This is a genomic window from Ensifer sp. M14, from assembly GCF_003355565.1.
In the GTDB taxonomy this organism is placed as follows: Bacteria; Pseudomonadota; Alphaproteobacteria; order Rhizobiales; family Rhizobiaceae; genus Ensifer.
In genome coordinates this window covers 845,463-903,133 of record NZ_QJNR01000004.1, presented here as the reverse complement: position 1 = coordinate 903,133, position 57,671 = coordinate 845,463, and the positions used below count along the sequence as shown (strand labels likewise).

Sequence of the window (57,671 nt, the reverse complement as noted above, 5' to 3'; positions counted from 1 at the left end):
TCAGCGGCCGGCTCGACGCCTTCGAATGGAAGGCGCCGTCGCTGCAGCTTGCCGCACAGGTCGAGGATGGCCATCTGAGCGCCGATCAAGCGATCCGCAGCCTGCCGCCAGTGCTCGCCGAGCACCATCCAGTGACCCATGCCACGGCTCCAGCGAAACAGGTTGTCGATACGCCCGTGATCATCGAAGCGGTATCCGAACCTCCGCGGGAGCGCCCGGAGCCGATCACAGTAGCGGAAGCCAGAAAACCAGCCTCGGTCGTCGAAAAGCCGCGCGAAAAGGATGCCGCCTCCAATGGCGAGCCGGTTGCCGACCCGTTCTTCGGCCGTCCCCCCGATGATCCCGGCGTACGGGAACCGGCCGCCGGCGAGAAAGTACCGGAAAAGACCAATTTCCGATTGTTCTGAGTTTTGTAAGGGGCTGTGGGCGAAACCATGTTTGAACGCTTCAGGACATTTCTCGAGGGCCTGACCGGCCCGACGACGCGGATCGAGAGGGGTGATCCGCGCGTGGCGGTCATCGCGCTCTGCATTCAGGTGATGGAGGCCGACGGCAAGGTTCTCGCCTCCGAGCAACGCACGATGCGCACCATCATCAAACAGCATTACGAACTCGACGATGCAGCACTCGACGCTTTGGTCGAGGCCGGCCAATCGGCCGAAAGCGAGGCCATCGATTTCTATCAGTTCACCGCCGAGGTGAAGCGGAACCTCTCGGAAGAGCAGCGTATCGAACTGATCGGCATGCTCTGGGAGGTCGTCTATGCCGATGGTGAGCGCAGCGAGATGGAAGACCACGTGATCTGGCGGATTGCCGATCTTCTCGGCGTCTCCGGACGCGACCGGGTCTTGAAACGACGGGAGGTTGCGGCAAGGATCGATGCGGCAGGAGAAGGCGAGCCGCGACAGGAAAGCTGACATGCCGATAGCCGCCGAGACCGACAGGAAACCCATCCTCATCGTCCTGCACCAGGAGCGATCGAGCGCCGGCCGTGTCGGCCAGATCCTCCTTCATAAGGGGTTCCCCCTCGACATTCGCCGCCCGGCGCTTGGCGACGAGCTGCCGCCGACGCTAGAGCATCACAGCGGCACGATCATCTTCGGCGGCCCGATGAGCGCCAATGACGAGGAGGACTTCGTCCGCCGCGAGATCGACTGGCTGTCGGTGCCGCTCCGCGAAAACAAGCCCTATCTCGGCATCTGCCTCGGCGCGCAGATGCTGGCGCGCAATCTCGGCGGCAAGGTCGCGCCGCATCACGAAGGCATGACGGAGATCGGCTGGTATCCGCTGGTCGCCACCGATGCCGGCCGGGCGCTGATGGACTGGCCTGACATGGTCTATCACTTCCACCGCGAAGGCTTCGATCTGCCTGCCGGCGCCGAGCTTCTCGCAACCGGCGACACCTACCCGAACCAGGCCTTCCGCTACGGCGAAAACGCCTGGGGCATCCAGTTTCACGGCGAACTGACGCGCGCCATGATGCATCGCTGGGTGGTGCATGGCGCCCATCGCTTCGAAATGCCGGGCGCTCAGATCGGCAAGGCGCATCTCGACGGCCGCATGCAGCACGATGGGCCGTTGCGCACCTGGATGGAGAATTTCCTCGACCTCATCTTCCTGCAGGCGGGCGTCAGAAAGGCCGCATAGCGGCAAACCCCAACGCTAGCGACGATGCTCCGGCACGTCGAGCGTGTCGATCTTGCGCAGCTGCGGGAAGCCGAGCGCCCAGAGCACCGACACCAGCAACGTACCAGCACCGCCGAACGCAACGGCAAAGACCGCACCGAAGCCGGAGGCCATCATGCCGGCCCGGAATTCGCCGAGCTCGTTGGAGGCACCGACGAACACCATGTTGACGGCGTTGACGCGGCCACGCAGCTCGTCCGGCGTCCACAGCGTGATCAGGATTTCGCGCACATAAACCGAGATCATGTCGGCAGCACCCATAACCACGAGGGCCGCGATCGATACCCAAGGCGTTGCCGACAGGCCGAAGACGACGGTGCCGAGGCCGAAGAGCGCCACACCGGTGAACATCAGCATGCCGGCACGGTGACGAATGGGATGGGCGGCCAGCCAGATGGCCATGCCGACGGCGCCGACGCCGGGGGCGGCGCGCAGCAGCCCCAGGCCCCATGGGCCGAGATCGAGGATGTCGCGAGCGAACACCGGCATCAGCGCGACGGCGCCACCGAGCAGCACCGCGAAGAGATCGAGCGAGATCGCACCCAGCACCACCTTCTCCGCCTTGATATAGCGAAAGCCTGCGGTGATCGTCTCCCAGCTCTGCACCGGCGCCTTGGAGCGCGCCGCCGGTTTCGGGATGGCAAACACCATCAGTGCCGCCGCGGCAAAGAAACACACGCCGACAGCGTAGGGCGCAACCGAGCCGAAGCCGTAGATCAGACCGCCGGCAACCGGACCGACGATCATCGCCGTCTGCCAGGATGTCGAGTTCCAGGCGATCGCATTGGGCAAGTCTTCCGGCGGCACCAGATTGGGCGCCAGAGATTGCGAGGCTGGCGCCAGAAAGGCCCGCTCGATACCGAAGACGACCAGGATCGCATAGACGGGCCAGGGCGAGAAAAGCCCGGTGACCGTCAGCATTAGCAACGCCACGGCGCACAGCGTGCTGACGACCATGCAGACACCCATGATCATGCGACGGTTGTAGCGGTCGGCAACCGAGCCGGTGACGAGAATCAGCACCAGAGACGGCAGGAACTGGAAAAGACCGATCAGACCGAGATCGAACGGATCGCGCGTCAGATCGTAGATCTGCCAGCCGACCGCAACCGAAATGATCTGGATGGCGAAGTAGGCAAGGAAGCGCGAGAAGAAGTATCTGCGATAACCGACATGCCGGAAGGCCGCGAAGCGGTGGGTGGTATGAACGGCAGACATGGGGGAAGCGCTCCTCGATGGTACCGATCTTTGTCCGATCCGCATTAAACATGATCGCGCACGGCAAATCGGCGTACTTGCTCGTTTAGGTCTCAATGTCTACATGTCTGTCAATAACGATTTGGAGACCGGCATGATTGCTGTCATCGGCACCTTGAACTTTATTATCAACATCGCGTGGTTTCTGATCATCGCGTCCGCCATCTTTTCCTGGCTCTACGCGTTCAACGTCATCAACGTGAACAACCAGGCGATCAACATGATCGGCCGCTCGCTCTACCAGCTGACCGAGCCGCTCTATCGCCCAATCCGCCGGGTGCTGCCCAATATGGGCGGCGTCGATCTTTCGCCGCTGGTGGTGCTGGTGATCCTCTATTTCATCCAGCTGTTCCTGAACACGACGATCGCACCGGCGCTGCTGCGCTGATAAATTGACGACCCAAGCGTTTACCGCCCACGACGATCACGTGCGCGTCACCGTCCGGCTGACACCGAACGGCGGACGCGACGGGATCGATGGGGTGGAGAGTGGCGCCGACGGGCAGGACCATCTCAAGGTCCGCGTGCGCGCCATTCCGGAAAAGGGCAAGGCCAACCAGGCCCTGATCGCCGTTCTCGCCAAGGAGATCGGCATTGCCAAGAACCGCATTTCCTTCCTTTCAGGCGAAACGCAGCGCAAAAAAATCCTCCGGATCGATGCCGACCCGGAGGATGTTTTGAAGCGACTTGCCGAGCTGGTCGGCAAATGAGCTGAAAATTACTTCTTTTCGTTCGCGGCGCGCTCGACAGCTTCCTTGATCAGCTGCTTGGCAACGGCGGCATCCTTCCAGCCAAAAATCTTGACCCACTTGCCGGGCTCCAGATCCTTGTAGTGCTCGAAGAAATGCTCGATCTGCTTGAGCGTGATTTCCGGCAGGTCGGTGTATTCATGCACCTTGTCGTAGCGCTGCGTCAGGTGGCCCGACGGAACCGCGATGATCTTTTCGTCCTTGCCGGAGTTGTCTTCCATCATCATCACGCCGATCGGGCGCACGTTGATGACGCAGCCCGGAACGAGCGGACGGGTGTTGCAGATCAGGACGTCGATCGGATCGCCATCGTCGGAAAGCGTGTGCGGCACGAAGCCGTAGTTCCCCGGATAGTGCATCGGCGTGTAGAGGAAACGGTCGACGACGAGCGTGCCAGCTTCCTTGTCCATCTCATACTTGATGGGATGGCCGCCAACGGGAACCTCAACGATCACGTTGACATCTTCTGGTGGATTCTTTCCGATGGAAATCGCGTCAATGCGCATGGACTACTCCAGGGTCAGTTGGGACGTTTGCCCGTCGGATAAAGGGAAACATGCCGCGATGCAATATAACTTTCGTCCGCAACGCAGATTCAACCGGTCGTTTTGTCGTGGTCGAATGGCCGGGACAGACCGCAAAATCCTGTCGAAGGGAGGTCATGATGAACGGAAAGGTTGCATGCCTGTCGCTTGTCCTGGTGTTCGCCGGACCGGCCATTGCCAATGACAGCGTCTATGTCGACGTCAGCCGCGACAGGTGCAAGACGATTGCCGAGGAGCCGGGCATGTACGCCCTGATGACCTGCCCGGGTTACGGCGACTATCCTGTCCACTTCAAGGAGATTGATGTTCGTCAGAGCTTCTCCTTCGGCCATATCGGCAAGGAATACCTCGACGGGGCATTCGAGAGCTTCATCCCCTTCAACCACGCTGGCACCATGGTGGAATGGCGCGTCGCCAAGGGCGGCACCGCGGTTGCGACAATTCTGCGCTGGATCATCGAAAACCCCGATCCGAAGACCGGTGAATCGGTGCCGGGACTCGAAGGGCAGGTTCTGGTCGTCTCCAAGGTGGCCGAGAAGGGCGACGGCAAGGGCTGCGTCGCCGGTTATGTCGATGCGCTTGCCAACCCGGACCCCAATACGATCGCCCGCAAGGTCGCCGACGAGGTGGCACCGAGATTTCGCTGCGGCGTCGACCAGGCGACATTCCACGGCACGCGCGGTGACAAGGCCGCCGAACCCAACAACGAACTGCCGGAGTGATTCTTGAAAGAGTGGCTGCCGCTACCGCGAAAGCCGGAGAAACCTTGCACGGCGGGCGTCAGTTCCAGGCGAAGCCGACCTTCTTGAGGTGCTTGTCGCCGAAATCTTCCATGCCCTCGGCAATATCGCTGCCGCCGGCGCCCTGGAAGAACTGATAGGCGTGATCGCTGTCTTCGAGGCACCAGACGACCAGCCCCTGGCAGCCGAGCGAGCGCAGCAGGCTCTTGGCTTCGCCGAACAGAACCCGTCCCAGGCCGATACCCTGGTATTCCGGACGCAGGTAGATCTCGTAGATTTCGCCTTCCTGCGGCAGCGCCTTGGCGCGGCTGAGGCCGAGGGTGGCATATCCGGCAATCGTTCCCGCCACGTCGACGACCAGCAGGGTCGCCGGACCCCGCGTCGCCTTACGCCACCAGACCTCGTCTCGACGATTGACCATCTGGACCAGCGGGCGGTGCGGAATGATGCCGCCATAGGTCTGCAGCCATGAAACGCGATGCACGTCGGCAATTGCCGCCGCCTCTTGCGGTTCCCCAGGCCTGACCTCGATCGAAACAGTCTTCATGACTCACGACTCTAAACACACACAGGGCGAACAGGAATCCCGCCCGGGAGCCGCGTCGCGTTAACCCACAGGCAACTTTAACGGCATCCTGTGGAAGGTTAACGCCTTTTTAACTTTATCCGCAAGCCGCCCCCCGCTGGCACACACAGCAAAAAACCCCGGATCGCTCCGGGGTTTTGAAAATTGCTCGTTTTTGTCGGAAGGGCTTAAGCCGCGCCGGCCGTGCGCGACTTCTCGAAGCGCTTACGGTCGTTCGAGTCGAGGTACATCTTGCGCAGACGGATCGACTTCGGCGTCACTTCGACCAGCTCGTCGTCCTGGATCCAGGACAGCGCCCGCTCGAGCGTCATGCGGATCGGCGGCGTCAGCTTGACGGCTTCGTCCTTGCCCGATGCGCGCATGTTGGTGAGCTTCTTGCCCTTCAACACGTTGACTTCGAGGTCGTTGTCGCGCGTGTGGATGCCGATGATCATGCCGGCATAGACCTTTTCGCCGGCTTCGATGATCATCGGGCCGCGGTCTTCCAGGTTGAACATGGCATAGGCGACCGATTCACCGGCATCGTTGGAGAGCAGCACGCCGTTGACGCGGCCACCGATCTCGCCCTTGTACGGCTGGTAGGCGTGGAACAGACGGTTCATGACCGCCGTGCCGCGCGTATCCGTCAGCAGTTCCGACTGGTAGCCGATCAGGCCGCGGGTCGGAGCGAAGAACACCAGACGAACGCGATTGCCGCCGGACGGACGAAGCTCGACCATCTCGGCCTTGCGTTCGGACATCTTCTGAACGACGACGCCGGAATGCTCCTCGTCAACGTCGATGACCACTTCTTCGATCGGCTCGAGCAGCTGACCGTTGTCATCCTTGTGCATGACGACGCGCGGACGCGAAACGGCGAGTTCGAAGCCTTCGCGGCGCATGGTTTCGATCAGAACCGCGAGCTGCAATTCGCCGCGACCGGAGACGAAGAACGAATCCTTCTCGGAGGATTCCTCGATCTTCAGCGCAACGTTGCCTTCGGCTTCCTTGAACAGACGGTCGCGGATGACGCGGCTCGTGACCTTGTCGCCTTCGGTGCCGGCAAGCGGGCTGTCGTTGACGATGAAGGACATGGTGACGGTCGGCGGGTCGATCGGCTGTGCGGTCAGCGCTTCGGTGACCGACGGGTCACAGAAGGTGTCGGCGACGGTGCCCTTGGTCAGGCCGGCGATCGCGACGATGTCGCCTGCATGCGCTTCTTCAATCGGCTGACGCTCGATGCCGCGGAAGGCGAGGATCTTCGAGATACGACCGGTTTCGAGCAGCTTGCCGTCCTGGCCGAGCACCTTGACCGGCTGGTTCGGCTTCAGCGAACCCGAATGGATGCGGCCGGTGATGATGCGGCCGAGGAAGGGGTTTGCTTCGAGAATGGTGCCGATCATGCGGAACGGACCTTCGGCAACCGTCGGCTCGGGAACGTGCTTCAACACGAGGTCGAGAAGCGGCGCCATGCCCTGGTCCTTCGGACCTTCAGGTGCGACGTTCATCCAGCCATCGCGGCCCGAACCGTAAAGGATCGGGAAGTCGAGCTGCTCGTCGGTGGCGTCGAGGTTTGCAAAGAGGTCGAAGACTTCGTTGATAACTTCTTCGTGGCGTCCATCCGGGCGGTCGATCTTGTTGATCGCGACGATCGGCTTCAGGCCGACCTTCAGCGCCTTTCCGACGACAAACTTCGTCTGCGGCATCGGGCCTTCAGAGGCGTCGACGAGGACGATGGCGCCGTCCACCATCGACAGGATGCGCTCGACTTCGCCGCCGAAGTCGGCGTGGCCGGGGGTATCAACGATGTTGATGCGCACGCCCTTCCACTCGACCGACGTTGCCTTGGCGAGAATGGTGATGCCGCGCTCTTTTTCGATGTCGTTGGAGTCCATGACGCGTTCGGCAACGCGCTGGTTTTCGCGGAACGAGCCCGACTGCTTCAGAAGCTCGTCGACAAGGGTCGTTTTCCCATGGTCGACGTGCGCGATAATCGCGATGTTACGAATGCTCATTTTTCGTCTCGGAAGGTTTAGGGCACGCCCCAATGGGCCACGCCGCTTTTTCAATGGTCGGGCTCATACAGGTTTTTTTGCGATTGCGAAAGGGGGGCGCGCAAGAGAGACCGGCTCCGAAGTCCCGACGGGCCATGGGTTTGCAACCGGAAAGGGTCGCGCCAGCCGGGTTTGGAAAGGTATCAGCGAAAGCCAAAACGCTCATGCGACCGCGGCCGGATCGAGCGTCACGCGCCACAGTTCCTGGTCTTGGCGATCCATCAGGCGCACGGTCATCTGCCTGGTCTGGCCGTTGATATCGACGATCCCGAAGAACTGCAGCCCGGCGGATGGCGGCAGGTTGCTGTCGACGCCTCCGCCGGATGCCTTGATGAAGCGCACGTCCGGGCCGAACGTCATGTCCAGCTCCTTCGGACCATAGGTGCCGGAATGCAAAGGGCCGGAGACGAACTCCCAGAACGGCAGGAAATCCTTGAAGGCTGCGCGCGACGGGTCGTAGTGATGCGCAGCGGTGTAATGCACGTCCGCCGTCAGCCAGACGAGGTTGTCGATGGCATTGTCCCTGATGAAACGCAGCAGGTCTGCGAATTCGGTTTCGCGTCCGGTCGGCGGACCATTATCGCCGTTGGCGATGGCGTCGGAACCGCGCCTGTTGGCGTAGTCGTCCCAGACGACGAGGCCGATCGGCATGTCGCAGGCAATCACCTTCCAGACGGCCCGCGAGGCGGCCAGCTCCCGCTTCAGCCAGTCCGCCTGCCGCCAGCCGAAGAGGCCCTCATCGCCCTCCCCCTGATTGGGGCCGCGATAGGACCGGAGATCGACGAAGAAGACATCGAGCAGCGGCCCATAGGCGATCTTGCGGAAGATGCGGCCGGGCTGCGTCGGGACGTTGCGGATCGGTGTCATCTCGTGAAACGCCCGCGCGGCGCGGGCGGCATAGACCGAAACGTCCTTTTCCGGATAGCGCGGATCGTCGCGAAGATCCGTCGAGGCCGACCAGTTGTTCAGAACCTCATGATCGTCCCATTGATAGAAAGTCGGGCAGACGGCGTTGAGGTCGCGGACATGCTCATCGAGCAAATTGTACTTCCATTGGCCGCGATACTCCTCGAGCGTGCGCGCCACGTCGCGCTTCTCATGCGTCACCACCCGGTTCTTCCAGACGCCGCCGTCTCGCAGTGAGATTTCGTCGGGAATGGGGTTGTCGGCGTAGATCGTGTCGCCGGAATGGATGAAGAAGTCCGGCTCGTGCAGGCGCATGGTCGAATAGGTCTTCATGCCGACATCGTCGATGCCCCAGCCCTGGCCGGCGGTATCGCCGGACCAGACGAAGCGGATCGAGCGCTTGCGCAACGGCGCGGTGCGAAACCGGCCGATGACCGGCTCCGACACCCGGTTGACGTCATAAAGATCGGTCGCGGTGAAGCGATAGAAGATGTCCTGGTCGGGCAGGAGATTGTCGAGTGCGCATTTCACCGCGCAATCCGTCTGTGGTGTCGCCGTGAGGTCCGCGAGGCGAACCGGATCGGAAAAGCTCTCGGTCGTCGAATATTCAAGCGTCACCCGCGACGGCCTGTCGACCCGCGTCCACACCATGCCGGAGCGTGTGTCGACATCCCCCGACTGCACACCATGGATGAATTCCGGCCGGCCATAGCCACGGGCATAAAACGGCGTTGCAAGACCGGAGGACGCCACGAGGCCGGCGGCACCGGCAGACAGAAGGAATGAGCGGCGGGTGAGCGTGGTGAGGATTTCGGCCAAACAAGCCTCCGGTTCGAGCCTCGCGAACGCTGTGTTTCGCGTGCCGGACCTTTGGCCAGACTGATGTCAGCGGCTTAACAGCGGCATGAAACTATTTGAACGGTTTCGCGACATTTCGGTGAACACGGCACCGTGCCACGCTTTACGGTAACCCGCCCCGACACGAGCGTAGCCGTGCCTTTTCCGTCGCCTGTCGGGTTGACGCAACGCCGACCGGGCCACTAAGGGTAGCGTCGACGGTTCCCCGAAGGATGACTCCGACGGGGATTAATAGGGAACACGGTGAGGACGACCCAAAAGGGACCGAGACCGTGGCTGCCCCCGCAACTGTAAGCGGAATGCCGGACACCCCAGTGGCGCGACAGCGCGCCATGCCACTGCGATCGCGTCACACGCGTTGCGGGAAGGCAGGTGGAAAGCGCTCCATCCGCGAGCCAGGAGACCTGCCGTCAAGCAGAAGATCCAACGTCACGGGCGGGGTTGCCCGGAACAGGAGTTGTCCATGATCCGCATATCCGGCGGCTTTGCGCGCCCTATCCCCGTCCTTCTCGACGTTCGCGATCGATTGTCTCCCGAAAATCGCCCGGCCGACTGTCGCCGCTTCGGCTGACCCTTTGCAGCTCACGAGAAGAGAGAATTCCCTTGAAAGCCATTTTGAATGCCGTCGGGCGCCATTGCCCATCCCTAGCCGTTTCCGTGGCCCTGCTTCTGACCGTCGCTCCCTCGACCGCTCTTTCGGCCGCGACGAGCTACCCCCTGACCTTAAAGAATTGCGGCCAGGAGGTTACCTTTAAGGCGGCGCCGACGCGCACCGCCTCGATCGGTCAGAGCACCACGGAAATTCTTTATCTTCTTGGCCTGGCAGACAAGGTCGTCGGCACCGCCGTGTGGATCGGCCCTGTTATCGACGGCTACGAGGACGTCAACAGCAAGGTGCCGCGGCTTGCCGACAACGACCCGAGTTTCGAAAGCGTCGTCGCCACCAAGCCGGATCTGGTGACCGCACAGTTCCAGTGGCATGTCGGGCCGGAAGGCATCGTCGCCACGCCGAAGCAGTTCGCCGAACTGTCGATCCCCGTCTATGTCTCTCCTGCCGATTGCGCCGCCAAGGACAATTCGGCCGGCGGCGACGGCGTGCGCCACAATGCCTTTTCGATGGACCTGATCTACCAGGAGATCGCTGAGCTCGCCGAGATCTTCGACGTGCAGGATCGAGGCGAAGCGCTGATCGCCAAGCTGAAGGCGCGCGAGGACGCCGCCCGCGGCAAGATCGCCAGTGCCGACGGCAAGCTGTCGGCGATCTTCTGGTTCTCCAGCGCCGAGATGGACATCGACCCCTATGTCGCCGGCACCAATGGCGCGCCCGGCTACATCCTGTCGGCGCTCGGCATCAAGAATGTCGTCTCGACCGAAGAGGAATGGCCGACCATCGGCTGGGAGACCATCGCCAAGGCCGACCCGAAGATCGTGGTCATCGGCAAGATGGATCGACGCCGCTTCCCGGCCGACGATTGGGAGCTGAAGATGAAGTTCCTGAAGTCCGACCCGGTCACCAGCCTGATGCCGGCGGTCAAGGCCGACCATATCGTCGTCATGGACGCACAGGCGATGAACCCGACGATCCGCACGATCGAGGGCATCGAGGTGCTTGCCGACGCGGTCGAAAAAGCCGGCCTGGCGAAGTGAGGTTTAGGCCTCTTTCGATCAATCGAACGGGCGCCGTCCTGACGGCGCTCGCAATGCTTTTCCTGGCGCTGGCGCTCGGAGCCGCCATCGGCGAAACCGCCATTCCGCTCGACGTCGTCGGCAAGACCGTCGCCAACCGTTTGTGGGGTGCCGGTTACCCGCTCGATGCGATCGACGAGGGCATCATCTGGAACTACCGCCTCAGCCGCGCGGTGGTGGCCGCCTGCTGCGGGGCGGCACTTTCGCTCTGCGGCGTGGTGCTGCAGGCATTGCTCCGCAATTCCCTGGCCGACCCCTATATCCTCGGCATTTCCGCCGGCGCATCGACCGGTGCCGTCGCCGTCGCCATTCTCGGCATCGGCGCGGGCATGCTGACGCTGTCGCTCGGCGCCTTCTTCGGCGCGGTCTTCGCCTTCGCGCTGGTCTCGCTGCTGGCGCTCCGAGCCGGTCGCGGCACCGGCGCCATCATTCTCGCAGGCGTCGCCGGCTCGCAGCTCTTCAACGCGCTCACCTCCTTCATCGTCACCAAATCGGCCAATGCCGAGCAGGCCCGCGGCATCATGTTCTGGCTGCTCGGCAATCTCTCGGGCGTGCGCTGGCCGGATGTGGCGCTGGCGCTGCCGGTGGCGCTCGGCGGCCTTCTCGTCTGCCTCTGGCACGCCCGCGCGCTCGACGCCTTCACCTTCGGTGCGGAATCGGCGGCCTCGCTCGGCATCCCGGTGAAGCGCATCTATGTCACCCTGATTTCGGCAACCGCGCTGATGACGGCGGTGATGGTCAGCATCGTCGGCTCCATCGGCTTCGTCGGCCTGGTCATCCCGCACGCGGCGCGCTTCCTGGTCGGCGTGCGCCACGGCCTTCTACTGCCGGCAGCCGCGCTTACCGGGGCGATCTTCATGATCGCGGCCGATATATTGTCGCGGGTCATCATTCCCGGTCAGGTGCTGCCGATCGGCGTGATCACCGCCCTCGTCGGCGCCCCGGCCTTCGCCCTCATCCTCAGCCGCGGGAGGGCCGCGTCATGACACTCAAGGCCGAAACTGTCTCCTGGTCGGCTGGCGGCCGGCTGATCGTCGATGCCGTCGATCTTGAGGTCATGCCGGGTGAATTCCTCGGGATCATCGGTCCGAACGGATCCGGCAAGACCAGCCTGATCTCGCTGCTCGCCGGCATTCACCCGCCGAAATCCGGCATCGTCAGTCTCGAAGGCCGCCCGCTTGCTCAAGCCCGCCGGCGCGATATCGCCCAACGCATTGCTCTGGTCGAACAGCAGGCGGAAACCACCGAACGCATCACCGCCCGCCAGGCGGTCGAGCTTGGCCGCACGCCGCATCTCGGCGCGCTTTCGCCCTGGTCGAGCCGCGATACCGATATCGTCGACGGCGCACTTGAGCATGTCGGCATGAGTGATTTTGCCGATCGCCTGTGGCACACGCTGTCGGGTGGCGAACGTCAACGCCTGCATATAGCCCGGGCGCTGGCGCAACAGCCGCAGATCCTGCTGCTCGACGAACCGACCAATCATCTCGACATCCACCACCAGATCGGCCTGCTGGAACTCGTCCGCGCACAGCTGCTGACGGTCGTTGCCGCCTTGCACGACCTCAACCACGCCGCCGTCTTCTGCGACCGCATCGCCGTCATGGATCGCGGTCGCATCGTTGCGCTGGGCACGCCGGCGGAGATCCTGACGGAAGACCGCATCTTCGCGGTCTTCGGCGTTGCGGCGACGGTCGAGCGCGACGAGGACGGCGCGTGCTTTGTGCGCTACCGGCGCCCGCGGCCAAAGCTGCATCTGATATCCGACACCATGAAGAGACATGACCATGCGCGTTAAGATCGCCGCCACCCTCATTGCCCTCGGGCTTGCTGCCACACCGGCGCTTGCCGAGACGATCGAAGTGAAAATGCTCAATCGCGGCGAGAACGGCTCGATGGTCTTTGAGCCTGATTATGTCGAGCTGAAACCCGGCGGCACCGTCAAGTTTCGTGTCGGGCACAAGAGCCACAACGCCGCCTCGATCGACGGCATGGTTCCCGAGGGCTACGCCGGATTCAAGGGCCAGATCAACGAGGAGATCGAGGTTACCTTCGACACGCCAGGCTTCTACGGTATCAAGTGCTCGCCGCATTTCGCCATGGGCATGGTGATGCTGATCAAGGTGGGCGATGCCGAATTGACCGAAGCCTTTCGCAAGACTGACGTTCCCGGCCGGGCGCGCGGCCGCTTCGATGCGATCTTCGCCCGCATCGATCAGCCGAAAGCGGCACAATGAGCGAGCTGGCCGAAGGCACCGGGCCGGACGTTCGGGCAAATTTCGACCTCAAGGACGAGATCCGCGACTATTGGTCGAAACGCTCGGAAACCTTCGACCTCGCCTTTGGCCACCGCATCCCGCCTGGTCCGGAATTCGATGCCTGGCAGAAGCCGGTGCGTGACTTTCTCGGGGCCGAGCCGCTGCAGGTGCTCGAGCTTGCCTGCGGCACCGGTGAGGTGACGCGGCTGATCCACGACCTCGGCCACGACGTCACGGCACTCGATTTCTCCGAGGCAATGCTTGCAGTCGCCCGGAAAAAGCATGCGGGCAAAAAGCGCCTGCGCTTCCTGCTGGCCGACGCCGAAAACACCATGGAGCCGGACGAGCACTATGACGCCATCGTCTGCCGCCATCTGGTGTGGACATTGACCCAGCCACAGTCGACGCTTGGCGAATGGTTCCGCCTGTTGAAGCCAGGTGGCAGGCTGCTGGTCTTCGACGGCGACTGGGCGAAGCCGACCACGGTCGGGCGCCTGGCGTCCTGGGCGATCCGCCAGATCGATCGGATGATCGGCCCCGACAATCACTATGACGGCGCACTCAGCGATCGGCACGCGGCTATCATGCAAAACCTGCCCTTCGGAGACGGCCTGGCGGTCGAAACATTGCTGCCGATGCTGAAGGCCGTCGGCTTCGTGACCGTCGAGCACGCGTCCCACCAGCCGATCGCCGCGGCACAGCGCAAGACTGCAAATTTGCGCAACTGCCTGCGCACGTTCGTCTATCGCCGCTTCATTCTTTGCGCCCACAAACCCGGGTGAATCTTCGGGTTGCATGGGGAGCGCGCCGGCAACCTCGTGGCATTTGCCGAAAGCCCTGCTATGAAGATTGCCGTCTTGGCTGACGGCGACATTGCGCCGGCAACAGACGCAACGCTTCAACGCGCCGCCCGGCGACGGCAGATACCGGCAGGTTCCTCATCGTGTCCCAATCGAACACTCCCGTGCGTGATCACCTCGAACAGATCCTGGCAAGGCTCGATGCCCGCCGGGACAGCGAAAAAACCTATGTCAAACTCTATGCCGAGAGCGCACGCGCCGAAGCCGATGCCGCCGATCACCGTCGGCAGACCGGCGCCACGCTCGGGCCGCTCGACGGCAGGATCGTGTCGATCAAGGATCTTTTCGACGTTGTCGGCGAACCGACGCTCGCCGGCTCGATCATCAAGCGCACGGCAGCCGTGCCGCAACAGGACGCCGTCGTCGTCGAGAGACTGCGTGCCGCCGGCGCAGTGATCGTCGGCAAGACCCACATGACCGAATTCGCCTTCACCGCGGTTGGGCTCAATCCCCATTATCCCGTGCCCGGCAACGCGACCGATGAAAGCCTGGTCCCCGGCGGTTCGTCCTCGGGTGCCGCCGTGTCAGCGGCGGAGGGAACCTGCGACATCGCCATCGGCTCGGACACCGGCGGCTCCGTGCGCATTCCGGCGGCGCTGAACGGCCTTGTCGGCTTCAAGCCGACCGCCAGCCGTATCCCACTCGACGGCGCCTTCCCGCTTGCGCCGAGCCTCGATTCGATCGGTCCGCTGGCCCACAGCGTTGCCGATTGCGCAGCTGCCGATGCCATTATGGCTGGCGAGCCGGCGGCAGAGCTTGCGCCTCGTCCAATCGCCGGCCTGCGTATCGGGGTGCCGCGCGGCCAGCTCCTGGCCGGCCTCTCTGCCGAAATTGCCACGGCCTTCGCCGCCAGTCTCGACCACCTCACGGCTGCCGGCGCCGTGCTTGTCGATTGCGGTATCGACGATTTAATTGATCGGTTGAGGGAGGCGACCGCGATCGGCTCTATCGCCGGCCTCGAGGCGAGCCGGGTGCATGCCGACTGGCTTTCGGATGAGGACGCACCTGTCGATGCCAGGGTTTCATCGACGCTCCGGCGCCGTTTGTTGACGCCGCAGGCTGCGCTCGATGCGCTGCTGGAGACCAGAGCGGGCCTGGCACGCACCATGGACGAACGGCTCTCAGCCTGCGACCTCATCGTCTTGCCGACCACGCCGATCGCCGCCGTTTCGATCGCCTCTGTCGAGGTGGACAAAGCGGAATACGATCGTGTCGAGGGACTGCTCTTGCGCAACTGCCAGGTCGCAAACCAGTTCGACCTCACCGCCATAACCTTGCCGATGCCGGGACTGACCCGGCCGGCCGGGCTGATGCTGGTGGGCAGGAACGGAACGGACAGGATGCTGCTGGCGGTTGCGGCTTCGGTGGAGGCGTTGTTGCGGCAAAAATGAAAACGCCAACGATCGGTGTTCGCAACCCCTGGCCGCTCGATTTGTCGCCGCCTCCGGTCGCAGACCAGAGCGCGCCCCGGAGAAAACGCGGTGTTCAGCGTACGAAGGTGTTCCTCACCCGAGCTGAACTTTTGAGATACGCCACCCACAATCCGCCGGCCAGAAAAACGGCCGCGTTCCATCCCAAATTCTGCAGAACGATCATCTCAACCAACCCGACATTCAGCGCTTGAGAAATGATCACGCAGGTGAGAACAAAGACAGCTGGGTAAGCGAGCCATTGATAGCCGAAGAATCTCGATAGCCTCCTCGCAATGATTCTCAGCCTGGCATCATTAGGGGGAGTTTCGCGCCGCTAACAAGCAATAGTTGTTGTTCGGCCCATGCACGGGTACTGCAGAAGTGTGAGCCAGCCACGCCGGCGAACCGCGTTTCTGGCGCGACCATACGACGTTGACGACAGCTTTAATTCTGTCACTTCGATTGAAGCGACCCGCCTCAGTGCATCGTTTCGCCGGAAACCTCGTCACGAAGGATACGGAACGCATCTTCGAGTGCTGCGACCAGCACATTGGTCAGCTCTTCGCCGTCGTTGTTGGTGAGGAAGAGGGCAACGGCCGCATCCTGCGGATCGGCATAATGCTCGACATCGTTTGACATATCATTGTCCTTTGTTCGCCGTGTCACATCCCGGCTCTTGACGCGATGGTACGAGGGCCGACTTGTGCAAAGCTTGACGGACGAACGGGGACATGACGCCCTGCTTGGCGCGCCGCGTCCCTACTACCTATTCGCTTCATTCACCCGATCTTCTCGAAACGGGTGGTCCGATATCAGCGCGACATGGCGCCATCGACCTTTTTCCTCGCCCTCTCCCTCCCCGCGCGCTAGAGGACGCTGGAGATAAACGCCGGAACTGAACATGTCGAAGAAGCCGAAACGCGATAACGCCCATTACGAGCAGCGATTGAAGGCGGAATTTCCCGACATCTACGGCGACGTATTGGCGGGCAGGATCTCCTCCTTGCGCAAGGCGCTTGTCATTGCCGGCCTGAAGCCGCAGCGCACCCGCCTGGAGAAGCTGAAGAATTCGTGGGCAAAGGCGACACCCGGCGAGCGCGAGGGCTTCCTCACATGGCTGGCGATATCAGGCGTGTTGCCCACGGCCTCTCAAACGCCCGTCGCCGACACTGCTTCTCTTCCCCCCGTCCCGGCAGGAGCCCCCATCGCCAGTGGCCGTTACCTGCTTCCTTCCACCATCACGCGTATCAAGGCGATCATGGCGAAACGCCGGTTGAAACCCGACGACGTGATGGGTGAGATGGGCTTTTTGTCCGATGGGTCATCCCTCGCCCGCGCCCTTGCCAAGAATGCCAGCCTGAGGCTCGCGGTGATCGCCGGACTGGAGACATGGCTGCGCACGCATGAAGACTGATCTGGACATGACGACCTGGGCGAGGGATCAGGTACGAGTTCATTGCCGGTCGCTGAACCTCGGGTGAGCCCGGCGCAACTGTCTGAGCGTTGAAATATGCCGCCGATAGGCAGAGGGGATGAAATGAAGCCCCGCCGAAGCCGGTTGCAAATGTTCCGGAGCACCGCTCTGTGCCGGCCCTCTGGGAGACGAGGCGGGCAAGCAGTAGCGGCGTGGCAATGCAGGCGCGCATTCGCACTGGCGAAAGCCCCCTTGTTGCCCAAGGTTGCCAAGAACTGGCGCAATACATCCACAGGTGCTAATATTTTGACGCCTAGGGTTCCTGGCGAACAAATCTCGCAGTCGATAATCAGATAAACGCGAATTGCTTGCAGCCAATTGCCGCGCCGTCGAGCCCCGCTCGATGTGCAGAGTCGTTTTTCGGCGACATCAACGTGGAGGAAAAGCCAATGGCCAGCAATCTTGTTTCCTACATCGCGCAGATGCTTACCCCTGACATGATCGCACGCATCGCCTCGGCGCTGGGCCTCGATAGCAGCAAGGTGCAGGGCGCCGTCGCCGCTGCCGTGCCTGCAGTGCTCGCGGGACTGACCGGCGTAGCCTCCCAACCGGGCGGCGCGCAAAAAATCGCCGATACCGCCAAGCAGCAAGGCGGATCGCTCGACAATCTCATGGGAATGCTTGCAGGTGGCGACCAGACATCGCTTGCCCAGAGCGGATCACAGATAATTTCATCGCTGTTTGGTGCCAAGGACGGCAGTGCGCTTGCAAACGCCATCGGCGGGGCTTCCGGCATTGATCAAAGAGCGAGCGGCTCGCTGCTCGCAACGCTTGCCCCCCTCGTCATGGGCGGTCTCGCCCGACAGAGCGGCGGAGACCTGAGCGCCAACGGCATTGCCGGGTTGCTCGCCAGCCAGAAGGACAACATCGCCGCCGCATTGCCGGCGGGCGTCAGAGATTTGCTTGGCGGCACCGGCCTGCTCGGGTCACTCGGCTCGATCGGCGCTTCGGCGCAGACAGCCGCGGCCTCCGCCACCCAGGCGGCCAACCAGGCCGCCCGCAGCGCCACCGCCTCGGCCGCCGCGGCAGGCGCCGCCAGCCAACGGGCGGCAGCGGCCGCGGTTCCGAGCTCGTCACGCAACTGGCTCTATTGGGTGATCGCGGCGCTTGTGCTGGCGGGCCTGCTTTTCTACCTCTTCGGCAGGCCGGGCGAGCAGGTCGTGCCCCAGGCCGCGACACCCGAGCAGGTCACGCCCCAAGCCGGCACGCCGGCGCCGAGCCTGACCGTGGGCGGCATAGATGTCGGCCAGCAGGTGCGGGACGGCGTGGCCAGCCTGCAGACGACGCTGACAGGCATTACCGACGCTGCATCTGCGACCGCGGCCCTCCCCAAGCTCGAGGACGTCTCGACCGGGCTCGACAAGGTCACCGGCGTGGCCGGGCAGCTCTCGGCCGAGCAGAAGGCAGCGCTTGCGGCCCTGATCACGCCAATGATGTCGACGCTCAATGGCCTGTTCGACAAGGTGCTCGCCATTCCCGGCGTTTCGGACATCCTTAAGCCGACGATCGATGGGCTGAAGACGAAGCTCGCAGCCCTTTCGGCCTGACCTCGCAAGCAACCGCGCGAAGCCGGCGCCCCCTGGGGGCACCGGCAATCCCTGTCCTGTTCAAGACACCGAACAAAGGAGGGTCAGCCATGGCTGACAAATCGACATTCACCCCGGACGAATGGACGCTGCTTCTGGAGAGCGTGATGATGGCGGGCATAGCCGTGACCGCGGCGGAGCCAAGCGGCCTGTGGGGCATGCTGAAGGAGGGCCTCGCCAACAGCAGCGCGCTGTTGCAGGCAAAGACGGACGCCGCGGCAAATCCGCTGGTCAAGGCGCTCGTCGCCGATTTCGAAACATCGGAAGGGCGAACCACGGCACGCGACGGTCTGCAGGCAAAGCTCAAGGGTTCCAAGCCCGAGGACATGAAGGCCCGATGCATCGAAACGCTGCAACAGGCCCGAACGGTCGTCGAGGCCAAGGCACCGGATGACGCCGCCGCCTTCACCGCATGGCTCTACCAGATCAGCCAGCGCGTGGCCGAAGCCGCCAAGGAAGGCGGATTCCTCGGCTTCGGAGGCGTGGCGGTGAGCGACGCCGAGAAGGCAACCTTGTCGGAAATATCGGCAGCGTTGAAAGTCGCATGACGCAAGCGCTGCCGCACCGCTGGTGCGGACACACGGTCAATCCGGCCTCTGACGTCCTTGCGAAATTCGCAACGCCGTCCTGGGCCTGTTTGACGAACTGCAATGGGATTGCAACTATCGAGGCGACAAAGTCCCAATGGCGGAGAGGGTGGCCGCCTAATTAAAGAGCAGCCATGTGCAAACACGTCCAATAGAGCATATTTTTCAATAGCATAATCTTAACCTTAGTCCAACACCGTCTCTTGAAGAGCAACGATGTGTCTGATTATTTGTGGGGTAAATTGTGGGTTAAGTCAGTTGGTATGCGCATTTGAAACAGCAGGGCAAACATCCCGAAAAGGCATTATCGGCGCTGAAGATTAAGAATCTTTCGGCCGCCGGCAAATACGCCGATGGCAACGGTCTCTATCTCGTCGTCGATCCGTCCGGCGCCAAACGCTGGCTGCTCAGGATCGTCGTTCAAGGCAAACGTCGGGACATCGGCTTGGGCGGTCTGAGTATGGTTTCACTCGCCGAAGCCCGCGAGAAAGCGGTCGAACATCGGAAGGTCGCGCGCGAGGGCGGCGACCCGCTGGCGGCGAAACGTGCTGCCCAGAGGATCATTCCAACCTTCAAGGTAGCCGCTGAAACCTTCCATGCCGAACACAAGCCAACATGGAAGAATGCCAAGCACGTGCAACAATGGATCAACACCCTAACCCAATATGCCTTCCCGACTATCGGCGACCTGCGGGTCGACCGCGTTGAGACTCCTGACATATTGCGGGTGCTCTCCCCGATCTGGCTGACCAAGCCGGAAACCGCGCGCCGGGTGCGCCAACGCCTCGGGAACATCTTTGACTGGGCGAAGGCCGCGGGCCACCGTGCCGGAGACAACCCAGTCGATGGCGTTGCTCGCGGCTTGCCCAAACAAACGGCCAAGGGTCGCCATCATAAAGCTATGGCCTATGCGGACGTCTCCGCATTTATTATCGCCATGCGCGCGACCAACAGCAATACCATCACCAAGCTAGCGTTCGAGTTCCTCATCCTGACCGCCGTGCGCACCGGCGAGGCGCGGCTGGCGGAATGGGTCGAAATCGACTTCAAAGAGAAACTATGGATCGTCCCGGCTGAGCGGATGAAGGCCAAGCGTATTCACCGCGTTCCGCTCGCCGACCATTGCGTCGAAATCCTGGAAGCAGCGAAGCAGCTGTCCACCGGCAGCAAATACATCTTTCCCGGCCGATCGATCGAGAAACCGATGTCGAACATCGTGTTCCTAAAAATACTGGAACGGATGGAGGTGCCGGTTACGGTCCACGGTTTCCGCTCGTCGTTTCGCGACTGGGCGGCTGAAACTACAGCATTTCCACGTGAACTGGCGGAAATGGCCTTGGCCCATACTATCGAGAACAAGGTTGAAGCCGCCTACCGGAGGGGGGATCTCCTTGAAAAACGTCGAGAACTCATGAGTGAATGGGCAAGGTATGTCGAAACATAGAGCGGCGGCTCCGATGCATAACAAGGAAGAATTTCTGTCAGATCCCAACATGAGAGCGGCCGCCGCTCACCTCCTCAACCTCACGAACTTAAAATCTTCGAAGGCTATTGCAAGACGGGCGACCGACCGCGCGATAACCGAGGTCATGAAATTCATGGAGACACATGCATTATTTGACGAATTTCTTCATTCTGTTAAGTCAGAGCATGTTTTACGCATGAAAATTCTAGAAATCAGCAAGAGATACATTAAAGAGAAACATGTTCAACATTCCTCCTTAAACGACATAGACAAGCAGGAGCTTGAGCGACTTGCAAAGAGTTATGAGAAACTGATTCTAGATTTAGAATCCCTGTCGCCAGCGAGTCGCGTTTATTTCGCGACCGCCTTCTACGAAAACGACCTCAAACCTTACGATTTCTTTTCGGAAACAAAAAATAAGCTTTCAAGTGATTGGCAGATTATTCGCAGCCTGGTCAGCAAAAAAAGAGGTCGGGGCTCTCTGGAAATCCCGCATGTGAAAGGTGCCGCCGAAGCTGCTGCATTGTTGTTCACGCAATGTAGCAGCCGGAGGTTCAAGAAAAACATCCGCACGACTCGCAAGGGTGGGCAGGAGTTCATCGAACTCGATTCGCTCTTTGTCGAGACCCTTCTGAAGGCCATGGACCCCGAAATCACATTCGCCAATGTCCGCACCGCATTGAAAGCGGTCCCCGTTGATTGACTAACGGTACAGCAATCGTGCGATTCACTACTGATTGCTGTACTTACTTCAAATTGCACGTCGCTGTACTTCTGAGCAATCTCCATCTGCAAACAAGCAACACGGAGATCGCACATGACGAACCAACCACCAGCTCAGGGGTTCTTCCGCCTGAAGCAAATCCTCCATCCCGATGGTCCTATCCCGGTTAGTAAAAGCACGTGGTGGGCGGGCGTACGCGCAGGACGGTACCCGAAACCCGTCAAGCTGGGACCGCGCATCACTGCATGGCGCGCGATCGATATCGCCGCCCTGCTCGAAACCATCAGCACGGAGTTTTGACTATGGAGAACCGGAAGATATCGCGTCAGCGCCCCGGCAAGAAGAGGCGGACACCCAAGGTGTCGCTTAAAGCGACATTGCCCACCCGGCTGACGGCAATCGCCGACACGGTCGACCAGCTTGGCGCACCTCAAGAATTTGCCAGCAAACTGGAGGCTTTGAGGGAAAACTTCGCCGCCATTCGCAGCGGTTATCGCAAGGATCTTCGACGGCAGCTCGCGGCAGCCTATGACCTTGCGACATTCCTGCAGGATGATAACAGCGCTTGGATCGAGTTTTGCAGGCTCGATACGTGGGAAAACGTGAGGTCTCGACCCCGCGACACTGACCCCACCAACGCGTTGGCGTATGTGCTTCGTTTCGCTGTCGGATTCAGCGGCCGCGCCGCCACGAAGAAGGCGAGCAAGTACCTTTCAGCGCTGTCAGGCTTCCTCAGCGAGGGCGTTCCACCTGCGGAAATAGAGCGGAAGATACGCGAGGGTGGAGGAATCGAAAAGCTGGCGCGCGCCGATGCCGCATTGCGAAAGCAAGCCGAAAAAAAAGGCGATGACGAAGCCAAAGAGACACCCGAAATTACCTTGAAGCTCCGTGGCGAAAAGGTCAGGCGCTTGCTCGAAGTCGAAGGCGCCCTCCCGATAGGCCTCAAGATCAGGAAGATGAAAACCAAGGGGGCGACAGTCTCGGCCCGATTGATAAGCGTCAAGGTCCGCCAACCGAAGCATGCCTCCTAAATTACTTGTAATACCTAATTTACCGAATGCGTAAGTTAGGCGACTCGTAAGATACAAGTAGAATACACAACAACATCACCTGAAATCGGCAATGGTACCCAACACATGACTAGAGCATGTGAACGTACATTCATGCCAAGTGAAATCAAAGTCGAATACGATGACGAAACGAAAACCTATCCTGACAGCAGTTGAATTTAAATCAGCACACGAGAATCGTCAAAATATACTGGTAAAATACTGCATATCGAAGCGAGGCCTTAAAATAGATCCAGAGAGAGTAGAGAAAATACTTGATCGATCGGCTAATCGGCTATTCGCGGCAAACAGCCGCGCGAGGATCGCCTTCGTTCTCGCAGTTTTGAGATGCGTGAAGCGCAGCCTCAAAGACGACCCGGAGCGGATTTTCGCCTTCGTTACTTTCGCACCTCGCGACTGGGCAATGCCCCTGTCGTGGGCCAAAGGATTCAAGCATGCGGAGATGCGCGACCGAGCTACGACGCTTCTGGATGGCTTCAGCTATTTCGGGGCGATTGATCTGGCGCTCTACAGCAACGTCAGCGTCATGTTCAATGGACGGGACGCAACAGTCGCACCGCATATACACGCATTGACATGGGGGCACAGTGAGAGCGAGATCGCCCAACTGGCAGCACGCGTAAATCAATCGACGCCGGCGTTACTGCGAGGAATGCCGCCCTTCCATTACCACATCCTGAAAGCGGACGAGGCGCTTGCGCGCGTCAACTACATGCTGAAGGCTCCCCTCAGTGAATATCGGGCAATTCCCAAGGAGGGAGCCGAAATCGATCCCGTGACGCGTCGCATCATACCTGGAATTAAAGGCTCATTCGATCAGAAGAAGCGCGCGCTTAGGCCGGGCGCCTTGTGGAAGATGACGTCCGTGTTGGGCAGTCGGACCATACCCGACATAATGTTCGCGGGCGGTGAGGGAGTTGCTCTGCTGAAATCCAGTATTGCCAATGCCGTGTGGCGCATTCGCGAGGATGATACAGGTCTGCGCGAGATGAAGATCCGGCGCCGATTGCCTGTCCCTCCAGGGCGCATAAAGGAGCGGAAACGGCCGAAGCCACAAAGGAACGGCCCGGGATCTCGCGAAAGCCCGTCGTGAGGCTGTTACGCATTTCGAAGCCGTGGATCGTTTTTGGCTTGGACACACCAGATGAAAGCCTTCTCTTCGCTCCGACCGATCAACCGCTTACCTACGGCCTGAACGCATGCCATGGGTCATCAGATCTACTCCAATATTCCCGCATGTAATGCAGTGCCTAGAGCCCTGCCACGGGAGCCGTTGAAAGGTTAGAGGGCCATCGATATGGTTCCTGCACGTTGCGTGTTCCGCAGCCGGATCTGAGTGAATCAAAGAGGAAAGATGGCGCCTGACTCGAATGCGACGCTCCGCTCGCTACTACAGCGAAAGTTCGAACATCTTGGAATCGACTACAGTCAGCCCGGGTTTTACGACGATCCAAACTTCGTCCGGGAGGAGCAGCGTGATTCACGCATGTTGGAAACCTATGCTCAATGGGTCATCGTTCGCGAGCGTACAGCGGAATACGATGGACATGTACGAAAGGTCATGCCCCGCCTTGCCGATCTGATCGCCGCTCGGCTCGATCGACATCAGTGGTTTGGTGGATGCGTCGCTGTAACGGGCATGGTGACGCGGTTCCTCGAGCATATGGGTGTCTGGAACGCAATCATGAAGGGTTCCGTATCAGTTCATATCGGGGGCAGATCACGACACTTCGCGATTGTCGACGAAATTGAGGGCCCGAATATAGAAACCGGACATTTTTGGTTGATCGTGCCACCCTACGACGTCGTTGACCTAACGTTGCATCATCAACGATGGCGTCATGGTGATTCAAAATTCCAGATAGCCGCGCCGAAGATCGTGCTTGCTGAAAACGCCGAAACAGTGCAAACGACCGCCCAGGATGTGATCGCACCCGCGATGCTTTCCGGCGACCCTAACCAGCACCACCGCTACCTGCCGGATCAACGGCGCATCGACGCGATTTTTCCCGGCCGTAAAGTCCAAATCAATAATGTCGCCATGCGGTATGTTCCCTCCGGAGCAACGGCACCAGACGGTCCAATGCATACCGTCAATCTTCATGCCCGTCAGGGTGTGCCGGCGATTCAGATTTGGCGAGAGGATGTCGTGCCCGCTTTTGAATTAGTCGAATGAGATTCTATATTGCAAAAGGTCAACCAGCGAGCAAAGGCGCAACAGTGCTGGCCGTCATGCTGATGAGCATCAGCCTTTCGGTCTTGGCGATTCCCGCCCCACGGACTTATGACCTTTTCGGGGTTTTGCCATAAGTCCGACCCTGCAACTGAATCCTAACCAAGCTTTGGCACACCAAGGCCTGTCTGAGACGTTTGAAGCCGCCTACCCCTTCTGGGTACCGCTGGCTTGATGGAAGAGACTCAGTGAATAGGCAGGATCGCGGCATAGCTGGACGCGCGCGACTTCGTCCATAGCCTTCAACGCACCCGCGACACGGATAATGTATTGCAACTCGCGCCAGCGGTACGAAAGGAGGCCCCGTCATCCAGAGCCCAACCCGCCAAGCACTGAGTTGTCAGCCGCACCCGCTTTCGATCACGCGGCCATACGTAGAGAGGCCCAAGCAACCTTAGCCTAATTTCAGCATATCGGAGTGATCGAAGTCGCCCTCTATACGAATTGCAACGTCATCCCCGGAACAGCGGGGTGGATGGTCGCTCCGCACTACCACGCGTTGACGTTGGGGGTGCGAGGACGAAGCGATACGCGAATTGGCGACGAATTTAACCGGTCGACCGAAGCTCTATTACGCGGTCGGATAGCATTTCACTACCGCATGCTGGCTGGGAAGAAGGTTCTTGGACGGATCGGTGCAGCAAATTCTGACAGCTGACGCGAAGAAGCGGCGTCTGAAGCGGTCGAAAGCGCAAGGCAGCAAGGTGGATCGGTGGATCGCTGAACTTGTGACCTTTTCGTTTGCCTCTCACTTTAAGATGGGCGACAACCACTCGCCGCAGTGGTTCAAAACACAACCGAGGTGCATGGAATGCTTTACGTCCCGAGAGTGCGCGGATCAGCGCCACACGATCTCGTAGGCGTCTACGCCCAACAATACCAAGCGGAGTTAGACGAGTACTTGCAGAGCGGCTCCGTGGATCGTCGCCCGCCCAAGCCTCCCCAAGAGCTCATACGCGAAACAGCCACCTCGCCGCTCATGAAACTCTTTAGAGGGAAGTGTGCGTACTGCGAGAGCTATGATGGAATGAATCACCTCCGCATTGACCATTTCCGACCAGCGGGAGGAGCTGAACGACGCGACGGCGCTATCGATTATAGACATTACGCATGGCTTGGGGTGACTTGGGAGAACCTTTATCCCGTTTGTGAAGCGTGTGCCCGTTCAAAGCGCAACCAGTTCCCGGTGGATAAGGCAGGACCAGTGGGCGCCGATATCCGCACGCTGCGGCGAGTTGAAGGCAACACGTTGCTAGATCCCTGTTACGATAAGCCGGTCAGACATATCATCTTTGACGAAAACGGACTTATGACCCCCCGCAGCCTGCGTGGTGAAATGACGATTGAAATCGCCAATTTGAACCGGTCGAGTCTCGGCGAGAAATTTTCACAGAGATACAATTCGGCTTAGACCAGTTGGTCCGTACTCAAGATCCAGTTTACCGAACGGAGATTGCTGATCGCCTTGTGCGGTTGGATCGGCCCCATGTGGGAGCTGCGCTTATTTGGCTCGCATCCCGCCTGCCTGACAGACTAAATTCGGGCCTTCTTTCGGGTAAGGCCCTCTCACAGGCAGCTGTCCGACGTATTCTCTATCTTGCGGCACGAGAAGCCGCCGGGCCACAGCAACCACGCGTTCCCTACGTTTCTGGCCGTTTCGATCAGCGAAGGCCCTTTATACGCGAGGTGGAGATTTGGAATTTCCGCGGCATCAACCACACGAAGGTTTCACTACCGTACTCAGGGAAAGAAGATAGCAAGGAAATCGGTTCCCTTGTAATTCTCGGAGAAAATGCTGTCGGCAAGACCTCTATCTTGCAGGCTTTGGCCTTGGGTGCATTAGGCCCTGACAATGCAGTTGAGGCCGGGTTTTCCCCTCATTGGTGCCTGCGTGACGGTTGCGATCGGGGTCAGGTAATCGTTCGATTCTACGACACAAACGTGACAAATAGTATCGTATTTGAGCGCTTTAGCGAGAAGTTTGGCGGCGAGGCCTCCATCCCAACAGTGGTCTTAGGCTACGGGCCTTATCGACTTCCGGCGCGCGCTCCACTGTCCAACGATGCGAGCGGCTACGAGTTTAGGATCCGGTCGCTCTTCGACGACCGGGCTGTTATCAACGGACCATATGGGCTTCGCCAACACTTCCTTCGCGACGGCGGTTTATCGATTCTCGGCGACGCAGTCCGCACATTGAATTCTCTGTTGCTGAACCGCGCACGTGCTGCAGTGGAGCGTGGTCGCCTCATCATTGAGGACAACGGTCGTCGTCAGCGGCTGTCGGAGTTAAGTTCGGGCTACAAGAGCATCTTGACGTTAGCAACCGATATCATGGATGTCATGTATGGCGTGTGGTCGGGCATGACCTCGGGACAGGCCGTTATTCTGATCGACGAGGTCGACGCGCATCTACATCCTGCATGGCGCCTAACAGTAGTAGATGCACTGAAAGAGGCCTTTCCACTCTCACAGTTTGTGATGACCACCCACGATCCGCTCGTCCTCAGGGGCTTGGCGAAGCATGAGGTGATCGTGCTTCGCCGGGACCAGGAAGATGGCTCAAGCGTAGAGGCACCAACAGTTCCCGCGCTGGACGCCCTCACAATTGATCAGATGTTAACCTCCGATCTATTTGGCCTACGCACAACCCAGGACGCCGAGACTGCTGAGCAAATGACTCGTTACTATAAACTGCTCGCACTTCCCTCGCGCTCGCCCGACGAAAATCGCCAGTTGGATCGCCTTCGCGCAAGTCTTCCAGCTCGCCAGCCTATGGGCAACACAACTCGAGAGCGACTGTTTTATGCGATCATCGATCGATATCTAGCCCGAGCCGAGAGTCGGCGCGACATCGACGTATGGCGAGAGGAAGATCTGATTGACCTCGTCGCAGAGTTTGAGTTGGCAGAGGAAGAGGTCCTAACCCGTGATTCGTAGACCTCGCAACCTGGTCGGCGTTCCTTCAGTCCTGGGCGATGTCGGTACGCTCGCCGCCACCGAACGAGTTGCAGCCACACTGCATTTCCAAGCGATACCGGTTATCGGCAAGTTCACATTCTCCGTTTACTCACATGCTGAGGTGAAAGGCAGACTTAACCAGCTGTTTGGTCACAAATGCGCGTATTGCGAGGGTGTGCTAAAAGGCATGCTCCCCATGGATGTGGAGCATTATAGGCCGAAAGGCAGGATATCGACTCGTTCCGGCACAATCTTATCTCCGGGGTACTGGTGGCTGGCATCGGCATGGTCCAACCTTCTACCATCGTGTATCGACTGCAACCGGGAGCGGTGGCACGATGAAGACAATGGCGTGGATCATAAGCATGGCAAGGCGGACAAATTCCCGCTAGCGGTCGGAAGCCATCAGGCTGTTGCTGAAGGCGAGGAAGTTCTTGAAAACACCTTGTTGCTTAATCCCGCAGCCGACGACCCCCAGCCGCATCTTACTTTCAAGGTGATAGAAAACGACCGAATGAAAGAGAGCGTCGCTGTTGCTCTCACCGACCACCATGGATCCGCGGATGAGAAAGGAATTTTCTCAATTGACACTTATGGCCTCAATCGGCCAGGCCTCGTGGCGGTTAGGATGGCGAGGATCGAAGAACTTCGCCTCGCGCTTGACGGCATTAGCAGGAATTGGCGTTTAGCAAGGACGACAACAGACCCGGTGACTGCCGCGGAACTTCGGGAAGCTTGTCGGGAAGACATGCGAAAGGTTGTCCGTCTCTACCTTCACTGGAAATGCCCCTATTCGTCTGCGTGCCGTGAGTACTTTGAAAGCTGGAAGACCGCGACAGCAGGCGGAGCGGCGATGCCAGTAGTGAACGTTGCGTAGGCCATGTTCGCCTGCAGGCGATCGCTTCCCCATGGCCAGGTCGCGATGATTGAGTTTGACGTTTAATGCAACTTCTGATATACATCGGTTATGCTAAGTTGTTTTTCGCCTTTGGCGGTCGCCCGTGCGCGTCGGTCAAGCTAAGACCCTATCTGACCACGATACTCGGCGGCTTTTGAAAGTCGCAAGCGACTCCCGACATCCTCATCGCAACAAAGTCATCGTATTGCTCAGCGTCCGCGCTGGCTTGCGCGCGTCGGAGATAGCTCGCCTCAATTGGTCAATGGTCACGGATGGGCGGGGCAGGATCGGGCGACTGATCGAATTGCCAGGCCGGGTGGTCAAATATGGCATGGGTCGGCGGGTGCCCCTGCATGCCGAACTAAGAGCCGCGCTGGTGGCACTCAGGCGCGAAGCCTGCGCCTTCGGCCACAGCGAGCCCGTGGTGGCGAGCGAGCGCCGGGGCGGGGGTAATGGCCCAGCGCTGCCCATGACGCCCAAGGCGGTCGTCAATTGGTTTGCTGCCGCCTGCCGTGAGGCCGGGCTTGAAGGCTGTTCGTCGCATTCGGGCCGGCGCACCTTCGTCACCAAGGCGGCGCGGCTCGTGCAGAAGGCCGGCGGCTCGCTACGCGACGTGCAATTGCTCGCCGGACATCGCTCCATCGAAACCACCCAAGCCTATATCGAGGGAGACGCCGACATTCAGCGGCGGCTGGTGCGGATGATGTAGGCGGTCCTGGGCTCCGTTCGCACGGCCGGGACGCGCGGTCGCCGGTTCGTGGGGCAATTCAAATGGCCGCGCCTAACCGGCACTCTCCCGAACCGACAGCACAAGCGACGAAAGCTGCAGGAGAAGCCCGACTCGGAATGGAACACAACATGAACAATATTGGGCAATCCCCCACCCTGGCGAAGCGCGCCAAGACGCTTGCCGCCAGCGAACGCATCCGCGTGCTGAACGACTGGCTGCGCACACGCGGCGCCGGCGGACGGGTGATGATGACCAGCGGCATCGCCGCCCTCGACGAGAACGAGCGCCGCAAGGTGGTGGCCGCGATCCGAGGCTTCGACGCCTTCACCGTGGACAATGACCCCTATGGCGAACACGACTGCGCCGTGCTCGAGGTCGATGGATTAAGCGTCATGTTCAAGATCGACTATTACGACCTGACGCTAACGAGCCGTTCCCCCAACCCGGCCGATCCGTCGATCACCAGGCGCGTTCTGACGGTGATGCTGGCCGATGAGTATTGAGGCCCTCCCGTCCCGATTCGCCGTCATACCGGCGCCGTGGCCGACCACTCGCGAAAACTCCGGGAATGCAGCGGCATGAGCCCGACGCCCTACCGTCAGGGCCGGCTCGATTCGCTGTGCGGCATCTACGCGCTGATCAATGGCTTTGTCCACGCGAGACGGCACGACCCGCTGCGTTACTTCCCGACGAAGCGGCTGTTCATGACCCTCGTTGAGCGCATGGCGAAGATCAGAGGTGACACCAGCTTCTGCGGCGACGGCATCGACTACGACGAGTTCCGCAAGTTGGCGAAGGCTGCCTGCCGGTTTCATCGCGAGGAGGGGAATCAATTCGAGCTTTTGTCGCCCAAGGCGCTGCTCGATCAGCCATACCCCAAGAAGGCGAGCGATGATGTGGCACGCCGGGAATGGTTCCGAGCGGCGAGCGCCATACCCGACGCTGCGGTCATCCTCGATATCAACACGCCCTGGATGTCGCACTGGTCAGTGCTGGCCGGCGTAGACGGGGATCGGCTGTTGCTATTCGACAGCAACGGTATGCGCGGCATAGCAATGGCCAGCACACAGGCTTTCCTAGTGATTAGGATGATGGGTACCTCGCCTGCTTGATCTGTCCAGGCCATCGATGCCTGCTTTACGAAGGCTCAAAACAGTTCAGATACACTCTGGCATCTTTCGTGGGGGCAAAGATGAACGAAGACGGCGAATACAAGCTTTTTCTGAATATGTACCCGGAGAAAACCTACGTGAGCAAATCGTTCCGCAGTCATGAAGGTGAGCGAATGCGTATCGCCAACAAAGTCATCGACGGCGAAGGTGGCTTTGAATTTGCGACTGTAAACAATGAGGAGGTGCTCCGAGAAACAAGGAAGGGGAGATTCCAAATTAAAGCGGCCTTCATTGAGTCTGACCGCTCATTTCAAAGCGTAACGATCCAAAGATTCGTAGACAATGGAACGAAGAAGGAGGCTTTCTCGCTTCAACCTTCAGAGGTCACCCGACTCCTTTCATTTCTTTCCAATATCAGAAGGCTACATTTCCCAAACGACGGAAAGATCAACATTTCGGACGCCGATCTAGAGGATTTGCTATTGCAGCCGGCGCAGGCAAAGCGCCTGCTGAATGCAAACTTGGATATGGTCGCAGCCCTCCTGCGTACAGAAGTGACCAACGAGGATGTGATAGCCCTCGGATACCGAAAGAGACAGCTCAGAACATTTCAGAGTCTACTCACGGATGAAGATTACTTCGCAAAAGCACTAAGCAAGGCTCCGGCGGGAGCAGAAAGTGTATGGCAACAATTCTTCGAAAAGAATGCCTGGATCTTCGGATACGGTTTGTCGATGATTTTCTTCGGCTCGCTTGACGGGCGAAAACTCGAGCAAACTGTCAGAGGATACGACATAACCGGTTCGGGAAAGCGCGTTGATGCGTTGCTAAAGTCCCATGCCTTGCTAAGCACGGCATGTTTCGTCGAAATAAAGCGGCACGATACACCTTTAATGTACGAGGCACAGTATCGCTCGGGTGCCTGGCAACCTTCAGATCACCTAACGGGGGCGGTCGCCCAGTCCCAAGTCACCGTTGCCTCAGCCCTTGAGAATTGGCGCACGAAGGAACGATTTGACCGTGCCGACGGGGAACCCGGGGATACCGTCTACACGACCGAGCCGCGTTCGTTTGTGATCGCAGGTCAGCTCGCTGAGTTTCAGAGCGAAAGCGGAGTTAATGACAGAAAATTCCGCTCGTTTGAACTTTATCGGCGAAATCTAGTTCGGCCAGAAATTATAACATTTGACGAACTCTACCAGCGGGCGAGTTTGATTGTCGAAGCCCAAAGTGCTGAAAATTAGGCATGGGAGACGTGATTGCGATATCGCGATTGATCACGCGAGGCCAGAACCGACACCCTTCTATTCGAATAGTTGCATGATTGCCTGCGCGTCCGCATTGGCGATCTGCAATGCTTGAACTGCAAGCTGCTGCTGCGCCTGCAACGCCTTCAACCGTGTGGAGGCTTCCTCCATGTCGGCATCAACGAGCCCGCCGATGCCTGCGCTAATCGTGCCGTGCAGTTCTTTGTTGAAGGCTTGCTGCATTTGAATGCGCTTGCTGAAGGCGCCGAGCGTGGCGGCGGCGTCCGTGACCTTGACCAGCATACCCTCGATGCCAGCGAGATAATTGTCGATGTCGGCGCCAGCTGTCTCGATGTCGATATCGACTAGATTGAAGTCAGGTGGATTGCCGATGTTGTCGCGCACGTTGAGGATCTGGAACTGCGACCGGCTGCCCGCAGTCGGAAACATTGCAGGGTCGATTTCCAATGTCACAGCTATGCCCGCGCCGGTGGCGCTGACGCCGGTTCCAGCAAGGGCGTGATTGAGCACGGCGGCGAAGTCGGCGCCGGCATTGACGAGACCGTCGCTGGTCCCGAGCACACTGTCGACCACGGTGCGATCGATGGTGATCGTCTGGGGTGGATTGCCGGGTGTGACAAGTTCGAAAGCTATAACCACCTCACCATGCATTCGAAACGAGGGCGATCCCGAAAACCCGATCTTAGCATAGCCATTGTCGACGTCCGTTACCGGCGCATTTTCCAAACCGCCGGCCACGCCACCCGGCAGGCTGGAGGCTAAATTTGTGATCGTTATGCTGGCGTCATCCGAGCCTGTGCCTTCGAGTGAAAAAAAGGCGATGCGATCGGGAAGCTCCGTCCCGACATTGGCTTTGCCGGACAGACCGGCATTGACCATCGCCTGGTTGAGAATATTGACCATGGCCGCCCTGGTGGGGATCACGCCATCCGTCGTCCCAAGGCGGCTGTCCACCAAAGCCTTGTTGATCGTCACGGCGTAGGTAGCCCCGGCGGAATGCGGGCCGGCATCGACGGTGATGTCGAAGCTGATGCTGTCCGTGGGCGAAAGCGTGACGGGACCCGCGAAGGCGTAAGATTCGCGCGCGCGAGCACCATAGGCCGTGGTGCCACTCATCGTGGTTAGCCCAGCGATATTGCCGACGCTGCGACCATCCGCCTGCAGCGCCCCTCCCCCATCACGGTTCAATAGGCTGACATTCGCGATATCCAGGCTTAACGTTTCCAATTGCAAGGCACCCGAGCCCGAACGTGTAAGTGCTGCCGGAATATCGACGCGCACAGACCTGGCGAAGGCGAGATTGGCGATATCGGTATTCACCCAGTTGACGCCACTGAAGCTGGCGGAGGTGGCAAGGCCAACGGCTTGCTGCTTCAGTTGATCCAGTTCCGCTTGGATCTTCCCGCGATCGACACCGCCTTCTTTGGCAGCGACGAGTTTTGCCTTGATCTCATCCAGCACGTTTATCGTCGCCTCAAGACCTGAGTAAGCAACCTCGGCTTGCGCAGCACCGAGACCGAGCGCGTCGACGACAGCTACGATCGCCCTATCGTCGGAGCGCATCGTGGTCGAAATCGACCAATAGGCCGCATTGTCTTTGGCAGTTTCGACACGGAGGCCGGAACTGATTTGGTCCTGCGCCGTGGCCAGACCGACATTAAGGGTGCGCAGGGTTTGCAGCGCGGTAGCCGCGCCGGCATTGGAGTGGATGCTGTTCATTCACAAAATCGCTTCTAACTATCGTCGTTCTCAAAACATGGTTCTGAAACCTCCGCAGGATTGGGATGGGCGTTCTACGCAATACACTCTGCCTTGCCCGCATATCCTGCGGTTCGGCGACGGCATCATGCCGACTTACTTTCTTGGCCACCGAAGCGGCTCGATAGGCATTCCGGCTATTGCCGCAGCCCAAGGCAAACCTCTGCCGCCATCAAAGCGCGATAGAGGTAGAAGCCGTAAGGGTTGAAGCTGATTTCTTCTGTACCGGGTTGAACGTTGTTGGCGATCAATGTTGCCTGCAGCATCTGCATTTGCAGGCCAGATGCAAACTGAGCGGTTCCCTTGATCGAGGCGTTCATTTCGACCTCCCTGCACCAGCGCTCGGTAGGCTGGTAGTTGCCCACGACGTAGGATTTGAAGACCTTGACTTCCGCACCGATATTCATCGGGCAAACGACACTGCCTTCAGGGCACGCGAAGTCGGGGAACTTCTGCTCAGCAAACCGTGATTCGGACACCATACGCTCAACGTCGATCATCGGCCGGGTGGTCGAAATCGTCGGATTGATCTTCAACGGGGCCAGTACCGTACCGATGCTATAAGCTATCGGAACGGTCGCACTGTCAGGATGATTAATCGAAGGCTGGGTATTGGTTTGGGCAACGCTGGTGGTGTTTCCCTCCACCATTTGTCGCGTCGGCGGTTCGCTGTCCGAGTTGCTCGACGGCAAAGCCTCTTTGGCCGCAACTCTACGGAAATCAGTTACTGAAGGCGGAGAGCCGTCTGACCTGAACTGCAGCAAGTACGCGGCGTTGTCGGCGTCAATACCCTGACAGCTGATTGTCGCCGACCCCTTATAGGGGTTGCCATAGACACAATTTCCGACAACCGCTGCCGGGTCTGGCGGCACACCCTCAATACCGAGATTGAAGGTCACCTTGTCGAGACTCTGCGTTTGAGTATGGGCGTCCGGCTTGACGCCCTCCATTCCACTGAAGGTCGCCGCAGTACCTTCCCCGCCTATAGCAATCGTGAACCCGGCACGCCCACTTGCGTAAGTCACCTGTACAATACGGCCATCGCAATGTTCGGAGAAGCTTTTGCCGACCACTACGAGTCGCTCGCAGGTACCTGAAAGAATTGCCATCGAGACCACGGCATCTTCATCAAAAACAGGGTCATGTGTTTCGCTTATCGAGGCAGTTCGGGCCAACTCGACCTCAACAAGGGGAGCAGCAGCCTCGTAAAGAGCCATGGTATCTGAGCAGGTTCCCGCGAAATCGGCCTCCATCTCGTCACCTGTCGTTTCGGCGACGGCCTCGCGAATATCAGCGGAGAAGTCTTCTTTAAACGAACCTTCCTCACCGAGACGCCGAGCTTCACTCCACAGACGCTCAGAATCGAGTTTGAATTCACACGTCGTGTTCGCAAAATGCGCCTGCATTAGCACGTGAATGAGGGCCTTCTGGCCAGCGACCGACCTTTCCGCACCGGTCTCAGCACCCTCGAAGTAGAGAGTCTTGAAGCGTTCCTGCAGCAGCTGAGCTCCGTGCCGTAAATCATAGGGCGAAGCTGCATTGACAGGCGTCGCGATGACGACACTTCCGAAGGCGAGCACACGGACAATCCTCAGAACAACCAAACTCCCCCCCAAATCGCCGACTCACTCCACGGTAGTATTAAATCATTAATGTGGGATCAACAGTCCGTCGATTAACAAGCCGCGAATAAGGCCAAGTGCGTGCAATGGATGCACGAACGATCATTGGCTGGAATTTGCGGAAACTCCGAGTCGAACGGGAGTTGTCGCAAGAGCGCTTGGCGCTGGAGGCAAAGATCGACCGTGCGTATGTTGGTCGTGTTGAACGCGGCAAAGAAAACGTGACCGTGGCTACACTCGAAGCGTTAGCAGGCGTTCTCTCTGTGCCGGTTGCTGCGTTGTTCGCGGAACCAGATCCAAGGTCGCGTTATCCCGCTCCGCTGCGTTCAGGTAGAAAGCCAAGATTGTGATCTGTGGGTAGTGATGGCAGTTGGCTAGTGGTCCTGCCGGATGGCAATTCACCTCACCCCGACCGTTCGCCATAACTCGTGGCAAAAGTAGTAAAAGGCCACGGGTGGCCTAGCCTGCCCTACTGGACCAACGCCGGGCAGGAAATCGCAAATCTTTGAAGTATTTCGATTGAACGACATCGTACTCCCCGATAGGTTGCGATAAACCCAGAAAATGGGCGCCGTGACATTGGCCGCACCGGAGAGCTAAGTGGAAAGCTACAGGCTGGCGCCTTGGTGTATCTTGCCAAGGTAAGAGTTGCCGAGCCCGCCTGTTTTGGAGGGCATGTGAACAGTAGAGCTTGGGAGCGGCACTTCTGTGTTTCGACGAAAAAGGATTCCATCGATCTGAACCGCAACATCCGGTCCGCGCCAAACAACACGTTTTGCGACAAAACTGCTAGCACCTATGTTCGAGGAGCTGGGGTCTCATCTCAGTTCTTGGAGTCTGACGCCCGGTCCGGCTGCGTTCGATTGCTGATCGGATCGTTGGCCGTAAGGATACCTAGATCTGTATCCTGTGGCGTTGCGCTGCACCCACTAACCGCTGCCAACTTTGCCATCCCTCGCGTATCTTTTACCGCAATACGACGACGTGATCAAAGCAAACTACAAGTGTCTTTCCCAAACCACACTGGTACTGGATCGTGACGACAGGCCATCGCCGGCAGACGGGAGCATTGAGGATTTTTCATGAAGGCGTTTGAATTTGATCACAATCTTATTGACTCCTACGCGCGCTTCTCGCGATCCTTCAGCACCATTAGAGCTGTGGATCTCAAGAACGTAATTGAACGACAGTATGACGAAGGCCGGTTTTGGCCGGATGCTTTGCTTTCGCTGAACCCAAGATTTCTCTCTGGCCCCACAGTTGACGACCTCGTGGCGTCGGGGGATCTGGACGAAGCCACCGGTAAGATTTTTCGTATTGGGGCAACGCCAATCAGATTTCATTGGCACCAAGCGCAGTCGATCGCCAAGTCAAGTGCAGGTCAAAGCTTTGTCGTCACGACAGGTACCGGTTCAGGGAAATCCATGTGTTTCTTCGTTCCTGTGGTCGATGCCATCGTGCGTGCTCGAAAGGCCGGAGGACCGCGCAAGACACGCGCCATAATTGTCTATCCGATGAACGCCTTGGCAAATAGCCAGATCAAAGAAATCGAGAGGTTTATTTCGCAATCTGGGCTTTCCGAGGATGTGAAGCCGATCGTGCGGCGCTACACGGGTCAAGAAAGCCAGGAAGAGCGTCAGCGAATTGCCGACAATCCACCCGATATTCTGCTCACGAACTTCATGATGGCAGAACTATTACTTACGCGTCAGGACAGCCTTGACACGAAGGTCATTGACAATGCCAGCGGGCTCGAGTTCATCGTGCTTGATGAACTCCATACTTATCGCGGCCGCCAGGGTGCAGACGTTGCAATTCTGGTCCGTCGTCTCCGCAACCGGTGCGCTCCAACCAAAGCTCCGATATGCATCGGCACTTCGGCGACTATGGCCAGCGAAGGATCAGAAACTGGTCGAGCGAAAGCGGTCGCGGACGTTGCATCCCGCTTGTTTGGCGTATCGATTGGCCCGGATGCAGTTATTGATGAGTCTCTTCAGCGCGCGACGGACGACCGACTAGAGCTCGACGATGTGCGACCGAAATTGGAGCAGGTGCTTGTCAGCGACCTTCCCGAAACTCTCACGGATGAGATGTTGCGGAAGCATCCGCTTGCTGTTTGGACAGAGCTTGCGATCGGCCTCGATGATGGCCAAGAGCTCAAGCGCAAAAAGCCCGTCCCTTTCGATGTGGCTGCAGACCTGCTTTCGCGAGATAGCGGGGTCGACTTGGAAACCTGCCGACGCGGTTTCAAACGGTTTTTGACCAAGGTTAGCCTGCCAGAGACGGAGCGCGGCGGCCTAGGTTCAGGCGCTTTTCTTGCGTTCAAGCTGCACCGGTTCATCTCCGGTGCCGGAGAGATTTTCACCACGCTTGCCGGCCGCCCAAGGCGGGTTCTGTTTGAGGGCCAACTTGAAGATCCCGATGCACCCGGCCATCGCCTCTACCCGACTCGGTTCTGCCGAGAATGTGGGCATGAAGTCCACGTCGTCACCAAAACCGAGGATGCTGACGGTCTCCGCTTCCTCCCAAGAAATATCGACGACACACCAATCGCGGACCCGGATGGGGATATTGCGGGCTATCTTACGCCCATCGGTGAAGGAGACCCGGACTACGCCTTCACTGGCGATCCTGAGACCTATCCGGAAGATTGGCGCGAAGAACGAAATGGGATCGAACGGTTGCGTTCCAACCGCAAGGGCCGACTGCCGGAGTTGGTCACGGCGAGCCCGGATGGACGCTTTAGCCCGGACGGTGGCAGTTTTTGGTTTATCCCTGGAAAGTTCGGCTTCTGCCCATGCTGCCTTGACCAGCAGCACCCGAGCATGCGGGAACGCAGCAAGCTCGCAGGTCTTTCAGGCGAAGGCAGAAGCTCGGCAACGACGCATCTCGTTTCGACCGCCCTCGAATGGATGAATGGAGATAGCAGCGGTGTTCCGGCAGAAAAGCGGAAGCTGCTGGGTTTCACGGATAACCGCCAGGACGCCGCCCTTCAGGCAGGGCATTTCAACGACTATTTGTTCGTGAGCCTGCTGCGCGGCGCAATCCTGCGGGCCGTTCTCGACGCTGGCGACTATGGCATGACCGAAGATGAATTCGGTCTGCGCGTAGTGAAGGCTCTCGGCTTTACTGCATCCAACAGAGATGCGCGGATCCACTGGATGTTGGACCCTGAAGCGGGAGCGGTGGTTCGGGAGGATGCTCAACGCTCACTTGCCAAAGTCCTAGCCCACAGGGTCTGGACAGACCTGAGGCGGGGATGGCGCTACACCAACCCCAGTCTGTCGGTTCTCAAGCTTGTAGATGTTGAATTCATCGGGCTGGATGACATATCGGAAGACAGAGAAAGCCTTACTGCAATCCTTCCTGACCTCGGAAGCCTTGATGCCGCAGCCTGCAAGAAATTGCTCAAGGAAATTCTTGGTGCCATGCTCGAAGGCTTGGCCGTCAGCACCGAAGCGCTTGAACTGACCGTCCTCGACACCGTCAGCCAAAAATCCCGGAATCTTTTGCGAACCCCTTGGGCTATCGACCAGAACGAAACGCCAAGAAGCCGCACGACCCTTTTCCTGCAGGCACCCGGAAAGGATCGTGTCGGGCTGCGCGAAGAGCAGACCATTATCCGTGCTGGTCATAACTCTCGCATCGGCCGATTGATCAATCGGAAGAGCATTATCGGCACAAAGCTCAACAAGACCGATTACCTCGCCGTTATGACCGGACTGATGGAACTGATGGCACGCGAAGGGCTGGTATCGCTCGTCGAAATCGAGGCCGATCTTCACGGTTGGCGGCTTTCGCCGTCAGCTGTTCGTCTGATTCCGGGGGAAGCGATACGCAGCAAGACCGCAAGAGGGAACCGTTATTTCCACGACCTCTACAATGCCATCGCGACCGATCTGAAACGAGGCCGAAGCTTATATTGGGGGTTGGAAGGTCGCGAGCATACCGCTCAGGTTTCGCAAAAGCAGCGAGAATGGCGAGAATGGCGTTTCCGCTTTGAGGATGATGACCGCGCGAAGCTCAAGGACAACGTCGCAGAGATCAAGTCATCCGGGGAGTCCGATCAGTTCCTGCCCGCTCTTTTCTGTTCACCGACGATGGAGCTCGGCGTCGACATTTCTGCGTTGAATGCCGTCTATCTGCGCAACGTGCCGCCGACACCGGCCAACTATGCGCAGCGTGCTGGGCGTGCTGGTCGGTCTGGTCAGGCAGCGGTCATCGTCACTTATTGCGCAGCGCAGTCGCCACACGATCAGTATTTCTTCGAGCGCCGCAACGACATGGTGGCTGGGGTTGTAAGGCCGCCAGCACTGGACATCATCAATGAGGAATTGGTTCGCTCTCACTTGCATGCCGTCTGGCTAGCTGAGGCCAAGCTGGCACTTTCGCCGGACATCCCTGAGATCCTAGACCTGAAGCAAGCGAAATACCCGCTCAAACGGGAAATTTTCGACGTAATCACCCGGCCAGGCCTGGTGTCAGTCGCTCGCGCGCCGATGAAGAGGGTGCTGGACCAGATCCTTGCATCAATAGAAGGCAAGAAACCCGTGTGGATGGGCGACGCGAACGACTTCGTTCTCGAGGTCGCGACGCGCGCGCCGCAGGAGTTTGACCGCGCGTTCGATCGCTGGCGCGAACTCTACAATTCGGCTCGGACCCAGCTGATGGAGGCAAACAGCCGTTCCGAGATCACTGGCCTGTCTGGTGCCGACCGGCGCAAGATCAAGGCGGCGCAGATGCAGGCGAGCGATCAGATCGCCATCCTCGAACAGGGCAAGGCCACGAACGGATCGGATTTCTATTCCTATCGCTACCTCGCGACCGAGGGCTTTCTGCCAGGGTACAACTTCCCGAGGCTTCCGCTTTATGCCTTCGTCCCCGGAGAGGGCAAGGCCGGTTCCTTCCTGCAACGAGCCCGGTTCCTGGCAATTTCGGAATTCGGACCGCGCAGCCTGATCTATCATGAAGGCCGGGCCTACAGGGTGATGAAGGCCAAGTTGCCGCCCGAAGTCCGCACAGGGGACGGGTCAGAACTCGCTACCAAGGACATCTTTATATGTTCCAATTGCGGGGCCTGCCATGAAGGCGAGGTCGAGCGTTGCCATGCTTGCGACTCTCCTATGGCGGGCGAAGTCCCCGTTCAGCGTACACTTCGTATCGACAACGTCGAAGCGGCCCCCGCGGACCGGATTACAGCCAATGACGAGGAGCGCGTCCGCCAAGGGTTCGACATTCAAACCGTTTTCTCGTGGCCGAAACGAGATGGACGGCTTCAGGTCACCGAGGCTGATTTCCGTTGCGACGAAACTTCAATCCTTTCCCTGCAATATGCGAACAGCGCCGAAATCAGCCGGATTAACAAGGGACTGAAGCGCCGCAAGAACCAGACCGTCTTCGGCTTCAACATCGACCCGCGCAGTGGTTACTGGGCTAAATCGGAAGACGAGGATCCAGAGGTCGATGTGCCGCCGGATGTTGCGAGACCGGTCCGCATCGTGCCAATTGTGCGCGACCGCAAGAACGCGCTCCTGCTCCGCTTCCGCGAACCCCAAGCCTATGCCCTCGAGACGATCGCGACTGTCCAGCATGCGCTTTTGCGTGGAATCTCGGTCATCTTCCAGCTCGAAGAAGGCGAAATCCTTGGTGAGCCATTGCCTGCCCGCGACAACCGTCGCTCGATTCTCGCGTACGAAGCGACGGAAGGCGGCGCCGGTGTCCTGAGCCGCCTGCTTGAAGACGCCCATGCCCTCGGCAAGGTCGCTAGGGAAGCTCTGTCCCTCATGCACTTCGACAAAGTCGATGAAGCCATCGCGTCGGGAGATGCCGAGGACCTGGTGGATCGGGATGGCGAGGCTTGTGTCCGTGGCTGCTATCGTTGTCTGCTCTCCTATTTCAACCAACCGGACCACGAGCTGATCGACCGTGCCAGTGATGAAGCTAAGCAGATGCTGATCGATCTAGCTCGGGGGGAGGTGGTGCTGGCGACCGCGCCGTCGCGCTCTGGGATTGCCGGGGGATGGGAACCTGCCTTCAAAGATGCTGGGGTGCCAGCCCCAGATAGCACATCCGTCAGCTTTGCTGATCAGGAGATGAGCTTTGTGTGGCGCAACCATTTCATTGCGGCCTGCACCGAGGCCCTGTCCGACGCAGCGCGGGAGATCGCAGATGCCAAAGGCTGGACGCTGTTCGAATTGCCCGAGACTTGCGGCGCCGGCGTGCCCGACGCACTAACTTCGATGTTCAAGGATTGATCTGATGACCGTGAGTTTTGCCCCCGGAGACCTCGTTCGTGCCCGCGGGCGCGAATGGGTGGCCCTGCCTTCCCCGCGCGAGGGCATTCTGGCGCTTCGCCCCCTCTCCGGGAGCGAGAACAATACGGTAATACTCGACCCGGCACTCGAAACGCTCCCTGTCTCAGCCGCCCGTTTCGACCTGCCAGCAGACGCCGCGCCGACTGTCCAGTCAAAGGCCGCGCTCTTGGCAGACGCCATGCGCCTGACCCTTCGGCGCGGAGCAGGCCCTTTCCGATCGGCCGCCCATCTGGCCTTTGAGCCCAGAATCTATCAGCTCGTTCCCCTGCTGATGGCGCTTCGTCTACAGGTGCCCCGCCTTCTGATCGCCGATGATGTAGGGATCGGGAAAACGATCGAGGCGGGCCTGATCCTTCGTGAGCTGATGGACCGGGGCGAAGTCGATAGCTTCTCCGTGCTCTGCCCGCCGCATCTCGTCGAGCAATGGGTCGGCGAACTGACGTCGCGCTTCGGAATTGAAGCCGTCGCCGTGACATCTGGAAGTGCTGCCCAACTTGAACGCGGCCTCCCTCTCGCGCAGACGCTTTTCGATGCCTATCCGTATACCGTGGTCAGCCTCGATTACATCAAGGCCGAGAAACGGCGCGAGGGCTTTGCTCGCGCCTGCCCAGACTTCGTGATCGTTGACGAAGCACATGCGTGCGTTGGCACACACAAGGGCAAGCAGCAACGATTCGAACTGCTCGCTGGACTGGCGCGCAATCCTGAGCGACGCATGATCCTCCTCACCGCGACTCCACATTCCGGGGACGAAGATGCTTTCGGTCGCCTTCTTTCGCTGATCGAGCAATCCTTTGGTGCGATGAATTTTGATGACGCTCGCTATCGCGAACGTCTTGCGCGGCATTTTGTACAACGGCAGCGCATTGACCTGGTTTCCGGGGAGTGGGACGAGCACCGTGCTTTTCCGAAACACGAAACAACCGAAACTCCCTACCGTTTGTCGCAGACACATCTCGATTTCCAGGAGGCTGTGCTTGATTACTGCTTCGGCGTGGTTTTACGGGCTGGCTCTGGCCAGCGGGAACAGCGACTAGCATTCTGGGGCACACTTGCCTTGATGCGCTGTGTCGGATCGTCTCCCGCGGCCGCCCTTAGCGCCCTTCGTAACCGCATGGCCAATGAGAGCGAGCGGCTTGAGCCTCAGATCTATGATGAAGATTCTGATGACGAGGACGCTGTCGATATTGAGCCAGGCATTGGCTTTGACAGTGATCCGGCCCTTTTGGCCCTAGTCAGGCGGGCAGAAGACCTAGTCCACAAGATCGACCCGAAGCTCTCCGCTCTGATTGACACCCTGACGCCGCTGATCAAAAAGGGCGCGAACCCCGTGGTTTTCTGCCGTTACCTCGCTACGGCTGAACATGTCCGCGATGGTCTTCGCAAGGCTTTCCCGAAGCTGGTCATCGAAGCAGTGACAGGCGTCTTGACACCTGATGAGCGCCGCGATCGAGTGGCTGACATGGCCGCGGCCGATGAACAGAAGGAAACCCACCGCATTCTGGTTGCCACCGACTGCTTGTCAGAAGGGATCAACCTCCAGCAGTTGTTTGACACGGTCATTCACTACGACCTGTCTTGGAATCCGACGCGGCATCAGCAGCGGGAGGGCCGGGTCGATCGTTTTGGACAACCGGCCGAGCTGGTCCGCTCGGTCATGATGTTTTCGCCAGACAGTGCCATTGACGGCGCCGTGCTTGATGTGATCCTCCGCAAGGCGGAGGAAATCCGCAAGGCAACCGGCGTAACTGTACCGCTGCCCGATGATCGGGGACCGGTGACAGATGCGCTCATGGCTTCAATGATGCTTCGGAGAGGCGGCACGCGCCAGTTGGCCCTTGATCTGCGCCTTGAGGACGGCACGAAAGCCATGGAAGCGCGCTGGCGTGACGCCTCCGAAAGCGAAAAGAAATCCCGCGCTCGCTTTGCACAGAATGCGATGAAGCCGCAGGAAGTCGCTTCAGAGTGGGAGAAAGTCCGCACCCTGCTGGGCTCGCCCGACGATGCCAAAGTGTTCATTGAACGAGCAATGTCCCGCTTTGGTGTGCCGCTTGAGCCTCGAAAGAACCTCTTGGTTGCCCATGTTCATGCCTTGGAAGCGAGCTTGAAAGATCGCTTGGACCAGCGGAGGCTAACCGGCTCGGTTCGTCTTGCTGTGGTTGAACCGGCACCCTCAGGAACGGCGCTGCTGACCAGAACTCATCCTCTGACGACGACGCTTGCAGAGTCGCTGGTGGAAGCATCACTTGATCCGGAAACGTTGTCCGGCCTGGGTATTGGTCGAGTTGGTGCCTGGCCGACGACAGCCGTCCAGCAGATGACCCGCGTTGCCCTCCTTCGGATCCGGTTCAAGCTGACGGTCCATGCGCGAAAGGAACGCCTGCTTCTCGCCGAGGAGGCTGCCCTTGTCGCTATGCAGGGCAGCAGGATCGTTACGAGTGGCGAAGCGGCCCGTGCGCTCTTGAACACGCCTGCCGACGCCGACCTAGCATCATCGGCGCGCGACCGGTTTATTGCCAAAGCCAAGGAGGACCTGCCCGGCTTGATCGACGGTCCATTGGGTGAATTCCTTAAAACCCGTGCGGAAGAACTCATGCAGGATCATGCCCGCCTGCGTGCTGCTGCCGGATCGGCCTCGCGCGTTACAGTCGAGGCGGTCCTACCGCCCGACGTTATCGGTCTGTTCGTCCTGATTCCGAGTGAGGTCTGATTATGGCACGCAAGCCCGTCATCGATATGTCGGCCTGGCCGTCTCTCAGCCTCGAAGGTAATCTGATCGCGCCAGCCATGGTCGCCGCGGCAGACCGTCGCGAGGCATCAGAGCAAACGGAGGCCCACTACCGCATCCGCAAGGGCCTGACGATCCGAGAGGAAATATCGACTGCCTTCCGCGTCGGCCAGTCCCATTTCGATACCTTCGCCAGGATCGCAAATCCGTCAGCCGAGGCGACGCGCCGCTTCGTCAAAGCCTTCCTGCAGGAGACCTTCGGCTACGACGATCTTGTCCCGGCCGAGGGCACACTTTCCTTCATTGCGGGCGAACGGGTGCCGATTGTGGTCGTCCCCCCTTCAGACGAAAAACTCGACCGGCGCAGCGCGACCCTATCGATCGACCGCACACGCTCTCCCGCCTTTGCTCTCCAGGATTATCTGAACGAGCGTGACGAAACGCTCTGGGGCCTTGTCACCAATGGCACCCTAATCCGATTGATGCGCGACAACGCGTCGCTGACGCGCCCCGCCTATATCGAAGCGGACCTCGTACAAATCTTCACCAACGAGGACGCTGCGTCCTTTGCCGTCCTCTGGCTCCTGATCCATCGCACCCGCTTCGGCGTTATAGGTGCCCCGACAACCGACTGCGCACTGGAACGCTGGCGCGACGCCGGGGCGAAGGAAGGCGAGGTCGCCCGTGATCGCCTGGCCGTTCAGGTCCAGATCGCCCTCAAGGTCTTGGGCTCCGGCTTTCTCGAGGCTAATCCCGACCTCGCAACCAAGCTGAAATCCGGCGATGTCAACCTGACCGAATGGTTCAACGAACTGCTCCGCCTCGTCTACCGCCTGATATTCCTGATGGTGGCCGAGGACCGGAACCTCCTTCACGCGGAGAAAGCCAAGCCCGATGCCCGCAAACTCTACGCCGAAGGTTACAGCCTCGCGGTGCTTCGCGCTCAGTGCTACCGGGCAGCCTCATGGGACAAGCACCACGACCGCTATGAGGGCATCAAGATCGTCTTCCACGCGCTCGCCCATGGGCAAGAAGCCCTTGCGCTTCCGGCCCTTGGCGGCCTGTTCTCCGAAGACAAGCTGCCCCATCTCGAAACCGCCCGCCTGCGTAACAAGGCCTTCATGGAGGCGCTCTACCGCCTCTCCTGGCTGACCGACAAGACCGGAATGGTCCCGGTCAATTGGCGGGCGATGGAAACTGAAGAACTGGGTTCGGTGTATGAATCCCTCCTCGAGCTTCAGCCCCAGTTGGGCGATGACGGCAAGACGCTGCACTTCGCCTCCGAGGCCGCCGAGCAGCGCGGCAATCAGCGCAAGACCACAGGCTCCTACTACACGCCCGACAGCCTGGTTCAAGCGCTTCTCGACACCGCGCTTGACCCCGTGCTCGACAAGACAGAAGCCGAAGCAGACGATCCCGCCAGGGCCCTCCTTAAACTGTCTGTCATCGACCCCGCCTGCGGCTCAGGCCACTTCCTGTTGGCCGCCGCCCGTCGCATCGCCACGCGGCTGGCCCGCATTCGAGCCGATGGTACACCCTCGCTCGCCGATTTCCGCCATGCTCTGCGCGATGTCGCGCGGTCCTGCCTGAACGGGGTAGACCGCAACCCGATGGCGGTGGAACTGACCAAGGTCGCGCTCTGGATCGAAACGGTGGACCCCGGCCTTCCCCTCGGCTTCTTTGATGCGCAGATCCGCTGCGGCGACGCGCTGCTGGGCGTATTCGACCTCAAAGTGCTGCAGGACGGCATCCCCGATGCCGCCTACAAGCCGCTGACTGGCGACGACAAGGACACGACTAGATATTACCTGCAGGCAAATCGCGCCGCGACCGCCGGTCAGGGCGGGTTCGACTTCGGCACCGGCCGGGCCGCCCTGCCTACGATGAGGCCGCTGGCGCTGGATTTCTCAGGCTTCCGTGACTTGCCCGAGGATACGGTCGAGCAGATCGGGGCCAAGGCCGAGCGGTTCAAAGAGCTGCGCAAGGGGCAGACCTTCGTCCGCGCCAAGGCGGCGGCGGACCTCTATGTCGCGGCCTTCCTGCTGCGCAAAGTGGGCGGCGCACCGGCGGGGGCGTCAAGCCGCACGGTGCCGACGACGGAGGAGCTGTGGATGGCCCTTAATCAGGGCAAGGTTCGGCAGGCGATGATTGACGCGCCCAAGGCCGCCCGCCGCGCCCGCGCCTTCCACTGGCCGCTGGAGTTTCCCGATGTGATGCAGCGTGGAGGGTTCGATGTGGTGCTGGGCAACCCGCCGTGGGACACGATGAGCCCTGACTACAAAGAATACTTTGCCGTCCATGACTCCAACATCCGTCACATGTCGCCAGATGAGCAAGAAGAAGCATACGCCAGATTGCTGACCGATCCGGTGATTTCGAAGCGTTGGGAACAGCATTGTGCAGATCTATATGCCGCCGTTCATTTCATAAAATCGAGCGGCCGCTACCGGCTTTTTGCGGAAGGCAACCTCGGCAAGGGGGACTTCAACGTCTACCGGATGTTTGTAGAGACCGCTTTGGCCGCGACCAGGAAGGGGCGGGTTGCAGCGCAATTTGTCCCCGAGGGGATGTACAACGGTGCGAACGCAACCGCGATCCGAAAGGAGCTTTTTTCGGCATTTAGGCTGGATCGGTTGGCTGGCTTCGAGAACACCAAGGGCATCTGGTTCCCTAAGGTGCACACCGCGATGAAATTCTGCGTCTACGTCGCGTGGAAGGGCGGCAAAACCGCCGAGTTCGTCGCATCCTTCCGGGTCAACACCGCCGAAAAACTGCAGGAGTTTAAGTCAGGCAAGGGTTTGCGAATTCCGGTATCTGTTGTTGAAGAGTTCTCACCCGATGCAGTCGCGATTATGGAATTCGCCGCGCAGTCCGAGATCGACATTTGTGCACGCATGTATGCGCTCTATCCAAAGTTCGGTACTGAGATCGACGGCGTACCTTATCGCCACTACATGCGCGAAGTTGACATGGGAACGGACCGGGGTCTGTTCACCGAAGGTGACGAAGGCTTGCCTGTGTTCGAAGGTCGGATGATCGACACTTACGACTATCGGGCCAAGGGTTATGTTTCGGGCCGGGGTCGTTCGGCGGTTTGGGACGACCTTCCTTTCGGTCACCCAACGAAGCAGATTCAGCCGCAATGGCGTATTCTTGAAGACAAAATACCTGACAAGCTTGGATCGCGAACCGACCGTTTCCGCGTGGGCTTCGGAGATGTTGCCAGTCCTACGAACCAAAGGGCGCTGGTGGCGGCGTTGCTACCAAAAGGCAGTGTGAGTGGTCACAAAGTGCCGACCATTGAGTTTAGCCGAGGCAAGCTCCGGGATCTCTTGATTTGGCTCGGCGTGGCCAATTCGCTCGCAATGGACTTCTTGGTTCGCAAAAAGGTGTCGCTCACCATGTCCTACACGATCATGGACAGCCTGCCGTTCCCTCGCGACTACACGCAAACCCCATCATCAACCAAGATCGCCCAACGGGTCTGCTCGCTCTGCGCGGTTGGCCCGGAGATGGAGGAATTCCGGCAAGAGGCAGTCGGGCTGGGCATCTTGGCATCGGTAGATGATGTTATCGAAGACCCGGACCAACGCGCTGTCGTGGCTGCTGAAATTGATGCGCTGGTCGCCCGCGACGTATTCCGGATGAAAAAGGGTGAGATGCTCTATATCCTCGATCCCGACAACATTTTGGGCAAAGGCTGCGGCGTTGAAACATTCAAAGCCCTTCGCAATGCCGATATGCGGGAGTTCAAGGAGTTCCGAACTCAACGATTAATCGAGGAAGCATGGGTCCGTGTGGATGCGGACGAAACGCTCAGGGAGGCGGGTCTTGCGGATGCGCCGATGGCGGAAGCTGCTCCCACTGTGGTCGATCTGCCGCCCCTTGACACGCTACGCAACGGGGCATGGTCCTGGCCGACAAACGTTCAGCCCGGTGATCGTCTCCGTTACGGGGCTCAGTATGCGCTCTGGCTTATGAATCCCGTGGACGATGTTGGTCGCACCCGTTTCCTTATCGCCAGCCTCGCGGAACCAGTGTTGCTTACCCCTTTACTGACTGGCCCCGACCGCACCCAATGGACTAGGCTCATCGGCCCCGAAGCGCAGCCAACAAAAGGCGTAGTCCGGCTACGCCCTGCCATCAATGAAGCATGGCGATCGACATTTGAGGCGCTGCTTTCCTCGGGCCAATTGGCGGAGGCGGTCGACGGAGCCTGGATACGGGGGCCGCATTTCAATTCAGCCGGACTGCACGCTCAGTCCCCCGATGCCCAGCGGGTCGCTTTCGCGATGCGCGCCATTAGCGGCATCGAGCTCGGAACTCTGAATGCCGCTCTCTCGCAGGAGGACAATGTCGTTTGGGCGAGGTTTGGTCGTGCCGGCTGATCTGTTCGCTCCCGTAATGCGTCTGCCCGCCGCACCCCGCGGAAGGAGCGAACCTCGACTTTGGATCCGTCGCTTAGCGATCTTCAGCGATCCGAAGACCATCATCCGCGATGTGCGGCTGAAGCCTGGGCTCAATATTGTCTGGACGCCGGATATGTCGAGTAGCGGCAACCGAGCCTTGGCCCATGGCAGCGGCAAGACAACTTTCTGCCGTTTGCTGCGGGCTTGCCTGGGGGAGCCAGGCTTCGCGACTGAGACTCAGCGCTCGCGTGTGTTCGCCCGAGTTCAAGATGGCTTGATCGCGGCCGAAATTTTTCTCGATGGCGTGTGCTGGGTCGCTGTTCGGCCTTTGGGGTTGCCGGGCGGGGAGTTCGTCGTTCAAGCCGCTTCCATTGAAGACGCCATCGCGCGGGGGCGTCGTGATGGTGATCCAGCATTCATCGATCCCATAGTGGTCGAAGCTTTTTTTCCTATGATCGCGAGAGCGACACCTCCAGAAGTCAGTCGCGAGCAGGTCTGGGATGTTCTTCGTGCCTGGATGACGCGCGATCAGGAGTGTCGCCTTGGAGACATTCTGGCGTGGCGTTCGGTGCAGACGCAGTCACGGTCCCGTGCGCAGGTGCTTGGGGAAACTGCCAAGCTGACGATGGTGCGCCTTGCCCTACGTGCGTTAGATGCAGAAGAGCAGACAGCAGCGCTTCGGGAGCGGGAACTCGTGACCGCAGCCGAAGATGAACGGCGGCGTCAAGCCTATCAGCAACAGCGTTATCTTGATGGGCTGAAAGCGGTAAGAGCAGCACTGGGTGTCAGCGGCGAGGTCGATTTTGATGACACCATCGATCAGAAAGGACTGATTTCGCGGGCAGAGGCAGCATTGGCAGAAGCGATGCGTGCCGATTTGCCGAAACCGCCCGACGTGGGCTCGATCTTCGCTCGCTTAAACGCACTCAACGAAGAACGCCGCGCATTGGAAGCCAGACAGCAGGAGGCATTGAAGGACGGCGACCTCAAGCTGGGAGAGGCAGAGCGCTACCGTTCAGAGGCAAACTACGGCGACTTCGACATCACTCAGGGAGCTGTGAGGGTCTGTCCTGTCTGTAGGGTCACTATTGACGAGACGCTTGCCAAGGGATGCGCCATCTCGCTTGAACGGTGCGACTTGGAAGCACTGAAGGCGGCGATTGCCGACAAGCGCGCCAAAGCAGCGCGACTGGATGCAGAAGCGAAGAGCGCCAGTCAGGAAGCAAGGCGGCTCGAAGCGATGATCCATCAGCTTGGACCCCGGCAACAAGCCCTTGAAAGCGAGGCGAAGAGCGCCGACACAGTCACTCGCGCCGCTCAAGCGGCAGCAAAAAATATTCAGGATCGAATTTATCAGTCAAGGCGCGTACTCGACGACGTGCGTGCCCTCCGCAACACAGAGGCTTTGACGAAGCCGGACTCTTCCGCAACCAGCGCATTGGAAGCTGTACGTGCGCAAATGGATTTAGGACGTGCAAGAGCGAGAGTCGCCATCAGAACATTGGAAGAATGCTATCAGGGGATCATGGCCGGTTGGCTTCCCGAGGGGGTAGAAGGCAGCATCAAGCTGGACGGCAAAGGCCTGAAGGTTGACGCCCAGTTTCTGGGCCGAGGTGAGGTTTCAACGGCTGCTCTCGATTCATTGATGGTTGTTGCTTTTGACTTGGCAGCGCTGCACATGGCCATAGAGGAGAAAGCGGACCTGCCCGCTTTTCTCATCCACGACAGCCCGCGCGAAGCAGACCTAGACGGGCAGTTGTATGCCCGTCTTTTCAGCTTGGTAAGCGAATGGGAACCGAAAGCGGGAACTCCTTGCTTCCAGTACATCGTCACTACCACAAGTGCTCCGCCGCCGGAATTACAGAGCGATTTTCACGTTAGACTACAAATGAGCTCAACGCCTGCGGAAAAGCGGTTATTCAGGATGGATCTTTGACTATGCTTGGAAATATCCGTTCAGAAATATGCCGACCTAGCCGGCAGGTAAGTCCAGGCCCTGCAGGCTGCACGGGGGCAGCATGATCAAGTTAGAATCTCCTCAGAGCTTTATCGTCGGCCAAGAATGCCAGAAAGTTTCCTGGCAGAATGGATATCGCCGCGCAATGGGTCAGATGGAGGGATGGGCACGCTATGGTTCCACCACCGCCAAGGGCACGATCTGGTTAGCTGCCATGGGGCAAGAGGGCCCGTGGTTTCTGGCCCTCGATCATGGGGGCATTGTCGAGGAACTGGGACGTCCGCAGGACGACATGCCCGGCCCCGGCCTCGCACGGTTTATGTACGCCAGCTTGACAGAGCTCTATGCCGAACTGACGCGCGTCTATCAATTGGGTGTAACCCTCCCGGACGGGCCGCTTGAGGAATTCCTTGTCGCAGTCCGCGATCTGCCCAAGACAACCGAAGCCGAGCGCCTGATTATTCAGCGCGTTGGCCAGGACATCTTCCGCGACCGACTGATGACCTACTGGCAGGGCCGCTGCCCTTTGACCGGAATCACGGATCCCGCGCTCCTGCGCGCCAGCCACATCATCGCCTGGAAGGATTGCGCCGGTGACGCGGAGCGGCTGGACGTGCACAACGGCCTGCTGCTTTCAGCGCTCTGGGACGCGGCCTTCGACCGAGGCTTGGTCACATTCGATGATGAGGGCCGGCCGGAATACTCACCGTCTCTGAGCGAGAACGCCCGCGCCGAGTTACGCTGGCGCGAGGCGATCCCGCTGACCGACAATCATCGCGCACGCCTTAATTGGCACCGCGCGAATCCGTTCAGGCTGAATCAATAGAAAGGCCTTCGGCAACACCGCGTCGTTCTTTCGCCCCGGGATATTTGCGAGCCGGTATCCATCAATCGACGTCCAATGGTGTCCGGCGCGATCCACTACAATGCAAGCTTGAATGTGGGGTAAGGTGAGGGGCGCGATCACCTGTGACTACTGTCGCGCAATAAAATCAACACGTTAACAATACAAATGGCGGAGAGGGTGGGATTTGAACCCACGATACCCTTGCAGGTATGCCGCATTTCGAGTGCGGTGCATTCGACCACTCTGCCACCTCTCCGCATAGTCGGTCGGCGCTTGTTCGGCGCGGTCGGGTTCATAGCCGCAGATTCGGGTGCTGGCAAGGGCCTCGATGAAGTTTATCCAATGTGGCGAGTGGCTTCTTCTTGACAGAGGTCAGCGTTTCCCTTAATTCGCGCAATGAAGTGGTGTGGCTTGCCCTCACCGCAGCGGGTGTGATTTGCGCCCATTCACCGGCAGGGCCTCGGGAATGATCCCGAAAACCCTGCTCAAAATGTCGACTGACAAAAAGACGGCCTTGCCCTTTAGGGTAAAGAGCCGGCCCGAACATGAAAGGATAAAGAATGTTCGCAGTCATCAAGACCGGCGGTAAGCAGTACCGCGTGGCAGCCAACGACGTCGTAACCATCGAAAAGCTGGAAGGCGTAGCAGGCGACAAGATTGAATTCACCGAGATCCTGATGGTCGGCGTCGGCGCTGATGCAACCATCGGCGCTCCGTTTGTCGAAGGCGCCGTTGTCAGCGCTGAAGTCGTTGAACAGGGCCGCGCCAAGAAGGTCATCGCCTTCAAGAAGCGTCGCCGCCAGAACTCCAAGCGCTCGCGCGGTCACCGCCAGCACCAGACGACCGTCCGCATCCTGGACATCGCTGCTGCCGGTGGCAAGGCAAAGAAGGCTTCCAAGAAGTCTGAAGCCGCCGCTGAAGCTGCAAACTGAGTTTTGGGATCGAAGGTTTAAAGGAGAACACCAATGGCACACAAAAAAGCTGGCGGTTCGTCGCGCAACGGTCGCGATTCTGAGTCCAAGCGCCTTGGCGTGAAGAAGTTCGGCGGCGAAAAGGTCATCGCCGGCAACATTATTCTGCGTCAGCGCGGCACCAAGTGGCATCCGGGCGCCAATGTCGGCCTCGGCAAGGACCATACGATTTTTGCGCTTACGGCGGGTAACGTGGACTTCCGTACGAAGGCCAATGGCCGCGTGTACGTGTCTGTAATGCCGAAAGCGGAAGCAGCGGAATAAGCCGGTAGCGCTCTAAAACAGCCGGCGTCTCATCGACCCGGCTGGCGCACCTGATGGTTCCAAGCCAGACCTGAAAAGGGGAGATGGGGCAATACCCAACTCCCCTTTTTCTCGTTTCTGGAGGACGAACCATGCAAACCGAACTGTTGAGGGAAGACCAATCACGGTCTCCCGAACAAAGGCTGAGGCCCCAACGGTCAAGGACCGATTGCCCGATATTGTTGTCACCCCGGCTCGTTCTGCGCGCGCCCCATGAAGACGATATCGACGCCCTTGCCCATCTTGCCAACAATGCCAATGTCGCCACCATGGTCTCGCGCATGCCGCACCCGTATACGACGGCCGATGCCGCCGATTTCGTGCGACGCGCCAAAGCCGGCACGATTGGCAAGTGCGTCTACGCGATTACCAAAGCGGATAATGGCGCATTCCTCGGTTGTTGCGGTATCGAACCGCATCCCTATGGCAAGACGGCGGAACTCGGCTACTGGCTGGGCGAACCCTATTGGAACCAGGGCTATGCCACCGAGGCTGCCCAGGCGCTCACCGACATGGCTTTCCGCACCCGTGACATCGACCAGATCGATGCGCGCTGCCGGGTCATGAATCTGGCGTCGCGCCGGGTCATCCAGAAGTGCGGCTTCCAGTTCCAGGGCAGCGGCATGGTCGGCAGCCTGGCGCTCGGCGGCTCGATCTCGGTCGAATGGTACCGGCTCGACCGCAAGACCTGGGTTTCGCTCAGAAGCTGGGGAGGCATGCGATGAACGCGCTCACCTCCGAACGCTCGCGCACCGCGATCCGTCCCGGCCCCGGGCCCTGCCCTGTGATCGAAACCAAGCGGCTGGTGCTCAGACCCCACAGCCGAAGCGATGCCGAGGCGATCGCCCAGTCCTTGGGCGATTTCCAGGTGGCGCGCATGCTCGCGCGCGTGCCCGCCCCCTATGACCAGCAGGATGCGCTCGATTGGCTGGCAAGCCAGACCTCGGGCCTCACGCCCGACTGGACGCTGGCGATCACCACCGGCGACGACGTGCATATCGGTTGCATCGGCATCGAGCTCAGGCACGGCCAATGGCATGTCGGCTACTGGCTGAACCGGTTCTATTGGGGCAAGGGCCTGGCGAGCGAGGCAGCCTATGCGGCGATCGAGCGCTTCTTCCGGCGCATGCCGGAAATTACCCTGCATTCCGGCGTCTTCGCCGACAATCCGGGGTCGCTCAAGGTCCAGGAAAAGCTCGGCTTTCAGATCACCGGGTGCAGCCAGGTCTATGCGCTCGCCCGCAATGCCATGGTCGCCCATATCGAGACCCGGCTGAGCGCGGCGGATCTGCGCAGACCGAACTGAAGCAATCCCCCCCGCGAAGGCACGCCTTCGCGGGGGGGTGTGTTCGTCAATCGAGTACGAAACCGATTGGAAAGTGGTCGGAGCCCTTGGCGTCGTAATCGGTCCAGGCGTCTTTCAGACGTGGCACCAGCCCGGCGCTGATGAAGCCATAATCGAGATGCATGCGCTTTTGAGGATTGTCGGGATGAACCCAGCTATAGCTTTCCGGCGTCAGCCGGTTGAGATGGGCGAGCACGTCGACCGGATTTTCGAGCCGAAGCGAGCGTCCGTAATAAGCGTCGCGCGAGCCGACCATCGCGCAATATTCAGGCGTTTCCGGCTCCATGTTGAAGTCGCCCATGACGACGAAATCCTCCGGATGCGGCGGCTCGGCAAGACCGAAATCGGCAGCACCGGTGATACCACCGCCCTCGAGCGGATAGCCGAGAAGCCGCTCCTTGAGGAAGCGGATCTGGGCGATGCGCTCGGCCGGAAGCACGTGGTCGAGATGCAAGGAATAGACGCGCAACGGCCCGCCCGGCGTGGCGATCAGCGCTTCGGTTGCGCCGCGCTGCAGGTTCATCGGGCTGATGGTCCGGGTGCGCGGCAGCGAAATCAACCGGGTCGACAGGATCGGCCAGCGCGACAGGATCATGTTGCCGAACTGGAAACGTCGGCTGACGGCGCGCCCATCCTCGACCGCAGAACCGATATCGATGTCGCAAGGCGCATGAAAGGCGGCGAAATGACCGGGGAAAAGCGCCTCGAAACGGGCAACCAGATCGACGTGGCCGTTGCGGTGAAAACCGCGGGACACTTCCTGCAGCGCGATGATGTCGGCGCCGTCGAGCGACGCGGCAATGCGCTCGGGGTCAAATTGGCCGTCAAGACCGATGCCGTATTGGATGTTGTAGCTGGCAAAACGCACGATATTCTTTGACCTCCGGATGAACCGCCTATATCGATGGCGGCAAAATACGACCGCGCAAATACACAAAACAGATGGCTGACCAATGAAATTTCTCGACGAAACGAAAGTCTATATACGCTCCGGCGACGGCGGCGCAGGCGCCGTGTCGTTCCGTCGCGAAAAATTCATCGAATTCGGCGGACCTGATGGCGGCGACGGCGGCCGTGGCGGCGATGTCTGGGTGGAGGCCGTCAACGGCCTCAACACCCTGATCGACTTCCGCTACCAGCAGCATTTCAAGGCCAAGACCGGCACGCACGGCATGGGCCGCAACCGCACCGGCGCCGGCGGCGCCGACGTGACGCTGAAGGTTCCGGTCGGAACCCAGATCTTCGAGGAAGACAGCGAAACGCTGATCGTCGACATGGTCGCCGAGGGCCAGCGCTACCGGCTTGCCGCCGGCGGCAACGGCGGCTTCGGTAACGCCCATTTCAAGTCGGCCACCAACCAGGCGCCGAGCTGGGCCAATCCTGGTCTCGAGGGCGAGGAAAAGACTGTCTGGCTGCGGCTGAAGCTGATCGCGGACGCCGGTCTCGTCGGCCTGCCCAATGCCGGCAAGTCGACCTTCCTTGCCGCCTGCACCCGGGCGCGGCCGAAGATCGCCAACTATCCCTTCACCACGCTGCACCCGAACCTCGGCGTCGCCACCATCGACGGCAACGAGTTCATCATCGCCGATATCCCCGGCCTGATCGAAGGCGCGCATGAAGGTGTGGGCATCGGCGACCGCTTCCTCGGCCATGTCGAGCGCACCCGCGTGCTGCTCCACCTCGTCTCCGCCCAGGAAGAGGACGTCGCCAAGGCCTACAAGACCGTGAAGCATGAGCTCATAGCCTATGGCGGCGGGCTCGAAGACAAACCCGAGATCGTCGCTTTGTCGCAGATCGATGTGCTCGACGAGGACGAATTGAAGGTTAAGGCCAAGGCGCTGGCAAAGGCCTGCGGCGAGCAACCCCTTCTGCTTTCTGCCGCCACCAGCAAGGGCATGACCGAGGCACTGCGGGCACTGCGCACCGTCATTGTCGCGGCAAAGTCCGGAGAAGAGACCGCCTGACATGACGAAGACCCGCAAGCCGCTTCAAAAGTATCGCCGGGTCGTCATCAAGATCGGGTCGGCGTTGTTGGTCGACCGCGAGACCGGGCTGAAAAAGGCCTGGCTCGACGCCATGTGCGCCGACATTGCCGGCCTCAGGGCCAGGGGTGTCGACGTTCTCGTCGTCTCCTCCGGAGCCATCGCGCTTGGCCGCACCGTGCTGAAGCTGCCTCCCGGCGCGCTGAAGCTTGAAGAGAGCCAGGCGGCCGCGGCCGTCGGCCAGATCGCGCTTGCCCGCGCCTGGTCGGAAAGCCTTTCGACCGACGCCATCATCGCCGGCCAGGTGCTCTTGACGCTCGGCGACACCGAGGAACGTCGCCGCTATCTGAACGCCCGCGCCACGATCAACCAGCTCTTGAAGCTCGGCGCCGTGCCGATCATCAACGAGAACGATACGGTCGCCACCACCGAAATCCGCTACGGCGACAATGATCGCCTGGCAGCGCGCGTCGCCACCATGGTCGGTGCCGACCTCCTGGTCCTGCTTTCCGACATCGACGGCCTTTATACGGCGCCGCCGCATCTCGACCCCGATGCCCGATTCCTCGATACGATTGCCGAGATCACGCCGGAGATCGAGGCGATGGCAGGCGGTGCGGCGTCGGAATTGTCGCGCGGCGGCATGCGCACCAAGATCGACGCCGGCAAGATCGCGACCACCGCCGGCTGCGCCATGATCATCGCCTCGGGCAAGCCTGACCATCCGATGGCAGCCATCGAGGATGGCGCCCGCTCGTCCTGGTTTGCACCATCAGGCTCGCCGGTCACCGCGCGAAAAACCTGGATTGCCGGGCAGTTGCTGCCGGCCGGCACGCTGTCCATCGATGCCGGCGCCGAAGAGGCGCTGCGCTCCGGCAAGAGCCTGCTTCCCGCCGGCGTGCGCGAGGTAAAGGGCACGTTCAGCCGTGGCGACACCATTGCGATTATCGGCGCAACGGGTCGCGAGATCGCCCGCGGACTTGCCGGCTATGATGCCGACGAGGCGCGCCAGATTGCCGGCAAGAAATCCGCCGAGATCGCTGCGATCCTCGGCTATGCCGGCCGCGCCGCCATGGTGCATCGCGACGATCTGGTCATGACCGGCAAACGCGCCGAGGAGAAGGACGGCCGGAGGGATGAAGTCCATGCTTGATGAAGTCAGGAAGACGGATGACGTCGAAAGCGTCATGCTGGAGATCGGCCGCCAGGCGAAAGCCGCAAGCCGTCCGCTGGCCGTCGCCACTGCCGAACGCAAGCATGCGGCGCTGGTCGCCATGGCCGAGACGATCGTCAATCGCCGTGACGCGATTCTCGCCGCCAACGCCATCGACCTAGAAAACGCCCGCCAGTCCGGCGTCGCCGCCTCCTTCATCGACCGCCTGACGCTGACGGAAGACCGCATCCGCGATATGGCGGCCGGCATCCGCGCGATTGCCGACCTCAGGGATCCGGTCGGCGATATCATCGCCGAGTGGGACCGCCCCAATGGCCTGCATATCGAGCGCGTCCGCACGCCGCTCGGCGTCATCGGCGTGATCTACGAAAGCCGCCCGAACGTGACGGCGGACGCCGGCGCGCTGTGCCTGAAGGCTGGCAACGCCGTCATCCTGCGCGGCGGCTCCGACAGTTTCCACTCCTCGCGCGCCATTCATGCCTGCCTCGTCGAGGGTCTGAAGGCCGCCGGCCTGCCCGAGCATGCCATCCAGATGGTCCCGGTTGCCGATCGCGCTGCTGTCGGCGCCATGCTATCCGGC

Annotated in this window: 49 protein-coding genes, 1 tRNA gene and 1 riboswitch (2 of these 51 cut by a window edge); of the genes, 40 read left to right on the top strand and 10 right to left on the bottom strand. The window is 59.9% G+C overall.

The features are described from left to right. The 3 genes in view from BLJAPNOD_RS04390 to BLJAPNOD_RS04380 are tightly spaced (at most 27 nt apart) and all read left to right on the top strand, a layout consistent with a single transcriptional unit that may run on beyond the window. Window positions 1-407 carry the end of a heme biosynthesis protein HemY gene (locus BLJAPNOD_RS04390; RefSeq protein WP_115419028.1) on the top strand. It extends 1,240 nt beyond the left edge of the window, so only the last 407 of its 1,647 coding nucleotides appear in the window; the start codon falls outside the window, past its left edge; it ends in the stop codon at window positions 405-407. Between the two features lie 27 nt (window positions 408-434). After that, complete coding sequence (locus BLJAPNOD_RS04385; RefSeq protein WP_115419027.1) at window positions 435-917, top strand: TerB family tellurite resistance protein; 483 nt, start codon at window positions 435-437, stop codon at window positions 915-917. Between the two features lies 1 nt (window position 918). After that, a complete protein-coding gene (locus tag BLJAPNOD_RS04380; RefSeq protein WP_077500786.1) occupies window positions 919-1,647 on the top strand; it encodes a glutamine amidotransferase in 729 nt (242 codons plus the stop codon). A 15-nt stretch (window positions 1,648-1,662) separates the two neighbouring features. On the opposite strand, the gene BLJAPNOD_RS04375 is transcribed toward BLJAPNOD_RS04380, so the two are convergent. Then, window positions 1,663-2,904: an MFS transporter gene (locus BLJAPNOD_RS04375; protein ID WP_077500787.1), complete on the bottom strand. Its 1,242-nt coding sequence runs from the start codon at window positions 2,902-2,904 to the stop codon at window positions 1,663-1,665. Window positions 2,905-3,037: 133 nt separating this feature from the next. Between BLJAPNOD_RS04375 and BLJAPNOD_RS04370 the strand changes: the two genes are divergently transcribed. Together BLJAPNOD_RS04370 and BLJAPNOD_RS04365 are read left to right on the top strand one after the other, a co-directional pair. Further along, entirely contained in the window at window positions 3,038-3,331 is a 294-nt protein-coding gene (locus BLJAPNOD_RS04370; RefSeq protein WP_025425107.1) for a YggT family protein, read from the top strand. Window positions 3,332-3,335: 4 nt separating this feature from the next. Next, window positions 3,336-3,653 carry a DUF167 domain-containing protein gene (locus tag BLJAPNOD_RS04365; RefSeq protein ID WP_115419026.1) on the top strand — a complete coding sequence of 106 codons (318 nt, stop codon included), beginning with the start codon at window positions 3,336-3,338 and terminating at the stop codon, window positions 3,651-3,653. Between the two features lie 8 nt (window positions 3,654-3,661). Here BLJAPNOD_RS04365 and ppa read toward each other — a convergent pair whose 3' ends face one another. Then, a complete protein-coding gene (gene ppa, locus BLJAPNOD_RS04360) occupies window positions 3,662-4,198 on the bottom strand; it encodes an inorganic diphosphatase (protein WP_077500789.1) in 537 nt (178 codons plus the stop codon). Window positions 4,199-4,356: 158 nt separating this feature from the next. Between ppa and BLJAPNOD_RS04355 the strand changes: the two genes are divergently transcribed. After that, a complete protein-coding gene (locus BLJAPNOD_RS04355; RefSeq protein ID WP_115419025.1) occupies window positions 4,357-4,959 on the top strand; it encodes a hypothetical protein in 603 nt (200 codons plus the stop codon). 58 nt (window positions 4,960-5,017) lie between these two features. Here BLJAPNOD_RS04355 and BLJAPNOD_RS04350 read toward each other — a convergent pair whose 3' ends face one another. From BLJAPNOD_RS04350 to BLJAPNOD_RS04340, 3 genes are all read right to left on the bottom strand, one after another. Continuing rightward, window positions 5,018-5,524 (bottom strand): GNAT family N-acetyltransferase, encoded by a 507-nt coding sequence (locus BLJAPNOD_RS04350; RefSeq protein WP_077500790.1) that lies wholly within the window; start codon window positions 5,522-5,524, stop codon window positions 5,018-5,020. A gap of 206 nt (window positions 5,525-5,730) precedes the next feature. Next, window positions 5,731-7,557: a translational GTPase TypA gene (typA, locus tag BLJAPNOD_RS04345; RefSeq protein WP_115419024.1), complete on the bottom strand. Its 1,827-nt coding sequence runs from the start codon at window positions 7,555-7,557 to the stop codon at window positions 5,731-5,733. A gap of 201 nt (window positions 7,558-7,758) precedes the next feature. Continuing rightward, window positions 7,759-9,321, bottom strand: a complete 1,563-nt coding sequence (locus BLJAPNOD_RS04340) for an alkaline phosphatase (RefSeq protein ID WP_115419023.1) — start codon at window positions 9,319-9,321, stop codon at window positions 7,759-7,761. A gap of 220 nt (window positions 9,322-9,541) precedes the next feature. Next, a riboswitch (cobalamin riboswitch) is annotated at window positions 9,542-9,787 on the top strand. 230 nt (window positions 9,788-10,017) lie between these two features. On the opposite strand from BLJAPNOD_RS04340, the gene BLJAPNOD_RS35565 reads away from it, so the two are divergent. The 6 genes from BLJAPNOD_RS35565 (at window position 10,018) to BLJAPNOD_RS04315 (ending at window position 15,555) form a co-directional block, all read left to right on the top strand. Next, entirely contained in the window at window positions 10,018-11,007 is a 990-nt protein-coding gene (locus BLJAPNOD_RS35565) for an ABC transporter substrate-binding protein (protein ID WP_244610999.1), read from the top strand. 53 nt (window positions 11,008-11,060) lie between these two features. Further along, window positions 11,061-12,032, top strand: coding sequence for an iron chelate uptake ABC transporter family permease subunit (locus BLJAPNOD_RS04335; RefSeq protein ID WP_199565892.1), 972 nt, complete (start codon window positions 11,061-11,063; stop codon window positions 12,030-12,032). Continuing rightward, window positions 12,029-12,844 carry an ABC transporter ATP-binding protein gene (locus BLJAPNOD_RS04330; protein WP_115419021.1) on the top strand — a complete coding sequence of 272 codons (816 nt, stop codon included), beginning with the start codon at window positions 12,029-12,031 and terminating at the stop codon, window positions 12,842-12,844. Before BLJAPNOD_RS04335 ends, BLJAPNOD_RS04330 begins: the two co-directional genes overlap by 4 nt. Beyond that, a complete protein-coding gene (locus BLJAPNOD_RS04325) occupies window positions 12,834-13,283 on the top strand; it encodes a pseudoazurin (RefSeq protein ID WP_244610998.1) in 450 nt (149 codons plus the stop codon). Before BLJAPNOD_RS04330 ends, BLJAPNOD_RS04325 begins: the two co-directional genes overlap by 11 nt. Next, window positions 13,280-14,086: a class I SAM-dependent methyltransferase gene (locus BLJAPNOD_RS04320; protein WP_115419019.1), complete on the top strand. Its 807-nt coding sequence runs from the start codon at window positions 13,280-13,282 to the stop codon at window positions 14,084-14,086. Before BLJAPNOD_RS04325 ends, BLJAPNOD_RS04320 begins: the two co-directional genes overlap by 4 nt. Window positions 14,087-14,247: 161 nt before the next feature. Continuing rightward, window positions 14,248-15,555 carry an amidase gene (locus BLJAPNOD_RS04315; RefSeq protein ID WP_115419018.1) on the top strand — a complete coding sequence of 436 codons (1,308 nt, stop codon included), beginning with the start codon at window positions 14,248-14,250 and terminating at the stop codon, window positions 15,553-15,555. Between the two features lie 498 nt (window positions 15,556-16,053). Here BLJAPNOD_RS04315 and BLJAPNOD_RS35560 read toward each other — a convergent pair whose 3' ends face one another. Next, window positions 16,054-16,215, bottom strand: coding sequence for a hypothetical protein (locus BLJAPNOD_RS35560; protein ID WP_171986807.1), 162 nt, complete (start codon window positions 16,213-16,215; stop codon window positions 16,054-16,056). Window positions 16,216-16,477: 262 nt separating this feature from the next. On the opposite strand from BLJAPNOD_RS35560, the gene BLJAPNOD_RS04305 reads away from it, so the two are divergent. The 15 genes from BLJAPNOD_RS04305 (at window position 16,478) to BLJAPNOD_RS04230 (ending at window position 31,657) form a co-directional block, all read left to right on the top strand. Continuing rightward, on the top strand, window positions 16,478-16,990 hold the full coding sequence (locus BLJAPNOD_RS04305) for a hypothetical protein (protein ID WP_115419016.1): 513 nt from the start codon (window positions 16,478-16,480) through the stop codon (window positions 16,988-16,990). Between the two features lie 449 nt (window positions 16,991-17,439). Then, a complete protein-coding gene (locus BLJAPNOD_RS04300) occupies window positions 17,440-18,597 on the top strand; it encodes a DUF937 domain-containing protein (protein ID WP_115419015.1) in 1,158 nt (385 codons plus the stop codon). Between the two features lie 89 nt (window positions 18,598-18,686). Further along, window positions 18,687-19,184, top strand: a complete 498-nt coding sequence (locus BLJAPNOD_RS04295) for a hypothetical protein (RefSeq protein WP_115419014.1) — start codon at window positions 18,687-18,689, stop codon at window positions 19,182-19,184. A 310-nt stretch (window positions 19,185-19,494) separates the two neighbouring features. Then, window positions 19,495-20,667 carry a site-specific integrase gene (locus BLJAPNOD_RS04290; protein ID WP_115419013.1) on the top strand — a complete coding sequence of 391 codons (1,173 nt, stop codon included), beginning with the start codon at window positions 19,495-19,497 and terminating at the stop codon, window positions 20,665-20,667. A gap of 13 nt (window positions 20,668-20,680) precedes the next feature. Then, window positions 20,681-21,391 (top strand): hypothetical protein, encoded by a 711-nt coding sequence (locus BLJAPNOD_RS04285; RefSeq protein WP_147294521.1) that lies wholly within the window; start codon window positions 20,681-20,683, stop codon window positions 21,389-21,391. 114 nt (window positions 21,392-21,505) lie between these two features. Beyond that, window positions 21,506-21,712 (top strand): AlpA family phage regulatory protein, encoded by a 207-nt coding sequence (locus tag BLJAPNOD_RS04280; RefSeq protein WP_115419011.1) that lies wholly within the window; start codon window positions 21,506-21,508, stop codon window positions 21,710-21,712. Between the two features lie 2 nt (window positions 21,713-21,714). Next, a complete protein-coding gene (locus tag BLJAPNOD_RS04275) occupies window positions 21,715-22,443 on the top strand; it encodes a hypothetical protein (RefSeq protein ID WP_115419010.1) in 729 nt (242 codons plus the stop codon). Between the two features lie 160 nt (window positions 22,444-22,603). Further along, on the top strand, window positions 22,604-23,575 hold the full coding sequence (locus tag BLJAPNOD_RS04270) for a hypothetical protein (protein WP_147294520.1): 972 nt from the start codon (window positions 22,604-22,606) through the stop codon (window positions 23,573-23,575). Between the two features lie 261 nt (window positions 23,576-23,836). Beyond that, window positions 23,837-24,658, top strand: a complete 822-nt coding sequence (locus BLJAPNOD_RS04265; protein ID WP_115419008.1) for a hypothetical protein — start codon at window positions 23,837-23,839, stop codon at window positions 24,656-24,658. A 1,743-nt stretch (window positions 24,659-26,401) separates the two neighbouring features. Then, window positions 26,402-27,652, top strand: coding sequence for an AAA family ATPase (locus BLJAPNOD_RS04250; protein WP_158556095.1), 1,251 nt, complete (start codon window positions 26,402-26,404; stop codon window positions 27,650-27,652). Next, entirely contained in the window at window positions 27,642-28,550 is a 909-nt protein-coding gene (locus tag BLJAPNOD_RS35135; protein ID WP_147294519.1) for a hypothetical protein, read from the top strand. Before BLJAPNOD_RS04250 ends, BLJAPNOD_RS35135 begins: the two co-directional genes overlap by 11 nt. A 124-nt stretch (window positions 28,551-28,674) precedes the next feature. After that, window positions 28,675-29,280, top strand: a complete 606-nt coding sequence (locus BLJAPNOD_RS04245) for a site-specific integrase (protein WP_115419004.1) — start codon at window positions 28,675-28,677, stop codon at window positions 29,278-29,280. Window positions 29,281-29,429: 149 nt separating this feature from the next. Beyond that, window positions 29,430-29,804 carry a DUF3768 domain-containing protein gene (locus BLJAPNOD_RS04240; protein ID WP_115421125.1) on the top strand — a complete coding sequence of 125 codons (375 nt, stop codon included), beginning with the start codon at window positions 29,430-29,432 and terminating at the stop codon, window positions 29,802-29,804. 75 nt (window positions 29,805-29,879) lie between these two features. After that, window positions 29,880-30,413: a hypothetical protein gene (locus BLJAPNOD_RS04235; protein WP_115419003.1), complete on the top strand. Its 534-nt coding sequence runs from the start codon at window positions 29,880-29,882 to the stop codon at window positions 30,411-30,413. Between the two features lie 80 nt (window positions 30,414-30,493). Continuing rightward, window positions 30,494-31,657 carry a Shedu immune nuclease family protein gene (locus BLJAPNOD_RS04230; protein ID WP_115419002.1) on the top strand — a complete coding sequence of 388 codons (1,164 nt, stop codon included), beginning with the start codon at window positions 30,494-30,496 and terminating at the stop codon, window positions 31,655-31,657. 60 nt (window positions 31,658-31,717) lie between these two features. Here BLJAPNOD_RS04230 and BLJAPNOD_RS04225 read toward each other — a convergent pair whose 3' ends face one another. Both BLJAPNOD_RS04225 and BLJAPNOD_RS04220 read right to left on the bottom strand, forming a co-directional pair. Then, window positions 31,718-33,400: a flagellin gene (locus BLJAPNOD_RS04225; RefSeq protein WP_115419001.1), complete on the bottom strand. Its 1,683-nt coding sequence runs from the start codon at window positions 33,398-33,400 to the stop codon at window positions 31,718-31,720. A gap of 176 nt (window positions 33,401-33,576) precedes the next feature. Further along, complete coding sequence (locus BLJAPNOD_RS04220; RefSeq protein WP_115419000.1) at window positions 33,577-35,019, bottom strand: hypothetical protein; 1,443 nt, start codon at window positions 35,017-35,019, stop codon at window positions 33,577-33,579. A gap of 128 nt (window positions 35,020-35,147) precedes the next feature. Here BLJAPNOD_RS04220 and BLJAPNOD_RS04215 point away from each other — a divergent pair, with 128 nt between their 5' ends. From BLJAPNOD_RS04215 to BLJAPNOD_RS04190, 6 genes are all read left to right on the top strand, one after another. After that, window positions 35,148-35,411 carry a helix-turn-helix transcriptional regulator gene (locus tag BLJAPNOD_RS04215; protein WP_115418999.1) on the top strand — a complete coding sequence of 88 codons (264 nt, stop codon included), beginning with the start codon at window positions 35,148-35,150 and terminating at the stop codon, window positions 35,409-35,411. A 732-nt stretch (window positions 35,412-36,143) separates the two neighbouring features. Beyond that, window positions 36,144-41,315: a DEAD/DEAH box helicase gene (locus tag BLJAPNOD_RS04210; RefSeq protein ID WP_115418998.1), complete on the top strand. Its 5,172-nt coding sequence runs from the start codon at window positions 36,144-36,146 to the stop codon at window positions 41,313-41,315. Window positions 41,316-41,319: 4 nt separating this feature from the next. Further along, a complete protein-coding gene (locus BLJAPNOD_RS04205; RefSeq protein WP_115418997.1) occupies window positions 41,320-44,085 on the top strand; it encodes a DEAD/DEAH box helicase in 2,766 nt (921 codons plus the stop codon). Window positions 44,086-44,087: 2 nt separating this feature from the next. Then, complete coding sequence (locus BLJAPNOD_RS04200) at window positions 44,088-48,491, top strand: N-6 DNA methylase (protein ID WP_115418996.1); 4,404 nt, start codon at window positions 44,088-44,090, stop codon at window positions 48,489-48,491. After that, window positions 48,481-50,448, top strand: a complete 1,968-nt coding sequence (locus tag BLJAPNOD_RS04195) for a hypothetical protein (RefSeq protein ID WP_147294518.1) — start codon at window positions 48,481-48,483, stop codon at window positions 50,446-50,448. Before BLJAPNOD_RS04200 ends, BLJAPNOD_RS04195 begins: the two co-directional genes overlap by 11 nt. Window positions 50,449-50,530: 82 nt before the next feature. After that, entirely contained in the window at window positions 50,531-51,295 is a 765-nt protein-coding gene (locus tag BLJAPNOD_RS04190) for an HNH endonuclease (RefSeq protein ID WP_115418994.1), read from the top strand. Window positions 51,296-51,482: 187 nt separating this feature from the next. Here the strand turns inward: BLJAPNOD_RS04190 and BLJAPNOD_RS04185 are convergent. Beyond that, window positions 51,483-51,572: transfer RNA gene (locus BLJAPNOD_RS04185), tRNA-Ser, on the bottom strand. Window positions 51,573-51,876: 304 nt separating this feature from the next. Here BLJAPNOD_RS04185 and rplU point away from each other — a divergent pair. The 4 genes from rplU to BLJAPNOD_RS04165 all read left to right on the top strand — a co-directional run bounded on the left by rplU (window position 51,877) and on the right by BLJAPNOD_RS04165 (window position 53,896). After that, window positions 51,877-52,248 (top strand): 50S ribosomal protein L21, encoded by a 372-nt coding sequence (gene rplU, locus BLJAPNOD_RS04180; RefSeq protein ID WP_025425118.1) that lies wholly within the window; start codon window positions 51,877-51,879, stop codon window positions 52,246-52,248. A gap of 33 nt (window positions 52,249-52,281) precedes the next feature. Continuing rightward, window positions 52,282-52,551, top strand: a complete 270-nt coding sequence (gene rpmA, locus BLJAPNOD_RS04175; protein WP_025425119.1) for a 50S ribosomal protein L27 — start codon at window positions 52,282-52,284, stop codon at window positions 52,549-52,551. A gap of 131 nt (window positions 52,552-52,682) precedes the next feature. Beyond that, entirely contained in the window at window positions 52,683-53,315 is a 633-nt protein-coding gene (locus BLJAPNOD_RS04170) for a GNAT family protein (protein ID WP_115418993.1), read from the top strand. Continuing rightward, on the top strand, window positions 53,312-53,896 hold the full coding sequence (locus BLJAPNOD_RS04165) for a GNAT family N-acetyltransferase (protein ID WP_115418992.1): 585 nt from the start codon (window positions 53,312-53,314) through the stop codon (window positions 53,894-53,896). The genes BLJAPNOD_RS04170 and BLJAPNOD_RS04165 overlap by 4 nt, the downstream gene beginning before the upstream one ends. A 46-nt stretch (window positions 53,897-53,942) precedes the next feature. On the opposite strand, the gene BLJAPNOD_RS04160 is transcribed toward BLJAPNOD_RS04165, so the two are convergent. Continuing rightward, window positions 53,943-54,803, bottom strand: coding sequence for an endonuclease/exonuclease/phosphatase family protein (locus BLJAPNOD_RS04160; RefSeq protein ID WP_115418991.1), 861 nt, complete (start codon window positions 54,801-54,803; stop codon window positions 53,943-53,945). Window positions 54,804-54,888: 85 nt separating this feature from the next. Between BLJAPNOD_RS04160 and obgE the strand changes: the two genes are divergently transcribed. The 3 genes in view from obgE to BLJAPNOD_RS04145 are tightly spaced (at most 1 nt apart) and all read left to right on the top strand, a layout consistent with a single transcriptional unit that may run on beyond the window. Next, window positions 54,889-55,899, top strand: a complete 1,011-nt coding sequence (gene obgE / locus BLJAPNOD_RS04155) for a GTPase ObgE (protein ID WP_077500804.1) — start codon at window positions 54,889-54,891, stop codon at window positions 55,897-55,899. A 1-nt stretch (window position 55,900) separates the two neighbouring features. Further along, entirely contained in the window at window positions 55,901-57,070 is a 1,170-nt protein-coding gene (gene proB / locus BLJAPNOD_RS04150) for a glutamate 5-kinase (protein WP_115418990.1), read from the top strand. Then, window positions 57,063-57,671, top strand: the 5' portion of a protein-coding gene (locus tag BLJAPNOD_RS04145; protein ID WP_115421124.1) for a glutamate-5-semialdehyde dehydrogenase. The gene runs 675 nt beyond the window's last position; only the first 609 of its 1,284 coding nucleotides appear in the window; the start codon lies at window positions 57,063-57,065; the stop codon falls past the right edge of the window. The genes proB and BLJAPNOD_RS04145 overlap by 8 nt, the downstream gene beginning before the upstream one ends.

Excerpts from the sequence above, each read along its gene's own strand:
- BLJAPNOD_RS04230 (WP_115419002.1), top strand. The coding sequence starts at position 30,494 with ATGAACGAAGACGGCGAATACAAGCTTTTTCTGAATATGTACCCGGAG.
- BLJAPNOD_RS04215 (WP_115418999.1), top strand. The coding sequence starts at position 35,148 with ATGGATGCACGAACGATCATTGGCTGGAATTTGCGGAAACTCCGAGTC.
- BLJAPNOD_RS04190 (WP_115418994.1), top strand. The coding sequence starts at position 50,531 with ATGATCAAGTTAGAATCTCCTCAGAGCTTTATCGTCGGCCAAGAATGC.
- obgE (WP_077500804.1), top strand. The coding sequence starts at position 54,889 with ATGAAATTTCTCGACGAAACGAAAGTCTATATACGCTCCGGCGACGGC.
- BLJAPNOD_RS04205 (WP_115418997.1), top strand. The coding sequence starts at position 41,320 with ATGACCGTGAGTTTTGCCCCCGGAGACCTCGTTCGTGCCCGCGGGCGC.
- proB (WP_115418990.1), top strand. The coding sequence starts at position 55,901 with ATGACGAAGACCCGCAAGCCGCTTCAAAAGTATCGCCGGGTCGTCATC.
- BLJAPNOD_RS04330 (WP_115419021.1), top strand. The coding sequence starts at position 12,029 with ATGACACTCAAGGCCGAAACTGTCTCCTGGTCGGCTGGCGGCCGGCTG.
- BLJAPNOD_RS04295 (WP_115419014.1), top strand. The coding sequence starts at position 18,687 with ATGGCTGACAAATCGACATTCACCCCGGACGAATGGACGCTGCTTCTG.
- BLJAPNOD_RS04375 (WP_077500787.1), bottom strand. The coding sequence starts at position 2,904 with ATGTCTGCCGTTCATACCACCCACCGCTTCGCGGCCTTCCGGCATGTC.
- BLJAPNOD_RS04325 (WP_244610998.1), top strand. The coding sequence starts at position 12,834 with ATGCGCGTTAAGATCGCCGCCACCCTCATTGCCCTCGGGCTTGCTGCC.
- BLJAPNOD_RS04320 (WP_115419019.1), top strand. The coding sequence starts at position 13,280 with ATGAGCGAGCTGGCCGAAGGCACCGGGCCGGACGTTCGGGCAAATTTC.
- ppa (WP_077500789.1), bottom strand. The coding sequence starts at position 4,198 with ATGCGCATTGACGCGATTTCCATCGGAAAGAATCCACCAGAAGATGTC.
- BLJAPNOD_RS04210 (WP_115418998.1), top strand. The coding sequence starts at position 36,144 with ATGAAGGCGTTTGAATTTGATCACAATCTTATTGACTCCTACGCGCGC.
- typA (WP_115419024.1), bottom strand. The coding sequence starts at position 7,557 with ATGAGCATTCGTAACATCGCGATTATCGCGCACGTCGACCATGGGAAA.
- BLJAPNOD_RS04240 (WP_115421125.1), top strand. The coding sequence starts at position 29,430 with ATGAACAATATTGGGCAATCCCCCACCCTGGCGAAGCGCGCCAAGACG.
- BLJAPNOD_RS04265 (WP_115419008.1), top strand. The coding sequence starts at position 23,837 with ATGGCGCCTGACTCGAATGCGACGCTCCGCTCGCTACTACAGCGAAAG.
- BLJAPNOD_RS04385 (WP_115419027.1), top strand. The coding sequence starts at position 435 with ATGTTTGAACGCTTCAGGACATTTCTCGAGGGCCTGACCGGCCCGACG.
- rpmA (WP_025425119.1), top strand. The coding sequence starts at position 52,282 with ATGGCACACAAAAAAGCTGGCGGTTCGTCGCGCAACGGTCGCGATTCT.
- BLJAPNOD_RS04380 (WP_077500786.1), top strand. The coding sequence starts at position 919 with ATGCCGATAGCCGCCGAGACCGACAGGAAACCCATCCTCATCGTCCTG.
- BLJAPNOD_RS04225 (WP_115419001.1), bottom strand. The coding sequence starts at position 33,400 with ATGAACAGCATCCACTCCAATGCCGGCGCGGCTACCGCGCTGCAAACC.
- BLJAPNOD_RS04335 (WP_199565892.1), top strand. The coding sequence starts at position 11,061 with ATGCTTTTCCTGGCGCTGGCGCTCGGAGCCGCCATCGGCGAAACCGCC.
- BLJAPNOD_RS04305 (WP_115419016.1), top strand. The coding sequence starts at position 16,478 with ATGTCGAAGAAGCCGAAACGCGATAACGCCCATTACGAGCAGCGATTG.
- BLJAPNOD_RS04355 (WP_115419025.1), top strand. The coding sequence starts at position 4,357 with ATGAACGGAAAGGTTGCATGCCTGTCGCTTGTCCTGGTGTTCGCCGGA.
- BLJAPNOD_RS04170 (WP_115418993.1), top strand. The coding sequence starts at position 52,683 with ATGCAAACCGAACTGTTGAGGGAAGACCAATCACGGTCTCCCGAACAA.
- BLJAPNOD_RS04270 (WP_147294520.1), top strand. The coding sequence starts at position 22,604 with ATGACGAAACGAAAACCTATCCTGACAGCAGTTGAATTTAAATCAGCA.
- BLJAPNOD_RS04285 (WP_147294521.1), top strand. The coding sequence starts at position 20,681 with ATGCATAACAAGGAAGAATTTCTGTCAGATCCCAACATGAGAGCGGCC.
- BLJAPNOD_RS35560 (WP_171986807.1), bottom strand. The coding sequence starts at position 16,215 with ATGTCAAACGATGTCGAGCATTATGCCGATCCGCAGGATGCGGCCGTT.
- BLJAPNOD_RS04280 (WP_115419011.1), top strand. The coding sequence starts at position 21,506 with ATGACGAACCAACCACCAGCTCAGGGGTTCTTCCGCCTGAAGCAAATC.
- BLJAPNOD_RS04235 (WP_115419003.1), top strand. The coding sequence starts at position 29,880 with ATGAGCCCGACGCCCTACCGTCAGGGCCGGCTCGATTCGCTGTGCGGC.
- rplU (WP_025425118.1), top strand. The coding sequence starts at position 51,877 with ATGTTCGCAGTCATCAAGACCGGCGGTAAGCAGTACCGCGTGGCAGCC.
- BLJAPNOD_RS04370 (WP_025425107.1), top strand. The coding sequence starts at position 3,038 with ATGATTGCTGTCATCGGCACCTTGAACTTTATTATCAACATCGCGTGG.
- BLJAPNOD_RS04275 (WP_115419010.1), top strand. The coding sequence starts at position 21,715 with ATGGAGAACCGGAAGATATCGCGTCAGCGCCCCGGCAAGAAGAGGCGG.
- BLJAPNOD_RS04165 (WP_115418992.1), top strand. The coding sequence starts at position 53,312 with ATGAACGCGCTCACCTCCGAACGCTCGCGCACCGCGATCCGTCCCGGC.
- BLJAPNOD_RS04200 (WP_115418996.1), top strand. The coding sequence starts at position 44,088 with ATGGCACGCAAGCCCGTCATCGATATGTCGGCCTGGCCGTCTCTCAGC.
- BLJAPNOD_RS04300 (WP_115419015.1), top strand. The coding sequence starts at position 17,440 with ATGGCCAGCAATCTTGTTTCCTACATCGCGCAGATGCTTACCCCTGAC.
- BLJAPNOD_RS04350 (WP_077500790.1), bottom strand. The coding sequence starts at position 5,524 with ATGAAGACTGTTTCGATCGAGGTCAGGCCTGGGGAACCGCAAGAGGCG.